At 33.2% G+C, this 57671-nt stretch carries 48 protein-coding genes and 3 pseudogenes (2 of these 51 cut by a window edge); 39 read left to right on the forward strand and 12 right to left on the reverse strand.

Annotated elements, in window-relative coordinates; translation table 11 throughout:
* From AC3WSO_RS00585 to AC3WSO_RS00630, 10 genes and pseudogenes are all read left to right on the forward strand, one after another.
* Positions 1 to 241, forward strand: the final stretch of a protein-coding gene (locus tag AC3WSO_RS00585; protein WP_492528056.1) for a methyl-accepting chemotaxis protein. Its footprint begins 1094 nt before the window's first position; 241 of the gene's 1335 nt are visible here — the last part of the coding sequence; its start codon lies beyond the left edge, outside the window; the stop codon is at positions 239 to 241.
* 359 nt (positions 242 to 600) lie between these two features.
* Positions 601 to 1688 (forward strand): annotated as a pseudogene (locus AC3WSO_RS00590) (transposase); the annotation flags it as partial.
* Positions 1689 to 1887: 199 nt separating this feature from the next.
* A pseudogene (locus AC3WSO_RS00595) lies at positions 1888 to 2073 on the forward strand (tail fiber domain-containing protein); the annotation flags it as partial.
* 452 nt (positions 2074 to 2525) lie between these two features.
* Positions 2526 to 3452 carry an ArsR/SmtB family transcription factor gene (locus tag AC3WSO_RS00600; RefSeq protein WP_492527858.1) on the forward strand — a complete coding sequence of 309 codons (927 nt, stop codon included), beginning with the start codon at positions 2526 to 2528 and terminating at the stop codon, positions 3450 to 3452.
* A gap of 1 nt (position 3453) precedes the next feature.
* Positions 3454 to 4719, forward strand: a complete 1266-nt coding sequence (locus tag AC3WSO_RS00605) for an MDR family MFS transporter (RefSeq protein WP_492527860.1) — start codon at positions 3454 to 3456, stop codon at positions 4717 to 4719.
* A gap of 447 nt (positions 4720 to 5166) precedes the next feature.
* Positions 5167 to 5946 carry a hypothetical protein gene (locus AC3WSO_RS00610; protein WP_492527862.1) on the forward strand — a complete coding sequence of 260 codons (780 nt, stop codon included), beginning with the start codon at positions 5167 to 5169 and terminating at the stop codon, positions 5944 to 5946.
* 320 nt (positions 5947 to 6266) lie between these two features.
* Positions 6267 to 6776: a DUF2247 family protein gene (locus tag AC3WSO_RS00615; protein ID WP_492527864.1), complete on the forward strand. Its 510-nt coding sequence runs from the start codon at positions 6267 to 6269 to the stop codon at positions 6774 to 6776.
* Between the two features lie 782 nt (positions 6777 to 7558).
* A complete protein-coding gene (locus AC3WSO_RS00620) occupies positions 7559 to 8467 on the forward strand; it encodes a GGDEF domain-containing protein (protein ID WP_492527866.1) in 909 nt (302 codons plus the stop codon).
* Positions 8468 to 9979: 1512 nt separating this feature from the next.
* Positions 9980 to 17584 carry a non-ribosomal peptide synthetase gene (locus tag AC3WSO_RS00625; RefSeq protein WP_492527868.1) on the forward strand — a complete coding sequence of 2535 codons (7605 nt, stop codon included), beginning with the start codon at positions 9980 to 9982 and terminating at the stop codon, positions 17582 to 17584.
* Between the two features lie 526 nt (positions 17585 to 18110).
* Positions 18111 to 18368: a hypothetical protein gene (locus tag AC3WSO_RS00630; protein WP_492527870.1), complete on the forward strand. Its 258-nt coding sequence runs from the start codon at positions 18111 to 18113 to the stop codon at positions 18366 to 18368.
* A 162-nt stretch (positions 18369 to 18530) separates the two neighbouring features.
* On the opposite strand, the gene AC3WSO_RS00635 is transcribed toward AC3WSO_RS00630, so the two are convergent.
* Entirely contained in the window at positions 18531 to 19349 is an 819-nt protein-coding gene (locus AC3WSO_RS00635) for a hypothetical protein (protein WP_492527872.1), read from the reverse strand.
* Positions 19350 to 19809: 460 nt separating this feature from the next.
* Between AC3WSO_RS00635 and AC3WSO_RS00640 the strand changes: the two genes are divergently transcribed.
* From AC3WSO_RS00640 to AC3WSO_RS00660, 5 genes are all read left to right on the forward strand, one after another.
* Positions 19810 to 20265: a hypothetical protein gene (locus tag AC3WSO_RS00640; RefSeq protein WP_492527874.1), complete on the forward strand. Its 456-nt coding sequence runs from the start codon at positions 19810 to 19812 to the stop codon at positions 20263 to 20265.
* Positions 20266 to 20280: 15 nt separating this feature from the next.
* Complete coding sequence (locus tag AC3WSO_RS00645; protein WP_492527876.1) at positions 20281 to 21051, forward strand: Cthe_2314 family HEPN domain-containing protein; 771 nt, start codon at positions 20281 to 20283, stop codon at positions 21049 to 21051.
* A gap of 859 nt (positions 21052 to 21910) precedes the next feature.
* Entirely contained in the window at positions 21911 to 22531 is a 621-nt protein-coding gene (locus tag AC3WSO_RS00650) for a DsbA family protein (protein ID WP_492527878.1), read from the forward strand.
* A gap of 173 nt (positions 22532 to 22704) precedes the next feature.
* Positions 22705 to 23103: a nuclear transport factor 2 family protein gene (locus AC3WSO_RS00655; protein ID WP_492527880.1), complete on the forward strand. Its 399-nt coding sequence runs from the start codon at positions 22705 to 22707 to the stop codon at positions 23101 to 23103.
* A 413-nt stretch (positions 23104 to 23516) separates the two neighbouring features.
* Positions 23517 to 24452: an EamA family transporter gene (locus AC3WSO_RS00660; RefSeq protein ID WP_492527882.1), complete on the forward strand. Its 936-nt coding sequence runs from the start codon at positions 23517 to 23519 to the stop codon at positions 24450 to 24452.
* A gap of 307 nt (positions 24453 to 24759) precedes the next feature.
* Here AC3WSO_RS00660 and AC3WSO_RS00665 read toward each other — a convergent pair whose 3' ends face one another.
* Positions 24760 to 25116, reverse strand: a complete 357-nt coding sequence (locus tag AC3WSO_RS00665; RefSeq protein ID WP_492527884.1) for a hypothetical protein — start codon at positions 25114 to 25116, stop codon at positions 24760 to 24762.
* 690 nt (positions 25117 to 25806) lie between these two features.
* On the opposite strand from AC3WSO_RS00665, the gene AC3WSO_RS00670 reads away from it, so the two are divergent.
* The 5 genes from AC3WSO_RS00670 to AC3WSO_RS00690 all read left to right on the forward strand — a co-directional run bounded on the left by AC3WSO_RS00670 (position 25807) and on the right by AC3WSO_RS00690 (position 32016).
* A complete protein-coding gene (locus tag AC3WSO_RS00670; RefSeq protein ID WP_492527886.1) occupies positions 25807 to 26784 on the forward strand; it encodes a hypothetical protein in 978 nt (325 codons plus the stop codon).
* 42 nt (positions 26785 to 26826) lie between these two features.
* Positions 26827 to 27672, forward strand: coding sequence for a cell division site-positioning protein MapZ family protein (locus tag AC3WSO_RS00675; RefSeq protein WP_492527888.1), 846 nt, complete (start codon positions 26827 to 26829; stop codon positions 27670 to 27672).
* Between the two features lie 486 nt (positions 27673 to 28158).
* Positions 28159 to 28437: a hypothetical protein gene (locus tag AC3WSO_RS00680; protein WP_492527890.1), complete on the forward strand. Its 279-nt coding sequence runs from the start codon at positions 28159 to 28161 to the stop codon at positions 28435 to 28437.
* Between the two features lie 1125 nt (positions 28438 to 29562).
* A complete protein-coding gene (locus AC3WSO_RS00685) occupies positions 29563 to 30792 on the forward strand; it encodes an aminopeptidase (RefSeq protein ID WP_492527892.1) in 1230 nt (409 codons plus the stop codon).
* Positions 30793 to 31281: 489 nt separating this feature from the next.
* Positions 31282 to 32016 carry a helix-turn-helix transcriptional regulator gene (locus AC3WSO_RS00690; RefSeq protein ID WP_492527894.1) on the forward strand — a complete coding sequence of 245 codons (735 nt, stop codon included), beginning with the start codon at positions 31282 to 31284 and terminating at the stop codon, positions 32014 to 32016.
* A 106-nt stretch (positions 32017 to 32122) separates the two neighbouring features.
* Here AC3WSO_RS00690 and AC3WSO_RS00695 read toward each other — a convergent pair whose 3' ends face one another.
* Together AC3WSO_RS00695 and AC3WSO_RS00700 are read right to left on the reverse strand one after the other, a co-directional pair.
* Positions 32123 to 32422, reverse strand: a complete 300-nt coding sequence (locus AC3WSO_RS00695) for a hypothetical protein (RefSeq protein ID WP_492527896.1) — start codon at positions 32420 to 32422, stop codon at positions 32123 to 32125.
* Positions 32422 to 32625 (reverse strand): helix-turn-helix transcriptional regulator, encoded by a 204-nt coding sequence (locus AC3WSO_RS00700; protein ID WP_492527898.1) that lies wholly within the window; start codon positions 32623 to 32625, stop codon positions 32422 to 32424. The genes AC3WSO_RS00695 and AC3WSO_RS00700 overlap by 1 nt, the downstream gene beginning before the upstream one ends.
* A 278-nt stretch (positions 32626 to 32903) precedes the next feature.
* Here AC3WSO_RS00700 and AC3WSO_RS00705 point away from each other — a divergent pair, with 278 nt between their 5' ends.
* From AC3WSO_RS00705 to AC3WSO_RS00745, 9 genes are all read left to right on the forward strand, one after another.
* On the forward strand, positions 32904 to 33155 hold the full coding sequence (locus tag AC3WSO_RS00705) for a hypothetical protein (protein ID WP_492527900.1): 252 nt from the start codon (positions 32904 to 32906) through the stop codon (positions 33153 to 33155).
* Positions 33156 to 33525: 370 nt separating this feature from the next.
* A complete protein-coding gene (locus AC3WSO_RS00710) occupies positions 33526 to 33693 on the forward strand; it encodes a hypothetical protein (RefSeq protein ID WP_492527902.1) in 168 nt (55 codons plus the stop codon).
* A gap of 239 nt (positions 33694 to 33932) precedes the next feature.
* Positions 33933 to 34235 carry a hypothetical protein gene (locus tag AC3WSO_RS00715; protein ID WP_492527904.1) on the forward strand — a complete coding sequence of 101 codons (303 nt, stop codon included), beginning with the start codon at positions 33933 to 33935 and terminating at the stop codon, positions 34233 to 34235.
* Between the two features lie 32 nt (positions 34236 to 34267).
* Positions 34268 to 34414, forward strand: a complete 147-nt coding sequence (locus AC3WSO_RS00720) for a phage minor capsid protein (RefSeq protein ID WP_492527906.1) — start codon at positions 34268 to 34270, stop codon at positions 34412 to 34414.
* A 342-nt stretch (positions 34415 to 34756) separates the two neighbouring features.
* Entirely contained in the window at positions 34757 to 34993 is a 237-nt protein-coding gene (locus AC3WSO_RS00725; RefSeq protein WP_323654503.1) for a hypothetical protein, read from the forward strand.
* A gap of 356 nt (positions 34994 to 35349) precedes the next feature.
* Entirely contained in the window at positions 35350 to 36456 is a 1107-nt protein-coding gene (locus AC3WSO_RS00730; protein ID WP_492527908.1) for an EAL domain-containing protein, read from the forward strand.
* A 447-nt stretch (positions 36457 to 36903) separates the two neighbouring features.
* Positions 36904 to 37359 (forward strand): hypothetical protein, encoded by a 456-nt coding sequence (locus AC3WSO_RS00735; RefSeq protein WP_492527910.1) that lies wholly within the window; start codon positions 36904 to 36906, stop codon positions 37357 to 37359.
* A 128-nt stretch (positions 37360 to 37487) separates the two neighbouring features.
* Positions 37488 to 38195: a thermonuclease family protein gene (locus AC3WSO_RS00740; protein ID WP_492527912.1), complete on the forward strand. Its 708-nt coding sequence runs from the start codon at positions 37488 to 37490 to the stop codon at positions 38193 to 38195.
* A gap of 128 nt (positions 38196 to 38323) precedes the next feature.
* The gene (locus AC3WSO_RS00745) at positions 38324 to 39184 is read left to right on the forward strand and encodes a hypothetical protein (RefSeq protein WP_492527914.1); all 861 of its coding nucleotides are present in this window, start codon (positions 38324 to 38326) and stop codon (positions 39182 to 39184) included.
* Positions 39185 to 39411: 227 nt separating this feature from the next.
* On the opposite strand, the gene AC3WSO_RS00750 is transcribed toward AC3WSO_RS00745, so the two are convergent.
* Together AC3WSO_RS00750 and AC3WSO_RS00755 are read right to left on the reverse strand one after the other, a co-directional pair.
* Positions 39412 to 41229, reverse strand: coding sequence for a DUF4127 family protein (locus tag AC3WSO_RS00750; protein WP_492527916.1), 1818 nt, complete (start codon positions 41227 to 41229; stop codon positions 39412 to 39414).
* 84 nt (positions 41230 to 41313) lie between these two features.
* Positions 41314 to 42582, reverse strand: coding sequence for a copper amine oxidase N-terminal domain-containing protein (locus AC3WSO_RS00755; RefSeq protein ID WP_492527918.1), 1269 nt, complete (start codon positions 42580 to 42582; stop codon positions 41314 to 41316).
* Between the two features lie 1131 nt (positions 42583 to 43713).
* On the opposite strand from AC3WSO_RS00755, the gene AC3WSO_RS00760 reads away from it, so the two are divergent.
* The 4 genes from AC3WSO_RS00760 (at position 43714) to AC3WSO_RS00775 (ending at position 48307) form a co-directional block, all read left to right on the forward strand.
* Entirely contained in the window at positions 43714 to 44010 is a 297-nt protein-coding gene (locus AC3WSO_RS00760; RefSeq protein ID WP_492527920.1) for a hypothetical protein, read from the forward strand.
* Between the two features lie 807 nt (positions 44011 to 44817).
* Positions 44818 to 45000, forward strand: a complete 183-nt coding sequence (locus tag AC3WSO_RS00765; protein ID WP_492527922.1) for a hypothetical protein — start codon at positions 44818 to 44820, stop codon at positions 44998 to 45000.
* A 62-nt stretch (positions 45001 to 45062) separates the two neighbouring features.
* Positions 45063 to 45377, forward strand: a complete 315-nt coding sequence (locus AC3WSO_RS00770; protein WP_492527924.1) for a hypothetical protein — start codon at positions 45063 to 45065, stop codon at positions 45375 to 45377.
* A gap of 971 nt (positions 45378 to 46348) precedes the next feature.
* Complete coding sequence (locus AC3WSO_RS00775; RefSeq protein ID WP_492527926.1) at positions 46349 to 48307, forward strand: methyl-accepting chemotaxis protein; 1959 nt, start codon at positions 46349 to 46351, stop codon at positions 48305 to 48307.
* 189 nt (positions 48308 to 48496) lie between these two features.
* Here the strand turns inward: AC3WSO_RS00775 and AC3WSO_RS00780 are convergent, their stop codons facing one another.
* The 3 genes from AC3WSO_RS00780 to AC3WSO_RS00790 all read right to left on the reverse strand — a co-directional run bounded on the left by AC3WSO_RS00780 (position 48497) and on the right by AC3WSO_RS00790 (position 51281).
* A complete protein-coding gene (locus tag AC3WSO_RS00780) occupies positions 48497 to 49264 on the reverse strand; it encodes a TerC family protein (RefSeq protein WP_492527928.1) in 768 nt (255 codons plus the stop codon).
* A gap of 263 nt (positions 49265 to 49527) precedes the next feature.
* Complete coding sequence (locus AC3WSO_RS00785; protein ID WP_492527930.1) at positions 49528 to 49917, reverse strand: spore coat protein; 390 nt, start codon at positions 49915 to 49917, stop codon at positions 49528 to 49530.
* Positions 49918 to 50987: 1070 nt separating this feature from the next.
* Positions 50988 to 51281: a hypothetical protein gene (locus tag AC3WSO_RS00790; protein WP_492527932.1), complete on the reverse strand. Its 294-nt coding sequence runs from the start codon at positions 51279 to 51281 to the stop codon at positions 50988 to 50990.
* A 45-nt stretch (positions 51282 to 51326) separates the two neighbouring features.
* Here AC3WSO_RS00790 and AC3WSO_RS00795 point away from each other — a divergent pair, with 45 nt between their 5' ends.
* Complete coding sequence (locus AC3WSO_RS00795) at positions 51327 to 51890, forward strand: DUF5700 domain-containing putative Zn-dependent protease (RefSeq protein WP_492528058.1); 564 nt, start codon at positions 51327 to 51329, stop codon at positions 51888 to 51890.
* Positions 51891 to 52314: 424 nt separating this feature from the next.
* Here AC3WSO_RS00795 and AC3WSO_RS00800 read toward each other — a convergent pair whose 3' ends face one another.
* Both AC3WSO_RS00800 and AC3WSO_RS00805 read right to left on the reverse strand, forming a co-directional pair.
* On the reverse strand, positions 52315 to 53364 hold the full coding sequence (locus AC3WSO_RS00800; protein ID WP_492527934.1) for a hypothetical protein: 1050 nt from the start codon (positions 53362 to 53364) through the stop codon (positions 52315 to 52317).
* On the reverse strand, positions 53354 to 53929 hold the full coding sequence (locus AC3WSO_RS00805; RefSeq protein ID WP_291759577.1) for a sigma-70 family RNA polymerase sigma factor: 576 nt from the start codon (positions 53927 to 53929) through the stop codon (positions 53354 to 53356). The genes AC3WSO_RS00800 and AC3WSO_RS00805 overlap by 11 nt, the downstream gene beginning before the upstream one ends.
* A 153-nt stretch (positions 53930 to 54082) precedes the next feature.
* On the opposite strand from AC3WSO_RS00805, the pseudogene AC3WSO_RS00810 reads away from it, so the two are divergent.
* A pseudogene (locus AC3WSO_RS00810) lies at positions 54083 to 54319 on the forward strand (SAM-dependent methyltransferase); the annotation flags it as partial.
* A 249-nt stretch (positions 54320 to 54568) separates the two neighbouring features.
* Positions 54569 to 55432 carry a phosphotransferase family protein gene (locus AC3WSO_RS00815; protein ID WP_492527936.1) on the forward strand — a complete coding sequence of 288 codons (864 nt, stop codon included), beginning with the start codon at positions 54569 to 54571 and terminating at the stop codon, positions 55430 to 55432.
* Between the two features lie 207 nt (positions 55433 to 55639).
* Here AC3WSO_RS00815 and AC3WSO_RS00820 read toward each other — a convergent pair whose 3' ends face one another.
* Positions 55640 to 56341, reverse strand: a complete 702-nt coding sequence (locus AC3WSO_RS00820; RefSeq protein ID WP_492527938.1) for a hypothetical protein — start codon at positions 56339 to 56341, stop codon at positions 55640 to 55642.
* Between the two features lie 308 nt (positions 56342 to 56649).
* Between AC3WSO_RS00820 and AC3WSO_RS00825 the strand changes: the two genes are divergently transcribed.
* From AC3WSO_RS00825 to AC3WSO_RS00835, 3 genes are all read left to right on the forward strand, one after another.
* Positions 56650 to 56841, forward strand: a complete 192-nt coding sequence (locus AC3WSO_RS00825) for a hypothetical protein (RefSeq protein WP_492527940.1) — start codon at positions 56650 to 56652, stop codon at positions 56839 to 56841.
* Positions 56842 to 56960: 119 nt separating this feature from the next.
* Complete coding sequence (locus tag AC3WSO_RS00830) at positions 56961 to 57374, forward strand: hypothetical protein (protein WP_492527942.1); 414 nt, start codon at positions 56961 to 56963, stop codon at positions 57372 to 57374.
* Positions 57375 to 57454: 80 nt separating this feature from the next.
* Positions 57455 to 57671: the 5' end (the start) of a helix-turn-helix domain-containing protein gene (locus tag AC3WSO_RS00835; RefSeq protein ID WP_492527944.1), read on the forward strand. 734 nt of this gene lie beyond the right edge of the window; only the first 217 of its 951 coding nucleotides appear in the window; it begins with the start codon at positions 57455 to 57457; its stop codon lies beyond the right edge, outside the window.

Consider the following 57671-nt stretch of genomic DNA (forward strand, 5'->3'; position numbering starts at 1 on the left):
AGGTTTTGGTGTAGTAGCTGAAGAGGTAAGAAAATTAGCAGTTAATTCGGCTGAGGCAACAGGTAATATTGAATCAAGTTTAATGCAAATAAAGGTTTCCATTGATACAATTATTGACTATATGGATAAAATTAGTGAGCTTGCGCAAATGCAAGCGTCTCTTACAGAACAATTGAATGCTTCAGCAGATGAAATTGGTACGATGTCACAGGATTTGGTGGAATTTTCAAAGCAACAATAAAATTCAATGGTTTACGATAAAATTTACATTTCACTAGGTGGATTTCTTAAGCGGACGCCAATGTTAAAGACAATAATATTATTTAAAATAATAAAGTTGTTTAATTCTTATTAGACTAACGGTGCAGCATTCCTGTTTGAAGGATGTTTGAGTATTTTAAGAAAAAGAATCCTCTAGGTATGACCCTTTAAAGTTAGAGTTTTGTTATGCAGCTAATTGGCTGGCATGAGTTCGGTATTTTACGAGGGCACTGAAAAACTTCATCTGGTTCCACTTAGCGAGGTATTCGACGATTCAATCTTCGAATACCTCGCCTTTTTAATTTATAATTGAGAGACTAAATGCAGGTGATGTTCCCAATGATTTCAAACCAAGAGACTTTCAACTTAAGTCCATATATGGCCATTTACGATATTGTCGTGCCAAAAGATAGTATGCTTCGTCAAATTAACGAACTAGTGGATTTCTCATTCATTTTAGAAGAATTGAAAATAAAATATTGTTTAGACAATGGAAGAAATGCGATTCCTCCGATTCGAATGTTTAAGTACTTATTGTTAAAAGCCATTTTTAATATATCTGATGTAGACCTTGTCGAACATTCAAAATATGACATGTCTTTCAAGTATTTTTTAGGTATGGCGCCAGAAGGTGACGTGATTGATTCAAGCTCACTCACAAAATTCCGCAGACTTCGTCTTCAAGACGTAAGTTTATTAGATATGCTCATTGGAAAAACATTAGAACTCGCACTCGAAAAGAACATTATCAAAAGTAAAACAATCATTGTGGACGCAATACATACCAAAGCACGTTATAACCAAAAATCACCGGAAGAATTTTTACAAGAAAAATCAAAACATATCTGCAAAGCAGTGTATCAATTTGATAAATCCATGAAAGAAAAATTTCCAAAGAAGAATACCTCTAACGAAGTAAAGGATGAATTAACTTACTGTGAAAAATTGATTGCCATTATTGAAAACAAACCACAAATCGCTCATCTACCAGCTGTAAAGGAAAAATTGAACGTGTTAAAAGAAGCTGTAGAAGATACGCAAGAACATCTAAATTATTCAACAGACACCGATGCACGAGTAGGACATAAAACAGCATACAGTTCTTTCTTTGGTTATAAAAACACATTTAGCAATTAGTGATGAACGTATATTACAGCAGCAGTCGTTACAACAGGTGAAAAATCAGATGGGCATTATCTACAAGAGCTGAATGAAAAAATTAAAGTAACAGGAATGGAAATTGAAACAGTCATCGCTGGCACGGCTTTCTTCAGAGAAAAACAATTTACTTTATACAAAAGAACAAAGCATTCAACTGATTTCTAAGTTAAATCCAATGATTACTCAAAATGGGCGAGCAAATGGAAAAGGATTTGACTTTAATAAAGATGCAGGTTTATTTGTATGTTTAGCAGGACATTTAACAAATAGAAAAAGTAAAAAAAACCAGATTCACATCCGGGAGCAAGTGTAAGAATGGTTTATTTTTTTTTGACGTTGAAAAATGTAAGGTCTGCCCATTCGAGATATCATCGTGGGCAGAGATAACAGCAATGTGGAGATCTTCCGGATCCTTAATAACGGGGATGTCAAGGCACGGGGGGTACCCTCACCAGTGATAAGAATGCTAAGATGAATTTCTTGAGCGTAAATACACTTGAAATCCTTGACAAATTAGCAAGCATGTCAATCCGATCTTGGAACTACAAAGCAGACCCGGCTAGCGTGCGTCACATTGGCCCGACTGCTCAGGATTTCCAGGATGCCTTCGGGCTAAATGGAAATGATGATTTGTACATTTCTCAACCATAGATTTGCAGGGGGTGGCTTTGGCTGCTATTCAAGGTTTAAACAAGAAAAACGAAAAGCTCAAGGCTGAACATACTGAGTTACATAAGAATTTAGCTAAACTCGAGGCACGTCTATCAGTCCTTGAATCTAAGGACTAAACTGAACCCAAAAAGTTAGATACGAATATTAGGCAACTAAGGCATTGGTACGGTACTGAACCGGACTCATGCCTTTTAATGTGCGCCCGGCATGCGTATGAACTATAGGGTGCAAGTCTCGACGGTAATGTTACTTTTAAATAAAGTTAGATTAAAACTCATTCAGAACTCTCCAAAAGTGCAAAACATAGTGCTTTTATTTCAAATCCACAATATATTCAATAACATTTACAATTTTATTCATTTTATGTTATTTTATATTAAAACAGTTCGTTAAAAATCGAACTAATTATTGTTCTAAGGAGGTAGAACTTTATGTCTTTTCAAGTGATTGTAGATTTTTCACCCGTTAACGAACTTATCACAAGTTTGTATCACTACATTAATTTCAAACAGCATCGCAATTTCTCCCTCAGTAAAGATTGGCATAATTCCGTTAAAACGGAACTTCATCCTCATTTCGCAGCTGAGCTGGAAGATGACCGATTAGAAGTATTACATCGAATCAATTTATTAGTTTGGCAATGTCCCGGAGAGAGAACACCAAAAGAATTTATCAAATGGCTTCAAGACCAGCCACCCGGTGAATTATATGAACGATTGGCTCCCTGGATTGACAATATACCTGGGAATCTAAAAGAACTACGTGACCGAATGGTATATCTATTATCAGAGTGGGATGTACAGTACTTTCAGCATATTGATCCTAGAATTATTGAACGATTAAAGGAAGATGCTAAACAAAAACGGGACCTGATTTCTAAAGTATCTTCTATTAATTTAATTGAAGAAGCGACAAATGGAATTAGAATTGAACCAAATGAAATATTAAAAACCGTGTTTCTCATTCCGCAATATCATTGCCGTCCATCAACGATACTCGATTACTTCGAATCTATGTGCACTTGTCTATATCCAGTAAAGTCAACACCAAATGATTATGCTAACGAACTGCCTTGGGAATTAACAGTTGTTACCCAAGCTTTAGCTGATGAGAATCGTTTGAAAATATTGCGATTTTTGAATTCCGGGATGCAAAATTTTTCGGCGGTTCAAAGTTATACTGGACTCGCAAAAAGCACTACCAATCACCATTTGTCCATTTTAAGAAGGGCGGGATTGATCCGGACTCACTATTTTGGGAGTAAGTTTATTCATCAATACAGTCTGCGTGAGGAAGGACTGGGGCAAATGCAAAACCTGATCAATGCTTATATAAGGAACAATGACGGAGGAGTATAACATGAATAAAGCTAATTGTTTTTTAAAACAATTTCACCCAATCGTACATACACTTCTTTTTGGTACGTTTTTAATCGCGCTTGCTCAATCAATGAGTCTGTTATTTTTGCCTATCTATTTGGTGAAAGAACTTCATATGGATCCTGTAGTTATAGGACTTACTGTTGGGGCTGGTCCACTTGCGGCAACGATTGGCGGATTTATAGCAGGTGTTGTGTCAGATAGGATAGGGAGAAGGAAAGTATTGCTTGCATCCCTTTTATTATCATCGTTTTCTTTTTTTGGCTTTGTTTTTGCTGAAACGCCAATTTTTCTCCTTATATTAGTTATCTTAGTAGGGTTAAGTAACTCATTTTTTACGCCTGTCGCTAAGGCATTGATGGGAGATGTCACCTGTGCAGATAAACGAATGCGTGTCTTTTCAATTCGATATATAGTTAACAACATCGGATTTGCAATCGGCCCAATAATCGGAGCTTATCTTGCATTGACTGCACAGGAAGTTCCCTTTCTTATTGCAGCATGTCTATATTTAGGATTCGCTATCTTTCTTCATATTTTATTGAAACGGTTAGGTATTAAACAAATAGAGGCTACAGAGACAGAAAAGATAACCTTAAGGAAGTCTTTAAGTGTACTGCGCTCAGACACTATCCTTCTCTACTTTGTCATTGGAGGAATCATTTGCATGGTAGTACATGGACAATGGTCGGTTCCTATATCTCAATATTTGGAAAATGATTTCACGAATGGTATTCAATTGTTTTCTATCATCTTGATTGCAAACAGCATTGGAGTCATTGCCATGCAATATCCAGTAACGAGATGGGCAGAAAAACGAACACCATTTTTTACAATTATAATCGGATGTATTTTTACAGCTTTTGGTTTGTTATTGTTTGCTGTATCGGAGACTGCGGTTATGTTTGTTCTTTCGACGATTATTTTTACTATAGGGGAAGTACTTGTCATACCGGCAGAGTATACACTTATTGATCAAATTACGCCAAAAGCATTGCGAGGAACGTATTATGGGGCACAGAGCTTTAACTCTTTAGGAAGTTTTATCGGGCCAATGCTCGGAGGCTTTATGTTAAAACAATTTAGCGGAACTGCTTTCTTTCTAACAATGGCTCTCATTTCAATACTGAGCATTCTATTTTTCTGGCGTGGTGTTAATCTTTTCAAAAATAAAAATACAGCTTCAAATGTTGATCTTGAAAAAAGATTGATTATAAGTAACTCAGATACTAGCATTTTACGATAATAAAAAGAATCCATTTTGAAAAAAGATCAAAATGGATTCTTTTTCAGCAGATGGTTTTCAGGGTTTAATAATCGAGTTACCCTAAGTAGGATTAAAGATCCAGATTGCATTACAAGATTACGTAAGTTCGCAAGTTGGATACCACGCTTTTTATAAGGCTCTATCCTCCTTATAATACAGCTCGTAGAAATACCTACCGTTTCTTATAAGAAATATAAAAAATAAAGACATGCAAAAAATACAGAATTGGTTCGTTTGTTGTAAGAACTATCTTACAAATTTATCTGATTAATATATAAATTTTATAGATGGTATAATTAAGAGCTTTAGTAAAAGAAAAAACAAGCATTTGAGTTTACAAAGAAGGGGAGCATAACGCTTTTTAAAGGTATTTAAAAGGAAATGTCGAATTTAGTTATAGCATAATAGAAGGAGAAGAAATAAATAATGTCCAAATCAAAAAAAAGATTAAAAATGTTATGTAAAATCGACTTTTTATCTGATATGGAGTTATGGAATATTTTTTTGCAGGTATTTTTGGTAGTCATCATATGTATTCCATTCATTCCAGAAGATATTCAAAATATTGCAATGTCGCTATTGTTAATTATGTTTTTATTGCAACTAGTTGTATTTTGCTTACGTAGGAAGAAATATACCTATACTCTATTTTTCAAAATATATTCAATTCTGATTTTTCTCTTTATTCTTCTTTGTGTAGGATTAATTATATCTTTATCTCATATACAACAAGTAAATATTTTTATAGAGATTGTTGCTATATGTTGGTTAATAATTTTGTGTATCATTGTATTTTTAAACTTCAAAATCATATTAAAATTTGTATTCTACTGGCGTTTGAAAAAAGTATTCCCTTTTGAAGGAAAGTACCCACCACAAAAGAGTATACCTTTGAAAAAATTATCACCTTACATATCGTTAGAAAAACAAAAAGCATATTTAATAATAAGTTATGGTATGAATTCTATTATCTATGGTTTTTACTTTTATCTTTGTTTTTTAATCTTTAAAATATCTAACTTTACTGAAACACCTGTGCTGGATAAAATTCAAGCTTATTTAGTTAACTGGAACTTTATTAATTCTTCAAATGCAATTGGTCTTTTCTCTATATTCCTTGCTTTATTAACGATTTGTATACCAGCTCAACAAAGAATAGTTCGAGAAGCTGAAAAAGAAATGCTGGAGAAATATAATCATACGTAATATATGCTATTGACCAAGAAGAATGCTCAGTAACAACTACAAAAAAAGTTGGTAGGGCATTAAAAAATGAAAAATATCATATTTTTAGCAATATAGTTGATAACTATGCTAGGTATGCAATGAAATTTAAGATTAGAGGAGGAAATAAAAGGTACAGAACACTTTATCAAGTAAAGGGAAGTTATAATGGCAAGAAGGGAATATTTGAATGGATTATTGATCCTAAAAAAGGGATGACCCATAGATTATTTATTGCTGGGGGAAAATAACTGGGAAACCTAATCAACGTGTAAAATAGTGAATGTTAGAAAGGGTTATTTATGGAATATTTAACGATTTTTAAAGAGGATAAAATTAACATTAATATTGAAACAATTATTATAGGCTTTAATCAAGGAATTTTATCTGAGCAAGATATAGAAAATATTGCAACAAAATATTTAGAAGAAAACCCAAAATCACCAGTTAATGAAATCATAGAATTAGCATGTGGGAATTTAGAAAAGTATAAAATAATCATATTACTCGAAGAAATAAAAAAAAGAACAGAATTTTCGTTCGATAAAAATTTAGAAATGAAAAAATGGCGATTTAGTAAATTAATAAAAATAAACGAAATGTATAAAGGGGGGGAATTGTTAGAGAAAATTGCTGAGTTATATGCAGAGTTTAACTATCCTGAAGATATGGAAAACCTAATTTATTATATGCCTCCAAAGAAAAGTGTAAAGAATAAATCGAATAAAAAAGTGAACTCAAATAAAAATCTTTTTGTAAGATTTTATGAGTTTTTAGAAATGGAAAAAGAAATTTTGCTGAAAATCGGTTAATAAAACAAGGCAGAAAAAATATTTTAGCTAGTTTGTATGTGATACATTTACCATCTAATCAGTATTCATTAATATATGATATAGTCTCCTTGATCTAATTCTTCTTTAGACATGCTTTTTAATTCATCCTACAAAGCCTGATTTGTATTTGATTCAGCCAACTTTGTTTCAAAGTTACTCTTATTTTCTGATGTAACATAGTCTTGCTCTACAACCTCTTTTAACTTTGCAGGATTGTGCAAGGTTAAACTATCGGTGCTTTAGTGCAATAAGGGTTTCAAAAAATAATCAAACTTTTTTATAAAGAGTAATCTGTCACCAAAATAAGAGCAGGCTTTGATCCATCTTTTTTCAAATGAGTCTTCATCTATTTTGTGTATAGTGAGAATCGCAGGAAATCAGGTGTGAGAAGGATAAAAAGGCAAAACATCAAATTGCTGTATATCCCAAAAACCATATTTTTGAGTCTATTGTATTATGTTTTTAGTTTTGATAAGATGATATAAATGAATTAGTAAGAGGGAAGAACCCGCTTCAAAATAACCATTAGTCATGCTGTTTTATACATGGCTATTTAATGGTGTTTTGAAGCGGGTTCTTTTTTATTAGACTTTTTTCGAGAATGAGAGGTGTCCAGCAAGTGTTTTGGCACGAATGAAAAGGGTTTAATATATATAATCATCTATGATATAGAAAGGAAGACATTTTATATGCCTTTATTAACCGTTGTAATTAGTGTTTTATATCAATACATAAGGTTGAAGTTTTACAGGAATATAACTATGAAAAATGCAAAAAAAGAGAATATTGTATTGTTAATAAGCCAATTGCTATTAACTATTTCGGCGAGTTTTTATATTTGGCTACCCCAGCAGTTGAATTTCTACATCCCTTTCTTATTGGTAAGTATATTCTTGATAGAACTAATAAAGCCGTGGTTAGTGAATGAACAACTTTTAACAAAAATTGTAATAGCTATTTTTCTAGTTGCTACATTCATTCCATTTGTAAAGGGAGTTGTATTAATCCTTTTATTGTTCTATTTAATCATCGGTGGATATAGGTATGGAGAATGGAAAGAGCGACTAGGAATACTAATAATGGTGCTCTCCGCTATTTTGACTATAACTACTAATACAGATAGCATTATTTGGGGAGGTGCAACGTTTTACTTTGTATTAAATCATATAAACCATACAGCGCAGCTTTTAGGTATGCTTCGACATGCAAGTAATAATGTCATTACAGATGTATTAACTGGTCTTTATAATCGTCGTTGGCTATATAAAAAGGCCGAACAATTATCTGGACAACAAGAAATAGGTATTATCTTTTGTGACATTGATAACTTCAAGAAATTAAATGATGAAAAAGGACATGAGTATGGTGACTATGTTTTACAAAAAACTGGTGAAATCATGCGTAGAATATTAAATGGCTATGGCTTTGCGTGTAGATATGGGGGAGAAGAATTAATAGGCCTTGTAACTGATACCATGTTTACGGAACGATTGGCTGAAAAAATATTAGAAGCGGTTCGAGAAGAAATAAACATTACCATGTCCATTGGGATAGCGATTGGAGAAGAACCTGCTGAAACACTCTTTAAATTAGCTGATGAACGAATGTACATTTCAAAGAATACTGGGAAAAACAAAATTACAACCCAAGATTCGATAGAAGTTTCGTAAAAATAATTCATTCATGTTTTTGGGAGATTACTTAAATTTAAAATGGCCATACTGACATTTATGTTGTGAAAATTTAAATGTTGGGGGTTTGAAAATGAATTTTGAAGAATTAAAAAATAAAGTAAAACAATTCACAAACGATGAGGAGTCTTCCTTTCTATTTACACCAAGCATTGTTGATAATGATTTTCCACAAGGGTATTGAGTGGTTACCTGGAAAAATAGATGTAGGGCATTTAGATGTAGGAAATCTCAAGCCACCAAATTGGCAGATATAAATTTTTACTTTGATAAGTTAAAATTATAAAATATATGACATATTTAAGTAATCTAATATTCGGAAAATCATTACACAAAAGGACACACCTACGCCATGGCTCTGCGAAGGTGTGTCCTTTTATTGAACCCCTTCTTCCTGTGTTAAGTATTGTTTGTGTTGTAATAGAGTGATGTGAATTTAGAATATAGTCGATTTGTATATTAAAGAAGGGGAAATTTTGCTGTTTTAGTGTTTTGCAGGCGAGAATGTAACACTTTCATATCTTCAACTACTGAGGATAAGCTAAGAAGGGTTATAGAAAAGAACATAATATAAAAAATTAGGTAGAGAGAAGGACCTGCTGAAACACTTTTTAAATTAATTGATAATCGAATGTACAGTTCAAAGAATATTTGAAAAGCAAAATTACAACCTAATATTGGAGGCAGAAGTTTTATAGGGATAATTTGTCATATTCATTCCAAAAATATACCGGTTTTTTATGTTATTATAACTAATGATTGCTACCGAGATGTTGTGTCAAGCAATTGGAATTTATGACCTTAACCCTCCTAGCTTTATAAAAGATGCGATTACCCCACTTGTTTTGGTAAAATTTGACAATCAATTCTACCTGTCATATACTATTGCCATGCTTTGCGATATATAAATATAAAACTTTGTACAGGTAATAAAATTTGATGTTGGAAAAGTTTACATTCGAGATTAGCTCAGTTCTAGTTGATGTTGTGTGGTTGCCATAGTTACTAAAGAGGATGCTTAAGGTTATTCATTAACACAGCAAGTACATAATGGATTTTTTAAAATCTACACTGTAACCGTTTTTGCGTCGTTTACAAACTCGAACTAGGGGGTTGTGTAGTAACGGAACAAAAAAAGCAATATAACTCCATACCTCTTATATTTTATTTCTCTTCAATTTTTAGTAACAGTCCAAAATCTTTCAACTCCCTCTTGTAAGTGAAATGAATATCCTTTCCATGATACTCATAAGTGCATGTCCTACTGGAGTGAGTTCTTTGTTTGATCACCTGTATATTATAAGGGTCATGCCACGACTAAATCCACAACTGAAGCGTAGCGAAATGCGTGAGTAATCTTTAGTAAACATATTCCTCTCTTCTCAAATTCAAGAGTTTCTATACACATTTATATAAGCAAAACTATACATTTTAAAATATTATTATTGTGTATTCTATTGATAATGTTTCTCATTAATTAGGAGGGTCAGTATGAACCGATTTGTTAAAGTAGAAAATGTCCAGTTGATAACTGAGGCTCAATACGAAGTAACAGAAAATCAGAAAGTATTATGGTTGGCACGTCAAATGGACATAGAAGCGGGCATTTATAATGAACCCGTTTCTATACATATAAAAGGAGACTTAGATCATAAAAAATTACAAAAGGCCTTGCAATATATTGTAGAGAAACACGTAGCGTTACAAATGAATATTGTCTCTACGAATGACGGTCTGAAGCAAATAAGGAAAGAACAATTTCATGTAAACATGGATTTTTATGATTGGTCTTCCTATCCTAGCGCCATAAGAGATCAGATGTTGGACAAATCTTTGAAATTAAATCTTCACACAAGATTTGATCTAACCTCAGATGCCTTGTTTCGGTTTCAACTGTATCAGTTGGAACCAAATGAATATCTCCTTCACATGATGTTTCATCATATTATTTATGATGGATGGAGTTTAGGATTATTCTTGCAAGATTTAGAAGAGGCTTATTCATTAGATCTAACTTTTGAAATAGAAAAGAACAATCATAGACTACATATGTATGAAAAACTTTTACATAAACATCAAAATTATATTGGAACAGAGGATTATGTTACTTCAGAAAAATATTGGAGTACAAAATTAGAAGGTACCTTACCGTGGAGTGAATTTCCAACAAGTTGCGCAAAGTCACCTGTACCAACATATCAAGGAGGAGCTTTACAATATGCAATAAAGCCTTCTTTATCTAACCTTATAAAACAATTTTCAAAGGAAAAGCAAGTTAGCTCATACCGAGTATGGCTAAGCATCTATATTGTTTTATTACATCAAATGACAAATCAGACAGACTTGGTAGTTGGAATGCCAATTAACACGAGAAGCAGTGACGAAGAAGCGCGAGAGGTATTTGGCTACTTTGTGAATACAGTCCCACTACGTATAGCATTTTCACCGACCGAGACTTTTACAGAGTTAGTTCAAAAAGTGAATGACTCAGTAAAAGAGGCTATTGCACATAGAGATTATCCATTGAACCATTTGATTCAGCAAGTTAAGAATCGAGAAGAAAATAACCCGTCTTTATATTCAACAGTATTCAACATGGTGAAACTTCCGAATTTCAGAATGGAAGACTTAGAAACGAAAGTCATTACACATCAAAATCGAGTAAGTGTGTTTAATATGGTATGGCGATTAGTTCAAAACCAAAGTGATGCTTTAAATATTGAAATTGATTATAACGCGGGTATATATGATGAAAACGACATACAGAACTTTATAGATAGATTTCAACATTTACTACAGGCATTGATAGAAAACAGTGACATACCTATATCCAATCTAGAGTTGCTTTTACCACAGGATATTGATGTTTATCAAAACACATTGGCTGTGAAAAATGTGCCGCCTATGACATTAGATCAACTCATTGATGAACAAGCGGATATACACCCAGATCGAATTGCTATAACGATGGGTCAACAAAATATCACTTATCAAGAGTTACGGGTTTTGTCGAACCAAGTGGCACAAACTTTATTGCGCCAAGGATTTCAAAAACAAAACCGTGTAAGTATCATCATGAATCGTAGTATAGAAGCCGTTGTTTCAATGATTGGAGTATTAAAGGCAGGAGGTACCTATGTACCTGTGGAGCCAGATTTTCCTGTAGACCGGGTTCGTTTTATATTACAGGATAGTGAGTCAACTCATATTATTACAAGTCATAAGATCAGTCTACAACATATTCAACTAGATCAAAAAGTTATTTTATATGAAGACATGTCTAAACAGTCCATTATTGAGCAAGCGAAACGTACACATGCAACGGAAGATGCCGCCTATATCATTTATACATCTGGTTCTACTGGAAATCCTAAAGGTGTATTAATTCCTCATAAGGGAGTAATTCACTTTATACAATCCTTAAAAGATACGTATCATTTTCAGAAAAATCACGTACATCTGCAATTTGCATCACTTATCTTTGATGCATCCGTCTGGGAAATCTATAGTAGTTTGTTAACTGGTGGGAGGCTTTATATTTTATCGGAAATAGAAAGAAAATCTTTTAACCACTTTATGGAGGCTATTGAGAAGCAACAAGTAAATTTTTGTCTTTTACCTACTGTATTTTTCCATACCTTAACGCAAGCGTCTCTGTATGAATTAGAAAAATTAAAATCACTAAACTATATATTTGTTGGTGGAGAGACATTGCTACCGGAAACAGTAAGAAAATGGCAAGAAAAAGTGGATTTGAAAATTCCGATTGTAAATGCATATGGTCCAACAGAATCGACAGTTTGTGTCGCCACATATCCGATTATCAACAAGGTAAATGAAACACAAATAAATATACCAATTGGGAAACAGTTATCTCATACAGAAATCTATATTTTGAACGAACAGCATCAAATTTGTCCACCGTACGTACCTGGAGAGATTTATATTGGTGGGAATAGCCTTGCGCAGAAATATGTCAATCAACCTGATAAAACAAAAGAATCATTTATAACTGTAAATTTACCAACTTCGTCTAAGGCAAGACTATATAAAAGTGGTGATCAAGGTCGTATTACACAAGATGGACAAGTTGAATTTTTAGGACGTATAGATAAGCAGGTGAAGATTCGTGGATATCGTATCGAGTTAGAAGAAATCGAAGAACAAATGCTCCAACATCCATCTATTCAACATTCATCTGTGATAGTTTATCAGAATAAAAAAGGCGATCAGCAATTGATTGCTTTCTACATATTGCAAAAAGAGGCTATTGTGACTGCTGATGATATTCAAACACACCTTTCAGAAAAGTTACCTTATTTTATGCTACCGAATTACATGCAAGATGTTGAGGAGTTTCCTTTAACACCGAGCGGCAAGATAGATTATAACTCATTACAAAAGCAAGCAGAGTCCGTATTAGAAAACCGTACTCATAGATATATCCCACCCAATACAGATACTGAAATACAATTACAAAATATCTGGGCAGAAGTTTTACGGATGAATTCTGAACAGATAAGTATCGAAGATGATTTTTTCACAATTGGTGGACATTCTTTACTCACAGTCCAAGTCATTAATCGTATTCATGCCAGACTCCGTGTACAGATAAGTTTAAAAGACTTATATGTATATCGAACGATTCATACATGTGCTGATTATATAGACCGATTAAATCCTATAGATATTGAAGACGTAATTCCACAAATTCCTGAACAAACGTATTACCCGTTATCCCATGCACAAAAAAGACTTTGGTTTTTATACAAAAGGTATCCGGAAGATAGAACATATGATATCCCTATCCAGGTACAAATACAGCCCGGTATACAAATCGAAATGTTGAACAAAGCTTTATATGAAGTTGTAAAACGACATGAAATTTTTCGAACGGTTTTCATGGAAAAGCAAGGGGAGCCTGTGCAACACATACGAGAAGAAATAGACGCGATAGCTACACACGTGGATATTACCAAAATTAAAAAGAGTAAACAAGCAGCATATAGGTTGAAATGTATACGGGAGATTGATTCTAAAGAGTTTAATTTAGAACAGGGTCCGTTATTCCGAACGATACTATTCACAGAGAGTGAAGATTGCTCTTGGTTATATTTGAATTTCCATCATATTATTATGGATGAATGGAGTTTACAACGTTTTTTAAAGGAGCTATTGGAGGTATATGATGAAATATTACTAAATAAAATTGTGCATGCTACCAAACCTACTGTTAGATATGTTGATTATGTCGCATGGCAATATGAACATCTTTCGTTAGGAACGTGGGAAATAGAAAAACAATATTGGAGGCAAGAGTTCCAAAACGTTCTACCTCAATTATCACTACCATACGATCGAATGCGTCCTAGTACTCCTTCAAATCATGGTGCGGTGCTTTCTAAGAGAATAGACCAGATAAATTTGGCAGGATTAAAAAAACTTGCACAACAAGAGGAAGTTTCACTATTCATACTGCTATTCACTGCTTACACGCAATTTTTACAGCAGATATGTGGGCAGAATGACCTCATTGTAGGAACACCTGTGACAGGGAGACAACATACAGCATTTGAAGATGTACAAGGTTTCTTTGTCAACACAGTTGCAATTCGAGTAAATACAACAGATGCATCTACAATGAAAGAATTGTGTGAAGTCGTAAAAGAGAAATGTCTTTTGGCTTTCCAACATCAAAACTATCCATTTGATAAGGTAATTGAAGCAGTAAATCCTGAACGAAGAGCACATGATAATCCAATTTTCCAAACTATGTTTAGTTATCAACAGAACTCAGCTCAACAACATAACTTGCATCGATTGGATATACAACCTGTAGAACAAGCAATTAGTAAATTTGACTTATCTCTTACATTTGTGGAGGAAGATGATGGTCTAATTATGGATTTAGAATATAATACTGATTTGTTTGAAAGAACAACGATTTCACGTTTTGCAGAACAACTATTGCAAACTATCCAGATGATACAAACAGATTTTACTACATCTCTTTGTCAATTAAATATATTGAGTGATACAGATAAAACTATGTATCAAAAATTGAATGATACGTATATGGCGATACCACAACATTCATCAATACAGGAACGTTTTTATCAGCAAGTGTATAAAAGACCCGATGCGATCGCAATTTCTACGGAAGATAGGTTATATACTTATGAAGAGGTGAATCATTATTCTAATCAAATTGCTCATTATTTGATTGAAAAAGGAATTCAGCTCAATGATGTAGTTGCCATTTTCTTAGACCGAAGTTTAGAAAGTATTGTATGTATGTTGGGGGTTCTCAAAGCTGGCGGTACCTATGTGCCTATTGATATTAAGTATCCGACAGAACGTGTATCGTATATTATTAAAGACGCTAATGCAAAATTGATTCTAACGAAAAACTCTCTAAAAAAAGAATCGCTATCTCATTATGAACACATTGCTGTAATAGAAGATATGTTAGCATCGTCTGCGATTCAAGACATCTTAAACAAAAATACAGCGGAAGACACAGCCTATATGATTTACACATCTGGATCGACGGGAAATCCGAAAGGTACATTACTCCGACATGCTGGCGTACTCAATTTAGTGGAATGGCGTTCAAAAACATTCAATATAACGGAGCAAGATGTGTTATCTCAATTTTACTCTCACAGTTTTGATTCGTCTGTTTCGGAAATTTTTTCAGCTTTATTAACTGGAGCGAGACTTCATTTGTTAAATGAGGAACAACGTTACTCTTCACAGGCATATTTCGATGCAGTTTCTACTTATAACATTACGATTTCAGACGTGGCAACAGCCTTTTTTAAACAATTAGCAAATGGAGTTTCTTCAAAACAGCTCATTCCATTAAAAAGTTTACGTGTGCTAATTATGGGAGGAGAAGCTGCATCTGCAGAGGCTATTCGAATATGGCAATCTGAAATGAGTGATACTGTACAGATTGTCAATGAATATGGACCTACGGAAACAACAGTTAGTTCGTTGTATCACTCTGTTTCTACAAAAGTGGATAGTACAGTTACCCAGATTCCTATTGGGAAGCCTATTGCTAATACAAAAGTCTATATCTTAAACGAAAACATGCAGCTGTGTCCAATAGGTGTAATAGGAGAACTGTACATTGAGAGTGTAGCAACAGCAATCGGGTATGTAAATCAGCCAGATAAAACCAAACAATCATTTTTATCTAACCCGTTTTCTAAAGAAAATCATTCTATTTTATATCGGACAGGAGATCTAGTACGCCTAGAATCAAATGGAAGTGTAGAATATATGGGTAGACGTGATAGACAAGTGAAAATAAGAGGATATCGTATTGAACTAGGAGAAATTGAAGATGTACTTGTGCAAGAGCCTCGCATTCAACAAGCGGTGGTTCTACCTGATGCAGAAGGAAAAGAATTACACGCATATTTCACTGTTCATAACCAAACAGAAATAAGTATTGAAGAAACCTATAAGCATGTTTCCGCTACTTTACCGGAATATATGGTACCAAAAGGATATGTTTGTGTACACGAGATTCCTGTCACACAAAATGGCAAAATAGATGTTCAAAAACTACTAGGACAGAATCAAATACAGTACCGGAAAAATAAAAATCATCAACCACCTGTTACAGAAACACAAAAGGTACTAGCTAAAGTTTGGGCAGAAGTATTAAACATAAAGGACTTAAACATAAAAGATGATTTTTTTGCTCTTGGGGGGCACTCATTAAAAATTATGCCTACATTGGTGAAACTAAAACCATACTTCCCTAACTTGCGTATACAGGATTTCTTTCACTATCGTACAATAGAAAAGCTGGCGCAAAAAATAGATACAGCGCTTCAACAAGAAAACAGTATAGTAGCAACGGTGGGAGAGTATAAAAAAGAAAATAATATTCATATAGATAAGCAAGAAAACAATACGAAATGGGATACATTAATACATGCTTCACAACAGAAACCTCGTTGTATACTATTAACAGGCGGAACAGGGTTTCTTGGTTCCCATATCTTAGAGCAGTTATTATTACTGCCTGAAACAGTGATTTATTGCCTAGTTCGGAATCAAAAACAAACTTCAATGGAAAACAAAGTACGAGAAAAAATGCAGTTTTACTTTGGCGAGGCTATATTAGAAAAAATGAAGCATCGCGTTCATATTATTGAAGGAGATTTGAGCAAAGAACATCTAGGCCTTACACCAAATATAAAAAAACAATTGATTCAAGAAATAGATACGATCATACATTGTGGAGGAGATGTGCGTCATTATGGAGACAGAGAACATTTTATCCAAGTCAATGTGGAATCTACTAAATACTTATTAGACATGAGTAAAGAAGCACGTGCACGTTTTCATTATATTTCAACAATTAGCATTTCTGGACATACCCCTCATGATGCTAAAGAATTTTTGTTCTCTGAACAAGACTTTGACAGAGGACAGCAGTTAGAAAATGTATATGTGGAAAGTAAATTTTTAGCAGAAAAATTAGTGAGAGAAGCAATAAAAGAAGGCGTCCCAGCAACAGTGTATCGTGTAGGAAACCTAGTAGGGCAAACACTTGATGGGAGGTTCCAAGAGAATATAGAAGGTAATGCTTTTTATCGTTTGATAAAAGCTATCTTATTACTACAAATTGCACCGAACATTCATACGTATATTGATCTAGTACCTATCGATTTTGGTAGTAAAGCTATTGTACAATTGGTATGTACAAAGGAAACAGAAGGGGAAACTTTCCACATTTGTAATCCTGTTCAACTGGAATGGGAACCGTTTGTTGAATATTTGAAACAGAGCGGTCATCCTATTAAAATTGTAAATACTGAACAGTTTATGAACTTATTTAAAGACGATTCATTGTCTGATAAACAAAAATATGCTTTGGAATTAATAGTGCCTTTACTAGAAGAAACAGCTGAAAATTCTTTATCAATCCCAACATGTCAAGATACTCAACGTTTTTTACAAGAAGTTGGTGTGGTATGCGAATTACCTAATGAAAAGTTTGTATCTAATTTGATAGATTACGGATCTCGATTAGGTTTTTTCCCCGCTAGCAGAGAATATACTACGGTTTAAATGAGAATTAAAATGTGGTATACACATGATAAACTGAATGATTATTCGCCGTGGAAAAAGAGAAGCCTTAATCTGAAGAAGCATTTTAAAGAGCAAACGAAAGTTTGCTCTTTTTTTTAGTAAAGTAGCAGTGTATTTCACTCTGCTACAATTGTTTATTTAATAGAAATTTTTCGATGAATCCATTCGAGTAGTCACTTCTTTTGTTTTCTATTGAAAGATCCTTTAGCCTTGTGAATTACTCTATGGTGGCTCGGACAAACAATCATGATGTTTGGGGGAGAATTGTTTTTAGTTAACGAGAACTCTTCAATTTGATATCCCTAGAAGGGGTGGAATCAATAGAAGTGTTGATATTTCGTGTAGCAACTAACAGAATGAAGATAGTAGTCGATGAATATCACTTTCACCGAGAACGAAAATAATTGATTAATAGAAGTATAAAAATCTGAATGAGCGTTTATATTGTAATTAAGAATTTCGATTGATTCACGCTAATTTCGAATATCTAAAGGAGTGAAATAGTATGAGCCACGACCAATATCATGAAGAACATGATAATATCTTACATTACTGCTTCACATACAGCTTAGAGGTCAAATACTACTACATGATGGTGAAAGAATTGAAAAAGGGACGTAGAATTCAGGCCATTCAGCTAGGGGATAGACAATTATTGATATGTTCATATAAGCTGCCAAACTCAATTGATTTATGTGTACAGATTCCAATTGTACCATTTGTTAAACCAATGTCTCTAAAACCGTCCGGAACAAGCGAATAGGCGTTTTAAAAGCTTAGTACTTATAAAAAAACTCTAAAAACGACGAAAGAGCCTAATTATAGGCTCTTTTTTACGACCATTGGAAACGACCTTACAGATTGATACAATTAAAACTTAATAATTTAAGAAATCTAATTTAAAGTAGCGGAGGACTTCATAATGCTACAAATGTTTATTAAACATTAATTTTTCAATGAACCCATTTGAGTAAGCTACTTCTTTTGTCTTATTGTTGAAAAATCCTTTAGCCTTGTGAATTATTCTATGATGGGTCGGACAAACAATCATGATGTTTTGAGGTGAGTTGTTTTGAGTTAACGAGAACTCTTCGATATGGTGTCCCTCGACAACTGATACTCCATAATGTTCCCTACTGCCTTCACCACAAATTTGGCACTTATTATCGTACTTGTTCTTCAATTCATCAATGATTTTTTTATTGTACTTCCTTACTTTTTTTATGCCTTCTTTAACTTCGAGAGATGCAGAGTCATCTAAACTATTAATATAAGAGGAAAATTGTTCATCAGTCATTTCGACAATAGAATTTTCTAGTTCTCTTTCACCCTTGTTAGAAATCTCGCTTTTAAATTGTTCCTTAGTCCTTTTAAGCTTGTTATTAGAGAGAAACTCAATTGCATTTTCTACAGTTCCAAACTCGACTAAAATTTTATTTAACGTATCAGCATTTATATTACTAAATCCTTGTGGGGTAAAGTTCTCCTTATAGCCAAAAAATTTGGAGAAGTCCACTTTATCAATTTCTATTTCTTTTAGATTCTTAATGAAGTATACATATTCCCACGTCTCGCCATCTTTTCTTTCACCCCATACTTCAGTTCCTAATTGACGGTTATGAGTCTTACCAAATACTTGACCTATGTAATAGAACTTACCTCGGGAGTATCCAAGTATAAAATCATTTGGCTTTAGATTATTCCATCTAGCAATATTGCTTTTTCCTGGAGTGGATCCCCACATATAGACATCATCAAATGAATTATTTTTTTTAAGTACCTCTAGAGTTTCATTGTCTAGTAGATGATGGAGCTTTTTGATAGGTTATGTATTTTTAATAGTATCTTCTAAGTGTATTTGTGCGTCTTTGTCACTAGCAGTAAAATAGTAAAGCAACTTTATTGCCCTTCTCACTAAATTGTAAGTAGTTATATAATTCGGTTTCTAAGAAAATAAAAGTTACAGCGTTTCCTGTGAGTAGGACTCTTTTATCTACGCCATATATTTTACACTAGTTTTCCTGGTGAAGGATAAGAAAATATACAAGATATTGAGGAATAACGGTATTTGAAATAAAATGTTGAGATATAAAAGAAAGTATTTTATAAAAAGATCATTCGTACTTTTGTCACTTATGCAGTGGTATAATAGGTGATAAAAACTATCTATAAAGTTTTTTTGCGGCAAAGAGAGGAGGATGACATTGGACGCATTACCATCAAAAAACAAGGTGTTATTAAAAATATATATAAAATCATTTTCAATCTTAATGTTATTTGTAAGCAGTGCTGTAGCAACTTATTTTCTAAAACAATCAAATAATATAACAGCCTATTATATAGTTTTTGTTTTGGGGATAATTTGTCTTCATAAACTAACAAATCGTGCTATGCTACGTCTTATTCGTTTTAACCAAGTCAAGGCAGCAATTTTAAAGGAAGAAGTAACATATCAAGAATTAACAGCCAAGGAATGCTTACTAAACTCGATCTTTTTAGCTCCAGTGACAATTATAATATCTATAATAATTTATAGCTCTAACAATATAGTCATGCAGATATTAATGTTTGTTCTAATTCTAACATTCCTAATTATAGGGGAAACAGCAAAGTATCGTTTTACTTTATATAAAAATTGGTATGATCAAAATTTAATATAGTAAGGAGGTTAGGCGATGTTTTATATTGATATCCCAGAAAACGTAGTTGACGAAAAATATAAATCTATGCCATTCCAATCAAATACAATTGAAGACGTAGAGGAAATAAGTGAAAAGTTTTACTACGAATTAGGTCATGGAGATCTGAGTAATGAATATGCAATAAAATCATATTTTTTCTCAATTATTGATAGTATTGAAGAAATGCAAGTATCTTTAGTATATGGTTCTATATATAGTGATATATTCATAAATAATTTTTATGATAATCCATACCATCCTGATAATCAAACTTATTATGATAAGAAAACTAATTTCTTTGTACATAGTGCTTTAAACCATTTTTTCACGATTTATGACAAGATAGGCCATATAGTAAATTTGAAAGTGAAAATTCAATTAAGAGAAGAAGATGTTTCTTTTGAGAGTTGCCTTAAAATTTTAAAAGTAAAGGAACTAAATACAGTAGAAGATGCTATATTTAAACTTATGAATCAGATAAAAAATGATTTAGTTGTTGTAAAGAAACATAGAAATAAGAATGTCCATAGATTAAATCCTGTTTATACAAGGCGAAAAATAACTTCTTCTCCTGGTCAGATTCAACGCCAAGATGGGACAACAAAAGATATATCATTTGTAATGAGTGAGTTAATTGTTCCTCATAACGCTCCTGCAGGTGTTGTTGATCTTTATCATAAAACTATTGAAGATTGTGTAAATGTCTACCCTAAATTGATAGAGCATATCAATAGTTTGATACACTTAGTTTTTGAGGATAAATAATTTTGCTTAAAAAAGTTTTACATAAATTTCTGAAGCACCGAATAGGCGTATTGGATACGTTTATTCGGTGTTTTTCGTTTGATTTTACAAGCTGTATGGCACTATAAGGAGAGTGTAGAAAAGTTATGGCGCCAGTTAAATCAGTACCATTTCGTATCGTAACAAAACCACGCACAGTACAAGTCGGTGGAAGAGTTGAGTATGAGGAAAACACAGCTCTTATTACATCTATCAAAAAATTGAGTTTTTACTAGCGATTTTGTGGCAGTTATAGGTAAGTATAGGGAGGTTAAAGTATGATGACAAAAAGCAGTATAAGCGAGCCAGTGACAGTTGCTATATATCTATAGCCTTTTAAAAAGAAAATCTAGTTATAAAGATACTGTTTTATCAAATTAATTTTAACGAAGCGTCCTTACTAGATTGCTATATATTGAAGAAGTGGAAAGGAGTATATGTAAAAATGTAGTGAAATATTTTTTAGAAAACGCGTTAAACCGTTGAATTATCAACATTTATAGAGGGAGGTTGATTTTTCCGTCAATAAGAATTGACTTTCATTATAGTTGTAACTATAATGGTTACATCAGGCTGTAACAGTTATTATTACAGGTAAAAATACTGTATATTTATTCAAACACGGTTGTTTTTCACTCTGAATGTCCAGCTGCAGAACTAGAAATAGGGCATCGAAATATTAAGTAAAGATGAAATTTTTTGGAGTTTCTTCTTTTGAAGCTATAGAGGTTGAAGCGGATAATAAGGTGACTGAAAAAGCAATATAGATTAAAGAAGATGCAATATTTATAAGTAACAGCGAGATTGGTTAGTAAAAAAAAAATAAAGGTAGGCGTTTTTAATGAAGACAAAACAAGACACCCTAATATATGTATGGGATGCATATTGTGGATGGTGCTATGGATTTTCAGAAAGTTTAAGAGGTTTTTACAAAAATCACTCTGAAATGCCGTTAACTGTTTTATCCGGAGGATTATTTATGAATAATCTACCAATAAAAAAATTCTCATATATATCAGAAGGTAATAAAAGAATTAATCAACTTACTGGTGCAGAATTTGGGCCTTCATATCAGGCTTTGTTGTCAGAAGGTACTTTTACTATGAATTCAAAAGACGCTGCAATTGGCTTTTCAGCTTTACGTTCATTAGCACCGAACCGTTTGTTAGAGTTTACTTCAGCTATGCAAAAAGCGTTTTATTATGATGGTAAAAGTCTGAGCGATCCTGAAACATATCGTAAGATAGCTATTGATCATCATTTGGATCCTGAACAAGTACTAGAGCGACTAAAATCTCAAGAAACTATAATAGATGTTCAAAATGATTTCAATAAGGTTCAACAACTTGGTGTAAATAGTTATCCTTCTTTACTTCTACACAAGGATAATCAATTAATTCCTATTGGCGGCGGAGTAATGACATCGGATAAAATTGAAGCGCGTTTAAAAGATTTGTATTAAAGATGGTTCAATTTTAACGATTTTCCCGAAAGAATTCTCCTTCCTCAAGCTTGTGCAGAGCGATAGCCCAACGGTAGGTGGGAGATGAATTTCGGTTTGGCGTAGCCAAAAAGCACTAAGGTGTATTAGATTTAAGTGCTAAAGTTGTAACGAAAGACCTTGGGGGTAATGTTATGGATAAATATCAAAAATTATTACATGAAACATATGTATTAACAGGTGAAGGAAAATTGGATGCCTTCAAAACGTATTTAAGCGATAATGTATCTTGGACAGAAGCTGCTGGATTTCCTTATGCGGGTACTTATGTAGGTCCAAATGAAGTAGTGAAAAACGTACATGAACGCCTTGGAACCGAATGGGATGGCTATTCTGCTAAAGATGAAATCTATGCGTTTAATAATCACACTGTTATCGTCTACGGAAAATATAGTGGGACGTATAAAGCAACAGGAAAATCATTTATAGCAGACTTTTGCCATCTATATGAATTTGATGAAAATGATAAGGTTAAAAAGTTTATTCAAATCGTGGACAGCGCAACTGTCAATAATGCATTAAGGTCAAACTAATTGTTTGTAACTTAACTAGGGGTAGAGTCACATGACTATCAAGCTAAGATTTACTATAATTTTTATTTTTCCAAATTGATTGGTAGTAAACAAGGAAGGCTGGAAAATTCGTCCTGCACCTGCGAAATGGGAGTACCTTTTTGTTTTTTAGAGATCAACAGGATTGTTTATTAATGAAATATCGTGGACAAAAGCCAAACCATTGATACATCTGGTTTTGGCTTTTTCACCATTCCCGAAAATTTACTTTCTTCCACTGAAAGGATTTGTTTTGTAATCCATTATTACCGAAAAAAGATTGTAAAATATTAATCGGTGATTTATATTGGAGATTATGATTTTTTTCAAAATCTCAAAATCATAATCAAAATTCAATTTAAATAAAAGTTTTAAGAGGGAAGTGAATAATCAAGATGTATCTTTATCCCCTATTAGTAGTTATTGCAGCTAGTAGTTTTGGTGTCGTTTCAACTATCATAAAACTGGCAATGCGTAGTGGTTTTTCTGTCTCTGAGGCAGTTACAAGTCAGTTTTTTATCGGCTTTTGTATAGCAGTATGTATATTCTTAGTTACAAACAGATCAAAATTAAGCTTTAACGGCGTTAAAATCCTTATATTTGCAGGTATTTTAACAGGGTTAACTAATATTTTATATGGTCATTCTTTGAACTTTTTGCCTGCCTCTTTGGCAGTTGTACTACTGTTTCAATTTACATGGATCGGTATGTTGATTTCTTGTATCACAAAACGGAAATTTCCAAGCAGAATTGAATCTATATCTTTAATCATATTGGTAGCTGGAACCATACCAGCTGCAGGTATAATTGATGTTGATTTATCTCAAATACCTTTTCAGGGGTGGTTATGGGGGTTAGCTGCTGCTCTTTGTTATTCTTTATTTTTATACGTGAACGGAAAGGCAACTGCAAGTATGACAACCTCTAACCGTTTAGTATTGGTTTCTTTCTTTGCTTTCATGATTACGGCGGCTTTTCAGTCCCCAGAAATTATTTGGAATGGTACTTTGTTTAACGAAGGACTTTGGATTTATGGATTGGCATTAGGGTTATTTGGCATGATTATACCGGTTTTCTTATTCACTGTTGCAGTTCCTAAAGTTGGATTAGGTATGTCATCAATATTAAGTGCTGTTGAATTGCCAATCGCGGTGATGGTATCAGTTATCTTATTAAGCGAAACGGTTACAACTTTGCAAATAGCAGGTATCGTAACCATCATTATCGGTATAAGTTTACCAACAATACTAGATAAAGATAGATTGTTAAGAAACGTCAAAACAAAATACAAAAAATCAAGCAAAGAAGTAGCTAAGGGATCTTCGATTTGAAGACCCTTTTTCCATACCAATCGAGCAATGCGATAAAAAATATAGCTGCTTATTTAGTTTAATATTTATAAAGATTATAAAAAATTATTTCGGTGATCCTCAAGACCGCTCAAGAGCCTTTTTAATACGTTCTAAGATTGGTCCTTAGGAAAACACATTAAGCATTCTAATACAACAATTTTAGTATCAGAAACAATATCTTGAATTAGATGATGAATTTCTAAAAATATAAACAAGCAGATCTTCGCATTTGGAAAATTGGCTTGTTTGCATTCTAATATTAAGTTGTTTTATAATTCTGACTATTCTAAATGCTCTCTTTATACTTTAAAGAAAGAAGCTCTAGAGAATAGTTGATAATTGTATCTGTATTTATTAACTCATTAAGGGTTTTTTCAATTAAAATAATATGTTGATTAATTAAATTAATGTCTTCAATATATTTTGAATCTATCTTAACGTCTTTTATTGTCTTGAACACCACTTTTTGTTCATTAAACAAATAAACTAGTTCAAATTTCGAATTAAGTATTAAAGTTGTTATTTCAGGGAAAATTACTCTATCTTTTAAAATATCAATTATGGATTCTATCGATTTAACTCCTTCTATATTATCTAAAGCAGAAAAAATATCACGTAATTGCTCTTCAAAATCGACTTTCATTTAAATCCTCCATTTTTAAAAAATCTTTTCTGATAATAACAGTTTTTCAGATAAGTTTAAATAGTTTTTATTAAAATTTGACAAATAAGTGTGGCGGTGAGTGTTCTAAAAGTGAATATGTAATTTTTAGAGGAATGTAACAGAAGGAACAAATACCGACCTTTGTTCCAAATTACTAACTAAGAATCAAAATAGGAAATGAGTAATAAAACAGTAGCTAAAAATTAGAAATTAATCATTCAATGGTAAGACGTTGATGCTAATCGGTATTCTTATGACATTTTATGCCGTTACTTCTTTTATATTTGTTCTACTTCGATTTTAATCACTTCTTTAAAATAGAGACCTAAATAGCTTGTCAGTCTACTTTCTTTAATTTCCTTACTTCTTCATACATATATCTCCACATTTTGACCGCCTCCTGAAACTGCATTGTATTTAATCATAATCGGCATTTTCAACTGAGCAACAATCTATAAGAAAACAGCCTTTAATTAAGACTGTTTTCTTCTGTTCCTTCACTTTATTTTCCCCCGTATACGTTTCCTTGTTTTTCCCACGTCACAGAGAAAGGTTTGAATAGTTCTTCTTCCCACAAAAATCAACTTATTTATTTGAGGAATTACAATTATTACCCTGCAAAATAATCCAAATTTATAGTGAAATTTTCATATAGAGGAGAGGTAGTTAATGAAAAAGTATAGTTTGAATTTGAAAACAGCCCTGTTAATAGGGGTCTTACTCCTTATAGGAGGATGCAGTTCGAAGAGTAACGAAGTATATCAAGACTCCATTCAAAAAGGGTTGGACGCCATCGCTGAAGATAACTTTAGCAAAGCTGAAGGACTTTTTGAGATGGCAACAGAGGCGAAAGAAAAGGATCCAAAGGCAAAAGCCTTATTAAATCAAGCGCAATTGATATTAAAATCAGATGATTTAGTGAAAGAGAATAAAATAGACGAAGCTTTAAAATCGCTTGAGCAGTCGATAGAAGTCGAAGAAGGCTCTAAGGTAATTGGATCAAAAGCACGAGACAAAAAAGAAGCATTGCTCACACATCAGGAAAGTCAAACTCACTACAATACGTTACTAACAGATGCCAAGAATTTAACCCAATCTGGCGACTATCAAAAAGCCAACGGAAAGCTAGAAGAATTATTGAAAGCTGATTTATCTCAATTCGCTTCAATCAAGGATGAAGCTACAAAATTAAAAGAGTCAAACAATACGATTATTAGAAATGCCGAAATTGCACAAGCCCAAAAGAATGCACAAGCCCAAAAGGATGCACAAACACGAAAGGTTGCACAAGCACAAAGGGATGCTCAAGCGAAGGTTGTTGCAGCGGAAAAAGAGGCTAAGAAAGACATCCAGCCAAATACACTTTCAGCGGACGATGTAGTTATCCATTATACCATTTTGGAGAATAGAGAATTGGAACTTCTTACTCGATCCGTAATACTTAAAGTCGGACAAAGATTAGTCCTTACAAGGGATGATCATAACAAGATACTCGAACGGACGATGTTTAGTAGTGACGGCATAATTGATACATTTAATAATACAAATGGGTTTATAGCAATAGCACCTGGCACTACAGATATAACAATAATACCCGACGAGAATTGGGAAAACTATAAGGTGATAAATGTAACTGTAATTAATTAGAATTCCATTATTTAAAAAGTACGATATGAGGAGATTTACAGGATGAAGCTACATAATTTCAAAGCGGTAACTATGGCTTTTATCGTTTTACTATTAATCCTTGGAGGATGCAGTTCAAAAACAGACGAATTATATCAAGAGTCCATCCAAAAAGGGATGGATGCAATCGCAGAAAATCAATTCAGCAAAGCAGAAGGACTATTCGAGGTAGCATTAGAAACTAAGGAAAGTGATGTTTCAGCGAAGGCTTATTTAAATCAAGTACAATTGATTTTAAAGGCTGATAATTTAGTGGAACAAAACAATATAGGTGAAGCTGTTAAATTACTTGATGAATCAATAAATATTAAAGAAGGATCGAAAGTAATTGCTTCCAAATCGAAAGATAAAAAAGAAACACTATTCGCATTCCGGGAAAATGAAAAAAACTACAATGCTCTGTTAGCAGATGCAAAGAATTTATCTCAATCCGGTAACTATCAAAAATCTAACGAGAAACTTGATGAACTTTCAAAAGCTGATTTAACTCAGTTTGCTTCCATCAAAGATGAAGCTTCTAATTTAAGAACTTCTAACGACGAAGCCATAAAGAATGCCAAAATTGCACAAGCAAAAAAAGAAGCTGAAATTGCACAAGCAAAAAAAGAAGCCGAAAAAAAGGTCGCTGCCGCCAAAGCATCAGCTCCGTTTGAATGGGCTCCAGGCGTAAAAGATAAATTCGAACAAGCAATGGTTGATGCGGAATATGTGGATTCGCGCGACAACATTATATACAAAAAAGAGGGCGTTACAGAAAATGAAGGTTATTACAGTGTATACACTATGCGCGATGGCGAAGAAGCATATGTTGTTGTTGTTAACGTAAAAACAGGTAGGTACCACGGTTGAGTAATTTCGTATCCTAAAATGAAAAAAGTACAGCTAATCACGCTCTAGTCTAAAAGATTTTTCGGGATTAATTGACGTAGAATTAATTCCTATATCAGACAAAGAGATATATATGCACTTCCAAATGGTAGTGCAATATTTGGGGATAAAAAAGAGGTTTCGATTTGAATTCTGGAGTGAGGAATCTATAATTATGAAGGATGGTTAACTAAATTTTGATGAATAGATAATCATTATGTTAATCAATAAGGATATAGTATCCAAGGTAACGTTAATATATTTAGTTAAACCTGTGTTAATTAATCGTTCAGATTGTTCTTTTGATAGACATATATCTGAAAAATGAATGATGATATAATCAAAACTAAGACATAGTTACCTTCAAGAATACGGTACAGGAGCTTGATTTTTTAAAACATGTAACGATAAAGGGAGAGTTATGCCCTTACATCGAGACATGTTTTTTTGTTGTAAGGAGATAAAGCCATGTTAAGTAAAATCAAACAATCAAAGGGGGGGATCTTAATAAAGGCCGATGGCCCAATACTGATAAAAGTAGCTCGGGAAGAGCATCTATTGGAGCAAATGAATCGTAAAGAAGATGCGAATATATTTGCTGCAAGGGTTCAACTGGCACTACGTTACTTTATTAATTATCAACCAGAAATAAAGAGGGTAAGAAGTGAAAAATGTGAAATACTGCTGTATACAAACGCAGTAAATGCAATCAACTCTCAAGAGATCTTCCGTATTTTATACATATAATATACACACAAAGTAATAAAAGGTTAATTACATACACCTCGATAGACCACATGCTAGCAATATACACCGACACTCTATTCTTCCGAACCATATCCATCCCTGGCGCTCACATTTTGAACGCTCGAAATAAACATCTCGCCCTCGTAACCTCCTTACCCTGCGGTATCAATTTCACGAACCCTCTAATTTATCACCCGAAGGGTAGCGAATCGCTATCGCTCACGCAAGCAGGCCGAACCCCCACCCACACAATAAAAAGAAGCGATAGATTTACGTCGCTTGTTAATGCTATTGTGTACGGGAGGATACGACCCGAACAGACCGCAGGGTAAGGGGGGCGAAAACAGCCAAGCTAAACGGGGGTAAGTAAGACAGCGGGGGGCGAGAGAAACATGCCGTTGGCATATGGTCTATCGAGGTGTTGTTATATATATGATAAAGTCACATGTTATTGTTTTATCGCATCTTCTTTATTCTATTTAAGTATTATTCTTCTAACTTATCTAGGGTAAGGCTTACCTTTTCATCATTTAGTGACCTTTCTGTCATACTGTTCTTGTATTTCATTAAGTCTCCTATTCCATAAGTTTTGTTTTGTCAGTATCAAATCCAAGCCCCATGCTATATGAGAAGTTACGAAAAAACTTCTCGTATTTTTCTTCTACCGTTTTTAAGCTGGCATTGTGATGCAAAAGGAAGAAGATTCTATAGTAAAGATAGCTATGGTTATAATTATTACACTTAGGATGAAATAGCAACCGCGTTCTCGATGAAAAGGACAAGAGGGAAAAATGCTTCTAAACTAAATGGACGGACTTATAAATTTCGCCGAGTATACACTGAAAGAGAACTACGCATTCTTGGTTGTAGAAGAGATCTAAGAGTTGCATGAGAAATATTTAATAAAATAATTAAATTGAGTGTATTCTATTATCGCTATTCAAATAATATAATTTTCATAGTTTAGTTTTACCAGTTTATAAAAAGATTTAGCGACAACGTTATTATCATATCGTAATGAAAATACGTATAAAATCTCTGGAAAACCTGTGCAAAAAGTATGGCATGGAGGTAAGCAGTGGAGGACAATTCAAAAACTATTGGACAGAAGCGAGGAAAATAAATATGACTTTTGAAGAAAAATTACAAGCATATGCAGAACTTGCGGTAAAAGTCGGTGTCAATATTCAACCTGGGCAATACTTATTAGTTAATACATCAGTGGATGCATTAGACTTCGCCCGTTTAGTTGTGAAAGAGGCTTATAAGGCTGGGGCAGGACGTGTTCATGTTAACTTTTCGGATGATGAAATGGATCTGGCTTACTTTGAGCATGCCTCAGATGAAGAATTTAATCGTTTCCCAGAATGGATAGTCAAAATGCGTGATGAGGTAATCGAACGTAAAGGAGCACTATTGTGGATTGATGCTGCAGACCCTGATAAATTAACAGGTATTTCAGCAGATCGTCTAGCTACCCATCAAAAGGTTTCGGGAGCTGCTCTAAGAAACTATCGCAACGCCGTCATGAAAGGTTTATTCGCTTGGTCTATTGTAGCCGTTCCTTCACCAAAGTGGGCATCGAAGGTGTTCCCGAGCTTAGCAGCTGAGGAACAAGTACCGGCATTATGGGATGCTATATTTAAAACAGTTCATATCGGTGAAGGCAATGCTGTTGAAAACTGGCGTGAACATGTAACAAATTTAGAATCTCGTGCGTTCCTTCTGAACAATAAAAAATATGCGAAGCTTCACTATACAGCTCCAGGTACTGATTTAACAATTGCATTAGCGCCACAGCATAAATGGATTACTGTAGGTGGTAAAACACCAGATGATACGATCTTTATTGCTAATATGCCGACAGAAGAGGTTTATACATTACCGATGAAACAAGGTGTAAATGGCTATGTAAGCAATACAAAACCTTTGGTTTATCAAGGGAATATTATCGACAACTTTAAACTGACATTTGAAGAAGGAAAAATTGTTAAAGCTGAAGCACAGGTAGGACAAGATTTATTACAGGAGCTTATTAATGTGGATGAAGGCTCTTGCTATTTAGGTGAAGTAGCACTTGTACCGCATGAATCACCAATTTCAGCATCGGGGATTTTATATTTTAAAACATTGTTTGATGAAAATGCATCGAACCATTTAGCAATAGGTAAAGCATACCCAACTTGCTTAGAAGGTGGAAGAGATTTAGAAAACGATCAGCTTGAAGAGTTAGGTGCAAATAATTCAGTAACACATGAGGACTTTATGATTGGCAACGGTGAGATGGACATCGACGGTATCTTACCAGATGGAACTGTAGAGCCAATTTTCCGTAAAGGTAGCTGGGCATTTTAAGCTTTTGATGGGAAGAGATGAAACGATACCTAAGCTTAATAAGTACATCAATACTCACGATGGTATTTAGTGTTTCATCTGCTTTTACTCAAACTGAAAATTACCTTGGGGATGATCGGTCAATTGAGATATTTGATGAGTTTTTTGCTAAATGAGGAAGCAATATCTGAAACAGTTTTTAGGATTGTAGTAGATCCATGCAAAACCACACAAAGTTTTCTATAAAAAGGCAGTAGAACAAGGTACAAATCCTTGTTACTACTGTCTTTTTTATGAAATAACTGTTATTGGGTAAAATACTTTTCCTTTAAATATTAATACTAATCTTCCCAAACTATTTCACCCGTTTTTGATAGGAGGGTATTGCTATTTTATTCTTGAATTCATTATCTTTTCTATAAATAACAGACCCTTCTTTTTTTCTATTTACCTTTTTATTTATTTGTAAGATACTATTCATAGAACGAATGTTTGTAAAGGAGGGATAACATGGACACTTTTAAACGTATTGGTTTTAGTATAGGAGACACTGTAAAACTTCTATGGTTACATCGATCATCAGAATCAAAAATTAATCCTAAAGAACTTCACGAAGCCTATGAAAGTTTATTCCCTGGCCGTAAAGTTTCTTATGATTACGTGGCTCGCATCGCTAAAAGAATAGAGAGTCAGGGCTATTTAATAATGAGTCAAGTTCAAAATAAAAAATACTATTCGATTACCGCTTCAGGAAAAGAACATTTGCAACAATACGAATCACTATATTACAGCAAATTCGTCGAGCTTCTAAAAGTAATTGATCGAATCCATTTCAACCTAACAAAAGATGGCCAAAAACCTGAACAACCAGAATACCCATTACCACAAGAATTTAGGTCTTATTTTGCGAAATTGATTTCTGTAAAGGATATAACACGTTACATGATTTTTACCTTGGGAATGAATCGTACTGAATTTTATGCTGCTGAGGTAGTTAATCAACTTAATATGTTATATGGATGGTCGCCTTCAAATGGATATCTTTATGAGATTACACGTGAAATGGAAGCTGAGGGAACTATTGAAGGTCGTTGGAGAGAGCCTGAGAAAAGAACGGTTCGTTTAATACATGTTACCGATGCTGGAGAAGTTTTTGCAAAACAAGTAACGAATAATTTAAGAGAACAGATTATTAATGTAAGAAAATATTTAAAGTCATTCGTTGTTTTTTTCGGCAAAACTTAATATAAGTCATACAAGCGTACAGAGAGTGCATGAACGTGTTATTGATATGATGATAGTAAACAAAAATAACCCTGTCCTTATTTTAAGACAGGGTTATTCAAAATATTTACACTCTCCGAACAACGGCCAAATAAATAGATGATGATATACTTTGAATGAAAAACACAAGCATTACATAAAAAATAAAATATTCTTTATCTATTAATTTAAACATTGCCACTAGTGCTACTCCAATTAATATACCAACGGTTAGAACAGAGTAAGAAAATGACTTGATTTTAAAGACGAGCATTTGACCTCTCTCATCTTGTGACTCCGTCCTACGTTCAAATGTAGATTTGTAAAATTCTGCAAAAATTACTAGCACTACTAAAACACAAATACCAATCGTAGCTATGTTGACCACTATTCATCCTCCTCATATTTAAATACATCCGTTATTTCTTTCTCAAATGAATTAGCAATTTTAAAAGCTAGAATCAAAGACGGATTATATTTATTTTTCTCTAAAGCTGCTATAGTTTGTCGACTGACACCAACCACATCTGCTAATTGTTGTTGCGTCCATCCTTTTTCCGCCCTACAAATTACTAATTTATTATTTAACAATAGCACCACCTCTTGTATAGATTGTAATTTATTTCTTACATATTGTAAACTATTTTTTACATCGAATTAAGGCGCATAGTTCAAGAAGTTCCAAACATATCATTTTTATCCATTGATAGTGTAAACTCAGAGGTAGGGCGGCGCAGTAATGTTTTCCTCTCTTGGTATTTATGGAAAACTAAATATTTTAGACACACAGACCGGCGACCGACCTGAGAGCAAAAACCTATTACATATATTTCTTCTTCTGTTTATACTTGCCTAGGAGGTGTGGTTAATTGGATATGTATGAAGAGTTTAATAAAACATTGATAGAAATAAGTAGAATTGATGGGAAAATTGGTGTTAATAATTTTATACATTTTATTAACGAAAATTTTGTTCCACATAAATCTACTGAAAAGATAGATGAAATAAATGCAAACATTGAAATGGTAAAAAATATGGCTAGGAATGATATTATTTTGATGAAGGCAAGATTAAAACAACTTGAAGAAGATGATGACCCATCGAAATTTTTCCTGCATTGATAGGGATCTTTGGGATTATACTAATGTTATATTCAACTCTCAATGATTACTTTAAAGCAAGTGGTTTCGCGACTTTGATAGCTGTTTTTATTGTAGTAATATTTCTAGTTAAATTGTTTAACAATATTGTGAGTAACAGAAATACAATTATTTTTTTCAATACCCTCTTCAATAGTTTGGATTTTAAAAATAACGAAAAACCTTAAATTTTAACATCCTCCGGGGTGTTTTTATTATGCACTGAAAAGTATCGAGCAGTTCCCCCCTTAACTGTTAGGGCAATGGCACTTACTTTTGAGAGTGAAATAATACCTAAATCCAGCGGTGATAAACAGCTATTTTTATGCTATTTTGTTAATGAGGTGATTATATGGCGAAAGATATTACAACAGATTTTAAAAATCACATAAACAAAACACCACATAGTGAGCATGATAGACTTAACAACTGCAGAGCCATGAGTAGTAAAAAAATCACTAAGGAATGCGTTGACCGTTTGATTGAGGATATTGATAAAACATTAAGGGCGTTTGAGTGACGTCTTTTTCTTTTGAGTAAGATAAGCAACTAGCATAATGCGGTGTTTACAATACAAACAAATAATGATGGAGCGTGACAACAAAGGGAATCCAATAGATGAATTTAACCATGCATTAGATGAATGTCGCTGTGCTAATAACTACTTCTTCAACGATATTTACGTAGATAATTTAACAGGCTAAAATGTTATACTAATTAGATGCAAAAATATAATTTAATTTAAACGGAGTGAAGCATATGAGTCGCAACGAAGAAGTTTTGACACCAGAGCAAAAAGCAAAAAATTATATGAAAGCCCTATTAGAAGGAGCAGAATTGCCGCCAGATGATGAAATTATCAAAGTTATAGATGTTATTTGCTTTACATCAATGACCATCACTGGTGCAGCGGACAAATACAAAAATTGGATAAATGATAAATCTAATTACATTAAGATATTAAGTACCAACACTTTAACCAGAGCGGTCGGGTATAATTCTTCTGAATTAGGTATAGTTGTCACTTTCGAAAGAGAAGCTAATTATAAGGATAAAATATAAAGTAATAGATAAGACTTGGGGCGAATCGTGGAGTGGAAGGTTATATTAACATGGTAATTCGGTCAACGACCAATAATGTTACTAACGGAATGCAATTAGAACGTTTCAAAGAACATAGTATTGATCTTATTGAAGTATCAAGTCATATCGATGCACGTTCTAAATACCGTATTTGCTAAGGTAAAATGGCAAGTCAAAGAAATATCCAGCGTAGCCTGTATCAACATATGGTGAGCCTGATAGCTTGTTTGGGTATCAATTACCGTCATTAGATTTACATTTTGCTCCACTATATTTCACCATATAACCAACTTTTTATATTGATAAGAAAATTAAAATAGTTTATAATAATGATATATCTTATCACATATTAAAATCTACCCCCAACCAAACGGTATAGGGGTCTTAAAAGCACTTTTGAAGTGTTCAAACTAATCTCACTATGGGAGTAGTCTGTTCATTTATCAAAAGTGCTTTTTTTTTTTGAGTGATTTGATAAATAAATTTAAGGATGGTTATCCATGAAAACAAAAATTGTAAAAGAAAGATCTACGAAGGTACGATCAACATCAATCGAATTTTACCGTAGCTCAAAAGAAAAACGAACTAAAAAAGTTCAAAAAGAATTACCAGCAGAAATTAAGAAACATGATATTGGATGGGGTACTGTTTTTGAGGTAGTAATTGCAATCTTATCCCTCATTAATTTCTTTGCCTCATTAATGTGGTTAGTTTTAATTTTTGGCTTTAAGTTTTAACTATAAAAAGCTCTTTCCTACTTTTGTAGGAAAGAGCTTTTTCATTTTTATACTGTATTCAAAATATAATCTTGTTGGACCTATATGTAATCTTTTTAATAGAAAAATATTGTGTATTTCGTCCTTAACACTCACTTTGCACAAAGTATTAATTAAGTAGTTTTCCCTCTTATTTCTTTAAATACCTTTTCCTTATACATAATTAAATGACTTTCGTATTCCTTTATGTTAAAATTAAAAAAATGAAAAACTTGTAAAGTTGGAAGAACCACTTTCGCATTCAATTGTGAAAGTGGTTCTTCCTTTTTCCATTTTATTCAAAAAAATAAAATAAAATCCATAACGGAGGGGAAAATTTGGCACTTTCGGCGTTTGAATCAAATCGAAAATCTTTATTAAAAAGTATTAATTGTAAAAATACTTTTACGTTAATTTATATCACGCTCAAAAATTCCAGATGGTTAGATAATAATCTATATAAAAAAGAAACACTTTCTTTGGAAAAAATATTAAAGAGTTATCAAACAGATGCAGAATGCTATAGGGTATTTGAAGAAGAATTTGTATTAATATGTGTTAACTTAACTAAAGCTCAATTACTTATTCGAGAGTTAGAAAGCGTTAATGACCTGACAGTACAATATCTATTTGTAGAAAACCGTAAATTACCCGCATTAAACTATGTACGTCAAGTCTATAAACAAAACATAGCCAGTAATGCTGTTCAAGAGTACATTCTAAATAAGGGTTTTGACATAGATGAGTTTAGTACAGTATTTCAGCCTATTCTTCATAAAAATGAACAACTTTCTTTCGAAGCTTTAAGTAGATGGAATTCAAAAGATTTAGGAGCAGTGACACCGAATGTTTTTATCCCTGTTTTGGATAACGAAGATTTATTAATTGATTTAACCAAGAAGATAATTAATGAAACTGTTGAATTACTAAATAAGTACAAAGAAATTGTTTATATAACAATTAATTTAACCACATCTTTAGTTAAGGATATTAGTTGGTTAATAGAACACCTTAATAAAATCGAATTTCATGAGCACAGAAGAATTGCGTTCGAACTTACTGAAGAATCACTCGCTGGTATTGAAATTAGGGAGAATCTTAAGCGAATTCGTGATCGTGGTCATTTGTTATTCATAGATGACTTTGGCTCTGGTTACTCTAACTTTCAGTATCTAGCAAAATTTCAGTTTGATGGGGTTAAATTGGATCGTTTATTTATTGGTGATCAATCGAATAAAAAGGTAATCATACTTCTTTCCAAATTTATTAAAGCTTTGGACTTAAAATTTATCATAGAAGGTGTAGAAAATTATGAGCAACTAAGTAACTTATTAGAAACCAAGTATGATGCCATTCAGGGTTACTATGTATCACAGCCATTAACTAAAGATGGGTTGGCTAATTTTATGGAGGAGATTAATTTAGGATTAATAAAAAAAATCTAATTATCCGTTTTTAAAGCTCACTTATCTGAAAATGGTGAAACACGCCTTTATCCTTGCCTTATTTCTTTATTTTTTGTTTAACTTCCTTGAAGTCTTCCATGTTTTCAAATTAGTAATTCTGGTTGGATATAAGAGTCCAACGTATTTCTCTAATGCTGCGTTATCCGTGCACATACTTGTTTAACATTTTAGATATTTCATTTGATTCTAACATCAAACTAGTTGGGCCTTAAAAACTACCAAAACATGATATAATAATTTAACTTTATTTACATTTACAACTCATACCATGCGGTAAGATTATTACTAAACGCTATTTGTGCAGCTCTGTAGGCAATTTTTTGCTTTTACAGATCCACAAATAGCGTTTTTTCAAGTTCAATCAAAATTAGTTTTTTGACTAAATGACTTATAAAGAGAAAATGGAAGTGAAAGGGTGGTAATTAAATGAAATTTTTAGAGAAAAATACTAAAGTAATTGTTCGATCAAGGATTTCCAGAAAGGAGCTTATAAGACCAATAGCCGATTATGTAAATGGCCAGCTTTATTCTAGTTTTATTGAATATTTGGAATTGCACATGCGAGAAATTAAAAGAACAGGATTTTTGTACTCACTAGGTGATATTGTTGGAAATCCAAAGTTATTTGAACGATTTGTTCAAAAGTTGGTTCATCCAGAGTACAAAATCATGTATGAGGAAATAAATAAGCCTATTTGGATTATTAAATCATATAAAAAGGGGACGCCACTTTTTTTAATACTTGATGGTAATAATATCCCCAATCCAACTTTAAAATTTCTTAATCAGGTTTTAAGTACCTATGGCTACATAAATAAAAGGCAAAAATATGAAGCGAAGTCAATAAAACCTAGTATTCAAAGCAATTTCAAGAAAAAATAAAACAATAATTTATTTCTATTCAAATAATAAGAGATAAATTGTAAAATATACTTAAAAACTATGCGAAGCACGCAAGTTATCTATTAATAGGTAGCTTGCGTGCTTTTTTTAGTCAATGAGGTGAAAAGATGAAAAAATTAATAATTATTTTAATAGCAATAATTACTCTATCAGGATGTAAAACACCAAATTACAGTACAGGCAAGGAGTTAAGTGGTGTAATAAAATCATCTATTGGTACCGAAGTTGCAACATATAATGGCTTTGTAATAGAAGTTACTGAGGACAATATGATTCGTATTAAAGTACCAAAAAGAGGGGATAAGATACAAGAGGGGTGGGCAGTTCATGAAGATGGTATTATAAAGGTTGCCTTGGCATCAGTTAAACTACCAGCAAACGATTTACCCCTTTCTAACGAAGCTAGTGATACATTGAAAAACTTACTTTTAAATAAAGAGATTACTTTAGATGTGCTTAACGCATCGGCTACTTCAGTTTCACCAAGAAACAATAACCTTAATGAGATACAAGGATATATTCATTTAAAGGATTCAGATACCTCTATTCAAGAAATTCTTATAAAAAATGGTTTAGCTATCATAGATAAAAACTCTCCATTTGTAAAAAGCTATATGTCAGAATTAGAGGATTTACAAACGACAGCACGTAATAATTCATTAGGTGTTTGGGCAATTGATGGCTTTGTAAACTTAACTAATTCATTTGAAGGGCATTTTGCAAATTTTGCTGATGTAGATGAGGTGGAAATGAAATTAATTCTTCAGGATATTAAAGCTAAAGGATCTGAAATAGGAAAATTACTAGAAAAATAACACGAAATATATAATTTAAAATATCCATTTGTTATTATTTAAGGTGAAATTTTCTTTTTTATAACATTATAATAAATGCTTAGTTTATTATTGATAAGAGAAATAAAGAAAAATAAAGGATTGATTATATGATGGAGAAAAAATCAAAAGTAAAAATTTCAGATATATATCCAATGGAAGAACTTAATATTAAGAAGGCATTATCGTTTTTAAATATACCGGAGTATGCAAAACCTGAACTATTGAAAGAATATCCAGAGTCTAGAAACTTTGATTCTAAACTACCGAAAGACATTTTTGATGTTGTTATTGATCCTCATGCATGCGAGAGATGGAATACAAGAGTTGGGCCAATTACAACAAACAACATAATCACTAACATATTTAAAGTAGCCGTTTTTACGAAACCTTATCGTATACAAGTGCTTGAAAAAGGGTTAGCCATTTTAGATGAAGAGTATGTCTTTTCTTTCGAATTTGAAAATGCCATTTTAACCATAACTACATTTTTCGGTAGAATTTCTTTAGTGCCTATGCTTTCAAACGTTGATTTATTAAGAAGATATAATCTTCAGTTTAATGAACAGGTGAAACTTAACATTGATATTAACGTTTTAGCTCAGCAGGAGCTTCCATATACCCCTACTTCAGTTATTGAACTTGAGGATAAGGAAAATAGAACTCATCTACTGTTTTATTTCAGAGGTAAAGTGAAGAATAATGACTTCTATTATCATTTAATGCGCGAGGAGAGAGATGGGTGGGATATTAAAATAATCGATTTAGCAAATGCTAATCGTTTTATTCTTTCTGATATCCAATTACATTTGATGGGTTTATTAGGACACAATTACTTCTTATTGAAATACATGAGTTACTTAGATCCTGAACGTTTAAAAGATTTACATGAAACTCATTCTAAAACAGCTATACGAAGATTTGCTGGAAATATCGACCCTAAATCTTTATATAAGAGGGGGATATTATAAGCGGGGGATTTATCTTTTTTTGAAGTTATTAAAGAGAGTGTGCGTAATAAATGGGGAACTTCATTATTGAAGGAGGACCAGCAATAGCTCACTTATTAGCATATAACAGTTTAAATAATAAATTAGCCTACAGTCGTGAAGACTGTAGGCTTTTAATTTTGTACCGTTATACCTCTTTAGGATAGCGTAAAAGGGGGAAAGAGAATTAAACTCCTTCTCTTTCTAATTTAATCGTATAAATTAGACGCTCCAGTGTCAATTTGTGCTTCAAAGTAACGATTCCAAGGAAGACTTACATCTGAATCAGTTAGTGTAGGAGCAGAATTAAAGAATACAAAACTTAAGCTTCTAGGCCCATTAATTTTTTCAATAACACGTCTGCCCGAGAAAGATTTTACAACTTCGTTTTGTGCAGCTTGCATTTGAGTTAACGTGTAATTATCAATAGCTTTTATTTGAGCATCTGTCATATTTTGAGACGGATCTAGTTTACCATAAATATCTGTGTTAAGAAGGCCCCTACCAACTTTCATATTCCATATATTACCAGTATACTTGCTTTTGATTTCATTTATAACATTTGTTTGTCTATTCCCTTTATAACCATAATCTTTTGCAATACGGTCAATTGACAATGAAGCAAAAGCTTTAGATGCATCTCTTAGTTTAGTTGGATCTGTTTCATATTTCATAAAATTCATTCTAGAGCCTGCAGTACCTAAAGCAATTCCCATGCGATTTCCTAAGGTGTTCCAAGCAGAATATGCAAGCATACGAGAGGCATTTGTTCCTGCTAAAATGTTGCTCATGATATAACTATCAGCAGTATAACCATAAAAATCCATCACAACTGTAGGTATACTGTTTACCATGTTACTTTCAAAAGCAGAAACTAATGCTCCGCGATAAATTGATTGTGGACTTAAAGCTAGGATACTTACATCTGCTGAATTTTTATCAGTTACATAAGTACCACCACTAATTTCAATTTGTTTTTTTAAAGTAGCATGTACACTTTCATAAGCATATTCATCATAAAAATCAGTTGTTTTTCCGTCTGTTCCAAAATACTCAACATAGTATTTTAAAGAAGGCTGATTGTAGAGTTCTTTCGTCATACGAGCTAATAAGTTTAAAGAAACACCATCAATATCAGATACAATTTTAGATTTATTGATAAGAACGTTATTTTGTTGCCATGTAAGCCAGTTAATCTCATTCGTTTGAATTGTGTCTGTACTTGAATCATCAACACCGAAAACAACATAATCAATTTTCTTGGCAGCTGTTTTGTCAACAACCACTTTGTTTAGATCGAACTTTCTAGCTCTAGCTTCATAATATTTAGCTCTAGTTGCTTCAGAAACCAAAGAAGTAGAAAATTGGATTTTCCCAGCTGGTTTAGTATTATCTGCTGCAGAAGGAGCAATATCATAGTTAGCTTTAACATTGGCATGGCTTGAAGAATTAAGAACACGAGGTTTCGATCCAAAATCTCGTAAATTCTTATAATCTCTCTCTGCCAAACCTTCATATTCTACAGTTGAAGCTAAACGCATAACAGAATCAAAAACATAAATAGGTTTGTTAGGGTTAGCGTTATCAATTTCATCAATGATATTTAAATTAGTAGTCCCTTGGGAAGTTGAGTATGCTGGTGAAAAGCTTCGGGATTCAACTAAACCACCAGAATGAATCATATCAGCTGAAAAGATAAATCCATCTGCTAAATGGTCATTATCTCTAATCCATTGAATTACTGCAGAAGCATCACCGCCATGGGACCCAGCTCCTGTTTTATCATTTTGTAAACTAGTAGCAATAATGTTTTTAGGTGGCATGATCAACTTAATACCGGCAGCCGCAGCCGCCTTTTTAACAGTATCAGTGTTCATAGGTCTGTCATCCAAAGGAACTAGCATAACTGTTTTGTTTGGATTAGGTACTTCTGGAATGGCTGCTTCAGCTTTTGTGAAAGAGAAACTGGATAACATGAGCCCAGCTGCTAAAACGGAAGCCAAAACCTTTTTCATTTTGTTTTTCAAGATAAACTCTCCTTAATAATTTTTTTATTATAAAAACTAAGGAATGATATATAAAACCAATCCTTAGTTTTATAATTCAGTAGTTTAATATGAATATTGGTCAATTTCAGCTAGTAAAGAGGAACCAGATTGCCCTTCATTAGCTGTGATTCGATCTAATTGGTGTCTAGGAGAATCTTGAAAAGCAACGCCAAATTTAACAGTAGGTGCTAAATCAAATCCTACTTCTAAAGCTACTTTCTCAACAGTTGCATTAGTTTGACCGTATGGATAAGCAAGTGTTTGCGTATTTCCAATTCCTACGTTGTTTTTAATAGCATCATAGGAAGCTTGTAAATCTGCTTTAATACGAGCTTCATATTGTTTTTGTGTTTCATTGTAGTACGGAGCTGAAAGTAAACTTTGACTAGCAGGGCCCGTAACACCATCATGCTTCTTATGAAGATCATGTGTATGACTTTGGATATCAATTAGTCCAGAATTTTTCATAATTTGAGCTTGGTTCCAATCAAAATGCTTTATATAACCAGGTGTTTGTCCCATTTGGCTTGAAACTACAAACATTGTTGCTTTCATTCCATACTGTTGTAGGATAGGGAAAGCTTCTGTGTAGTTATTTTCGTAGCCATCATCAAATGTGATAATGATTGGCTTATCAACGCCAGCTGGTAATTTACCAGTAGTTTTATATGTTAGGTATTCGTCAAATGAAACGCCATCATATCCTGCGTTTTTCAAAGCAGCAATTTGTTCTGCAAATTGTGAAGTAGGCATCTCTGCTCCAGAACCAGTTCCAGTAGGTGCAGTTGAACTAATGCTGTGATACATGATAATCGGAAATTTAAAAGTATCATGCACAATACCTACAACATAGTTGGGTGAACCATCCCAATTTACTTCAGTTTTATTAAAGCCTTGGGAGAATGTTCTAGTTGGAACCATTGTTCGTCCACCTTTTATGTACGGTGCTTGTAATAATGTAAATGGAACGCCATTCTTGTAAGCTGTTTTGCTTCCAATAGTTACTTTGATAACCGTACCATCATTATCTGTAATAGTGCTTTCCTTAGTTGTTCCGTTATAAACAACTGTTGCACCCATAGAAGGGATAATTTGCGAAATTGGAACCATTGTTGTTCCGTTTAAAAGTTCCGGCGCAGAATCGGCTGTAAAACTAATTTGTTTACCGTTCACATAAACATCTGGAGAAGAAGCAGTTCCTGCAAAAGCTTTTTCTGTATAACCTAAAGCTCCAAAACCAATTGCTAAAGCTAAAGAAGCAGAAACGATTTTCTTACTCATTCCTTTACCACCCTTTTGAAAATTCTTAGAGTTTAATAAATTTTTTGGCATTATTCGTAAAGCCCTCCTTTTCTATCTTACAAAATTAACTCACTTTCTCCTTGCTGGCATATACCCACAAAAAAAGAAATCCAAACAAAAATCCCTTTGATACCATTACTTATACATCCAAATAGTGGTGAGAAAATAGAACTATTGTTAAAATGACCAATATTAATATTATTATATTACAATTTATTTTTCACTATTTTTCTTGCAATTGATTTGAATTTCATATTTTTGAATATATTACCAACATTAATTTAATACTAAATTATTAGGTTTAATTCCGCTACTCCTTATGATGATTTAACAGACAAAATTAGCCCTCTTTTTAACTAGATATTATAAAGGGCTATAGGGCAGGGGATAGTCCAGTGTAAGTGTACAAAAAAAGTACAAACTCTTCTAAGTATAAGTGCAGACACTAGAATACAACTATCTTCTCTTATCCATTTCATTCAAGACTTTTTCGTCATCTTTTAAAGACATACAAGTATCAATGAATTCGTCTTTATATCAGAGTGACCTAAGTAATAATGTTATATCTCCTCCGCTGCGGATATAATTTACAACAAACGAGTGTCTTAATTTATGTGACTTTTACTACTTTTAAAGAAAGCAGAAGTATATTTATTAACGATGTTTTAAATTGTTCTTCTGTAAGGGGTTCTTGCACGTCATCATAGCACTCACGAAAAGGAGAGAGGATTACTTATTCTTTGTCATACTCTTATATTTCCAATCTAGTACACTTCCCGGTCTAATCAAGAAATTCTCCCTCAGCGATAGCGACACCAACAGCATTATTTTGTACTTATAATGGTATTGTGGAGTAAATGAAATTGAAACATCACTCAACCTATAGAGTAAGCCTAAGCTATTGGGTAAATTTACTTTAAAAGGCAAGCCAATTAAATTGCATTTTCTATGTAAAAGTCGCCAAAATTGGTACTTAAGATTTTTCCGTAAACCTAGATGACGGTAAGCTTTAATCTAAATTTGTCAACGAAAAATAAACAATTCCGAATTATCTAGTCGTTTTGCATTTAAGTATATAATAATGTAGAATAAAACTGACTTTATATTAACAAAATCTAGCAATATAAAAACATAATATGTATAAAGGATGGATGATTCTTAATGGGCCGTCAAAAAAAGTACGAGTTCCTTCGAATAATAGAACGAATGGAAGAAGACAATATATTACTTATAATTGCAAATATAAGAGAGGTTATTAAGGATTTAAATACCGGTAATGTTAATGTTTTATCACGACATTCTCATTCAGCAGAATATCCGTTAAACAGTGTTCCAAGGCACATTCAGGTATTAGAAGCATTTGAACCGACTGAAATAAGCCCTCAAGAATTTGATCAACTAACTAAACTATATAAAAATGATATTAATAGTTTTTTAATCTATACACCTATATATTGAATCTCCCTATAAATAATTTCCTCTAAGAAATGATCTTAGAAGGAGTAATAATGAGTGATAACAAATAATATAGAATATACAATAGATTATCGAAGATTATGAAAGTAAAAAGATCCACAATTCTAAATAAGTAACTCTAAACAACAGGTAAATCCTGTTGTTTTTTTATCATTCAAATATTCTAGGGTAGTTCGGAATAGTAAAATTTCTTTATGTGTATTATATCTATTAACAAAGTCGTATATATGTGGTAATATTAAGGAAAATAATAAGCTGAATTTGCGAAGAACGCATTTTATCCTATAAGGGATAGATGCGTTCTTTTTTATTTCTCAAGTAAAAAAACCTTGGCTATTTTTATATCCCTGATCGAACTCTAAAAGAGAACTATGTAAAACTACATACATCCCGATATACTTTATATCTTCAAATGTATCGGGATTGATAAGTCATCTAGATTAAATACAAATATAAATTCAAAGACCAAAGATACTTGTTGTATCTATTTTTTTAAGGAGACGAATTGTATGTCTAAAAAAACTATATATCCTTTATTGCTTTTAGGCACTTACATATTGCTTTTATGTTCTTGCCTAACTTATATCTCATTAGTAGCTTTAGGTGCGAAAGACCTTTTCATAGCTGCTTTCAAAAATTTACTTATATAAGTAAGAGGGATATGAGACTTAAAGAACTATTGTACCAAACGCTGTTTTTATCATTTCAATATAAAAACGCAAATGCTCATTTCTACAACAAAAAATCTTTTAGAATACAACTAATTTTAATCGAAAGGAAAGTTAAAAAATGACACGTGATGAATTTTTCAAAAAATTACCGACAAGTAAAGGGATTTGGATGGCTTTAGCATCTATAAATGAGTTGGTTAATGAGGGCTATACCCATGAGGATACAAATAAGATTCTAGAGTATGCCGTTCAAGAGCATACAAATTGTTTATTTATATGTGAAGAAAGAAAGTTTAATTGACATTTATAACATATTAAGCATTAGGCGAATTTAACTAAAATTATTGATAGGGGGATATGGGATTGGAAAAGAAGTTTATAGGTAGAATTAAGAGTGCTGAGTTTGGATTAAATGCTGAGAGACCCTTTCTCTATGGATTGCAATTATTGTTTGATATAAATGGTAGCGATATTACAACATTCAAAATAGTAAATATCAATGATAATTGTAAATGGGGAAAGAATTTTAGTCGTATGAAAGCTTTAGAATTAAATGCTTTAGAAATTTGTATTATTTTAAAAGAGGCCAAAGTAAATTTTGTTTCTCAATTAATAGGTAAACCAGTTGAAATAACATTTGAAAATAATTTGTTTAAATCGTTCCGAGTGCTAAACTAAGTGCTTAGATGTTCTATACAATGAATATTGCTACTTTTTAGGAAGAATATCGTACTTATTTAGAAAGAATTTATTATGCTGAAGGAATAAAACTACTGCTAGTCAGAAGCACCAATACATTGTCTATTACGACATGATGGCCAATGAAGTTACTCTATAGTCAATACCATCGGAGATGATTATATTACTGATGCAACTATATCTGTAAACAAATTTAGAATTCTATGCACCTAATGGTACTTTTGCTTTTTATGGGGATGTAAAAGATCATGATACTGGAAATGCTGGTCCAGATAATATACTGGCTCATAATGAGTGCTAATTCGGGTGATACAGTCACCTCTTACTGGTATAGATGCTACAAATGATTACGTAACAATTGATTTTACAATAACTTATCCGTAATATAGTGTTTTCAAGTCTCAAAAACTTTCGTTTTTGAGACTTTTTTATGTGTTCTATTGGATATTGAAAAAATGTTATATTACATCCAGTTTTTTTAATAGGTAGGGCTTCATATTTATTTTATTACATCTTCTAATGTTTCATTTGATTTAATATTTGTTTCATCTTTAAAATGACCCAAAAACGATTATTGTGGTGGGTTATCCCAACTGTTCCTCGATTGACATAGATTGATTTAGTCCCATTCCCAGTACCAGCTATTGGAGTTAAGAATGGGTATAGTAAGCCTTGATCCGAGTGGACGAATGCACCTTCTGTTAGTTAGTGGCTCTATTTTAGTGTTATGGTAAAGAAATGCAAAAATAGAAGTTTTTATATTACGGAAATCAAAAAAATGAAAAATCGAGTTTGAATTTAAGCATTTTGTCCGATAAAAGAATAGGGGAAAAATTAAACGAGAAAAGAAGGGAAGGTAGTGAACTGGGAACGGCATTCTTTTTAGTCTAAAAAGAAACTGAAAAAAAACACATTTTAAAAACTAAATGAAGACAAAAGGAGAGCTGTTTTTGAAAAAATTATTTGGAACCTTAAAGGGGAAGCTGTACACATTATTTGCTCTAATCTTACTAATTCCGGTTATTTCCGTAGGGAGTTTATCGTATCTTTCAGCAAAAGATTCAATAAAAAACGAAATACTTTTTAGTGCAAATGAAAGTGTAGGAATTTTAAATACACTAATCGATCAGACCATTAATGAAAAAATAAATGACATCACTGTTTTTAGCGAAATTGATTCTTCTATGTATGAACAGCAGGGAGCTGCAATAAAAACAATATTTCAACAATATATAAAGCTGCATCCGGATGTTCAGAGCGTTTATATTGGAACAAATGAGGGAGCATTTTTTCTAGAACCAAAAACAAATAGCGCCGATTACAATCCTTTAGAACGAGACTGGTATAAAGAGGCTACAGCATTGAAGGGAGAAGTCCTAATAACGAAGCCTTATATAGGTGCAGGAACTGGAGATTTGATCGTAACAATTGCTCGTCAGGTAAAAGATCAATCTGGGGTAATAGCAATCGATATAAAATTGACAAATCTCCAAAAAATCGCTAGCTCTATCAGTATTGGAAAAAATGGATATCCTTCTATTTTTGATGAAGATAAAAAGGTCATTTCACACCCGACTATAGAACAGGGTAGTGAAATAAAAGAAAGCTTCATCGACAAAATGTACGACAGCAAATCTGGCACGTATGATTATGTATTTGACGGTGATGACCGAATTATGTTCTTTACAACGAATGAATCGACTAACTGGAAAATTACTGGAACAATTTTCGCGAAGGAAATTGACCAATCAGCATCATCTATTTTAAATAAGACGTTTCTCGTACTAATCGCTGCAATTGTAATCAGTGGGATTGTATTCTTCTTTGTCATGAAGGCAATTATAAAACCGATTAAAGCGCTCAAAGATAGTGCAGTAACCATAAGTAAGGGTGATTTAACTGAAAAAGTGACGGTAAAATCTCATGATGAGATTGGACAGCTAGGGCAAGCCTTTAACGATATGCAAGACAGTTTAAGAACTCTTATTCAAAAAATTGAACAAAATGCTGAAGAGGTAGCCTCGTCGGCAGAAGAGCTAACAGCCAATGCTAATCAAACAAGCATTGCTACAGAAAAGGTGGCCATTTCGATACAAGATGTTGCTACGAGCGCAGACACGCAAACGACGAGTGCCAACAAGAATGCAGAATCGCTACAGGAACTTTCTAAGGCCATTCTTCATATTGCAGAAATCTCTTCTACGGTGACGGATCTTTCACAGGATGCTACGCTGCAGGCAGATGAAGGTGGAAAGGCAGTCAAGGATACAAAAGATCAAATGCACTCTATAAATGTATCGGTGTCCGATTCAAATGCGAAAATTCAATCACTACATGAACGCTCTAAGCAAATTACATCCATTTTAGATGTAATTACAAGCATTGCAGATCAAACGAACTTACTTGCTCTCAATGCAGCAATCGAGGCAGCAAGAGCAGGAGAGCACGGAAAAGGCTTTGCAGTTGTTGCTGATGAAGTAAGAAAGCTGGCGGAGCAATCGCAGGAATCTGCAAAGCAAATTTTCGAGCTAATCCATGGCATTCAGTTAGAAACAGAACAATCTGTAAACATCATGGCGAAAGTTACAGAGGATGTTCAAAATGGACTACAAGTCTCAGATGAAGCCATCACTAAATTCCAAGTGATTAAAACAAGCATGGATAAAATTACTCCTAAAATGGAAGAGGTTTCTTCTGCCTCTGAACAAATGTCAGCAGGTGTACAAGAGGTAGCAGCTATAACAGAGGGTTTAGCTTTCTCTGCAAAAGGAAATTCAGCTGCTTCAGAGGATGTAGCGGCATCTACAGAGGAACAATTAGCTTCGATGGAAGAAATTAATGCTTCAGCACAAGCTCTAGCACATATGGCGGATGAGTTAAAACAGCTCATTAGTCAATTTAAATATTAACAGAATCAGATATAACATACTTTTTTACATCTTCTTATTATTCGAATATAAATAAAAGTACCCTATAAAAGAAACTTTTTAAGTGTCTATCTTATAGGGTACTTTAAATGAAAAGGAAAGATTATTAATTTCTGAGCTCAATTTTTTGATGCTTTGACATTAAATATACAGATATTTAATTTATAACTTTTACCCATTTGATTTTGACTTATTCCTAGGTGCAAACCATCCGATTAGGGCAATACCTACTAAAACTCCATAGAAAATCATAGTCCAGGCAGTACCGTGAGGGAAGTGTTGATTTAAAATACCTATATCCTCATGGGCGAGAGTTATTATAGCTAGTTTGACACCAACCCATGCAACTATTGCATATGCTGTTGTTTCCAATGCTGGACGTTTTTCAAGTAGTTGAACAAACCAAGTTGCTGCGAATTTGATTAGGACTAGTCCAGCAATCCCTCCAAGAACAACAACAATAAATTGCCCTCCATCCATACCTCCAAAATTAGCTAAGGGAGAATCGGGAAGACCGAGAGCTAGAGCAACTGCAGCTAGTATTGAATCGATTGCAAAAGCAAGGTCAGCTAATGCAATCTTTGCAACAGTTGGACCAAAACCTTTACCAGCGACTTCCTTTTCATCGTCCTTATGTATATTCTTATTGTCTTTCTCAAACAGTGCCTTAATGACATGTTTTATTCCTAGATAAAGAAGATAGATTGCTCCTATCGCTTGAATCTGCCAGACATTCGCAATAAAGGAAATCGCAAAAAGCGCAGCAATTCTGAAAACTACAGCCAAAATGATTCCGTAATTTATAGCTCTTTTTTTTTGTTCTTCAGGTAAATGCTTGGCAATAACTGCCAGTACTAGAGCGTTGTCCGCCGATAATAATCCTTCTAAACCTATTAGAATTAGCAATGCCCAGGCATACTCTAACCATATTGACTCCATTAAAAAAATCCCCAATCTTTTAAATATAATGACAGGTATAGTCTCGATAATTATAGAATTTCCTAATTAGCAACTAAGTATACTTGGAGAATATTGAAAAAAGCTATAGTATATGTTTCTGCACAATATGAGGAAAGTAACTATAAAAGGGTCACCAGGCTGGGAGCGGCGACCCTTAAATCGGAAGTGTCAATACAATTTAATACTCTCTATCCATGAAAGTAACGCCGATAATTATTGAGGTGATATATAACAATACCCATCTAATTAATGAAATCTTGAGGAATACATTCACGGACACCAGAATTTCTCAAAGAGTTAAATAAAGCTGCACCGATCCTTAATAAAACATTAGTATCAGTTCCATTTTCTAAATCATAAATTACGTAGTATGCATTATCAACTGTAAAAATACATTTTCTTTCTAGTTCAAATCCAGGTGGTACAGGTGGAAGATTAATAACTGGTCGAACCACAGGTGTATCTCCTTCATCTCTAATAAAATTGAAAGTTTGCTGGTCAATCTCATAGATATTAACTGGATCAATCTCTACACCTTTTTCTGGAATTGTAATTTCATCTTCAACTAATAGGAAAAAACGCTCGTTTCGGAAATTGAAAAGACTTCTCGAGCCAATTTCAAATGATGCCATTTTATTTTCACCTCCTCTTCATTATTAAGTTATTCATATCGAATACAGTTTTTTGGACAAAAAGGAAGGTGGAGTGAAGAATAATTAATATAACAATTTATAGTAGTTGTTCTAGCATGACTGCTAAAAGGCGGATGGATAAATGGTTGTGGTTACAGCATTTGATTTGACAGATATGATTGTCATAGGAGAAGAACAGTCATATCAACAGGTCGGCTAGACTTTTTATAATCATACAAACGATTTTAAAAGAATAGATAAAGTTACTCGATTATGTGCTGAACAAGCGATAAAGGCTAATGACGAATATCAGACTCCATACCTCATATTTAGAATGAAATAGGATAATTCCCATACTACTTAATATTACATTACATATTAACACTATAATAAAAATCTAAAAGAGGGGGATTTTAGCCATGTATATAACTATTTTCTATCTGTTTGTTTTAGCAATTTTTATCAGCGCTATTGGTGGCTTTATGTTTTATAAAATTCTTTGTAAGATTTTTCAATTATCAAAATCGCTTAATTATATACTGGGAGGAATAGCATCTTTAATAATAAGCTACCCAATAACAAGATTGTTGCTATTCGGAGGAGTTTGGTACTTCCACTTGCCTATCGCAGGGCTTGCAGTAATTCTATATGTTATATTCCTTATAGTGTCAAATAAGGGCTCGAAGGAAAATTAGCCTTGAATCAGACAGAAAGAGAAAAAACCACCTGGGTTTTCAGATGGTTTTTTTGCCTAGCAAACCAATGTCCTGATTAACTGTGCCTCTGAGATTTATTAAATGGAATTGGTTGAACAAACAAAAGTCTATGCAATATTTTATACACGTTCCAGGTAGTAAGACTATCTTAAAACGCTGTCAACTCAACGATGTATAAAATCTTGCATACACAATAACTAGTGATTCAATCAAAAAGGCAGTAACGACAAGGGTTTATCCGTTGTCGTTACTGCCTACTTCTATTGTTATGTAAACCTAAAGTGTATAGGAAAGCCTTAACTGTTTACCGATATTTTGTTTCCCAAGGGATGGACTTTATGAATACAACCCCTTTTAATTTTTATATTGTTCTTTTTCAAATTCTTCCTCTAGCTCTCCTGTTACTGCGTTAAACGCTAAATAAATCATATTTTCCTTGTCCTTATCCCAACCGATAACCATCACAATCGGAATGTTTTTTTGTAGGGCTTTAGTGAAACTAAAATTATATCCCTTAGCAAAAGTGTCGCCTGGGTATATTTTGGTGATTTTTTGTCCCTTTTTTAGTAATTCAGGCGTGTCATACTTAAATTCTTCCACTCTAGCGATAAAGTAACTTTTGGGCATAACTTCTAATCCAGTAGGCACATGCGCTTTTTCATTTACCTTTCCATCTCGTAAGATGTACATATTATTGTTGGAGCATATGGGTCAAATGCATTTACACATCGTCAAATTATTCCCGAAGTGACTTTTTGTTTAGAAAAGCTTTCTTCAAATGATAAGCATTTAAAAGTAATTATTGCTCATGAATTTGGTCATGCTCTTCATAATATTTTATCAGATCAGGAGGGGATGGATTGGTCTAAAGTTCAGTGGGTTCATCCCTTTACAACATTGTTTCAGGAAGGATTTGCAACGTTTTTTTCAGAACAAGTTGCTGATGCTGATAAATCGGTCTATTTTTTATACGATGATACTGGAGAAGAATGGTTAAGATTTGCAGAGAACAACAAAAAAGAGATTATCTCTACTTTTTTGGAAGATATAAACAAACGAACACAACCTGAGATTTTCCATGAATGGTTTTCTATTAATGGAGGTTCCTACTTTGGTTTCGAACGTTTAGGCTATTTTATTGGATACAATGTGATTCAAATCTTGATTGAAAAGTATCAAGAGACAAGGGCCGTTACACTTGGGAAAGAATCTACCTTTCATAAAGAAATAGAGAATGTACTTTTAGAACTTAGTTAAAACGTTTAATTTATAGTTAAGTTATTCAACAATCGGGCGCAATTCTTGTAAAAGATTAGGCGCTCATTTTCATTTAAGGGCCATTTAATTGAATAAAATACAATTGTAGGTTTGTAATAAAGTTTGATTAAATTAATGGATATCAACCTTGATATGAGAATAGATCTAAAGAGCATGTTTTGAAAAAAGATTGATCAAAACATGCTCTTATTTAATGTAGCAGATTAAATTCTTTATAAAAAAGTTTGATTATTTTTTAAACCCTAGTTGTACTATAGGCCCATTTGTTTAAGTGCAGGTTTGTAATAAAGTTTGATTAAAAGCTCCTCATGCCACCATTCAAATCCATATTTAAGAAGCAACCATTGAATTAGATGTACTCAAGCGATATTTTGCAACCTCATCCTCCTAGGATTTGTTATTTCTACCATGGTGTTTCAGTTTTATGTTCAATAACTTGTAATACTTTCGGTTCAACAACTTTTAACATTTGTTCACTTGAACGATTGCTTTTAGGAACATCATCATTATTTTCACCTTGAATTTGTCCTTCAGCCTGTGTTTTTGCAATCACATCAATCACTTGTTGTTTAGAGACATTTTTAGATGCTGCAATCTCGACAACAGATTTACCTTTTGCTAATTCTTGTTTTAATTCTGTTGGGCTAATTTTTAGTAAAGAAAACAGTTTTTCATCGTTTAGAAAGGAATCAGCAGTATAATCAGGCTTACCATTTGTAGAGAAAAAACCTTCTACTTTAATGTTTGAAAGTGTAGTCTCACCTCCGATTAGAGAAACACTGATTGTATTGTCTTGAACAAATACCTGGTAGAAAGGTGTTTTTGATCCCTTTTTGGTGTAATTCAACATAAACGTTTTTTGATCCGGGTTCTCCATTTGCTCCATAGCAAACTCGTACTCTTCGATGTTGCCAAACATTTTATCAATTAGATAATCTACCTTCGACTTGATTTCCTGATCGGTTAAGGCAGTGAGTGGTTTCTCCTTTGGCTCCCAATTCTCCTGATTCACGTGTTCAATCGCACCTGTAATACCGTTTGTATGAAGGGAAATCTTCTTGCCAATTCCTCCTTTTTCCTGCAGTATGAAGCTTGTTTGGACACCTTGAACCTTACTTGCATTGATAATCTCAAACGATTTTGTTTCGGGAAATGCGTTATACAGCTTCTCTAGTGTTGCTTTGCCAACCTCATCCACCTTGACTTGTTCAACAGTCATTGGTGTTCTAGTAAGCATTTCAATCAGGTTAGGGGCCGCAAATGCTGCGGTTGGAATCAAAATCGCAGTAGCAACTAATCCACTAATTAATCGTTTTTTCATGTTTATTTCGCTCCTTTTTCGTTGGAAATATTGAGAATAGGATTGTTCTATTCGTTTGGAAATGGCCGGAGGGCACTCCATAGTTTCTGCCTCTTTGTGCAGATATTCACGGATTTTGCGTTCAATTGGCATTGATTTCTTCCATCCTTTCTGGGGGGAGATTACTTAAGTTTTTTCGAAGCACCTGAAGGCCAGCATGATACCTGGACTTGACCGTACCCAGCGGAATTTCGAGCAATGTCGCTATTTCCTCAAGTTTATAGTCGTGAAAAAAGCGAAGGACAATCACCGATCGTTGTTTATCGGTCAGTTTTTGGATTGCCTGTGTTATCATTTGCTTCGTCCCATCCATCAACACAGAAGGTTGATCCCAATGAGGCTCTTCCCGAGAAAAGGCACGGATGCGTTCAAAAATTCGGAATCTCCGCCAGCTTTTGACCCGAAATCTCTGCACTTGACGGATTACCAAGCCGTTTAGCCAGAAGTGGAAAGGTCTGTTCGTATCATAGTTAGCAAGTGAGGTCCACATTTGCATATATATCTCATTCATGACATCTTCCCGATCCTGCTGATGATCCACCAGAAAGGAGACTGTCCGGTAGACGTCCTGATAGGTGGCATCATACATCGTACGAAACGCCTGTTGATCACCTTCTTTCATTTTTTGGAGTAATTGGTACATATATTCATTTTGCATTCAGAGGGTCCTCCTAAGTAAGCTTACACACTATATTGTCTCTCTATCAAAAAAAGGTTCGGTTCTTTGTTTTTTTTTGCAAACGGCTGAGTGTCGGCGGCCATCGATCAGGAAGACAATCAGGAGTACAACGACCCGTATGCCAGCCGTGGTTCATTTGCTAGTAAGCAATCAGGAGATAAACGTGGTAATTGGATCGTCGATGACTATTTCTGTGAGGGGGAAAGAAAAGAGCCTTGGATTGACCAAATAGTGGTGAAGTATCATCGTACAATCGAACATTATTTTATAGCACTTAAACAAGCTGGTTTTTCAGTTCTAGATTTACGTGAAGGTACACCAAAGCGTGAACATTTTAGTAGTGAAGAAGAATTTATTAGAAGACAATGAATTCCGATTTTACTGGCTTTTTCTTGTGTGAAGTAAATAAATTTCCTAATATTGATTCTTGAACTAATAGGGGCTTTTGTCGAATAACGATCTTCCACAATAGGGCGCTTTTCTTTAATGATAAATGAATCTTTCTTTATGAAATTGCCTCTTAATTTAAGAACCGAAAGGGTTTTTCTTGTTTATTTTAAAGAGGTTTTTTTATCGTTGCAATATTGAAATACTAAATGAAGGATTGGAAGTGTTATTTTGACAGAACTAATAAAAAGGCAATTAAAAAATAAATATGGTAATTTTTCTCCCATTCGTTTAACTGGAGGTTATACAAATACAACTTATTTATTAGATGGGACACATCCTTTATTAGTTGTTAAAGTGGCTAATACTTTTAGCCAGGATATTTATAATGAAATAAATTGTTTGAAATTAATTCAAGAAACAGGAATAGCACCAAAATTTTATGAACTTTTGGAAAACAATGATAATCAAATAACAGTAATGGAATACCGAGAAGGGAAAAATGGACAAGCAATTTTTGATGATAACGGTGTTGAAAAAATAAAAGAGTTATATAAAAGTTTAGGTAAATCTCTTGCTAAAAACATACATTCCAAAAAATATAATTTTAGCTCAAATGGAATAAAAGAATGTGACTTACACGCTATAAAAATGAGTTTAGATTTTGTTCCTGAAGAACTAAAAAGAAAATCTAAAGTGATATTACAAAAAATCAATGATTCTAAAATGGATTGGGTTTTAACGCATGGTGATTATGGAATGCACAATGTATTATACACCGAAGATAACGTCCTTACTGTTTTAGATTGGGAGTGGTCTGAATGGGCGAACCCTTTAAATGATGTAGGTTGGGTATGCTGGTTTACCAAACTTCACTATCACAAACAAGCGGATTCATTAAACAGCGTTTTTATTGAACAATATAAAACCAATAACCCTATTTTTTTATCTTCTGAAACATTAAAGGGTTATTGTGTTTATAAAGTATGGAAAATCCTACATAAGATTAAAAATGCGCCATTAGAAGTGCAACAGGAGTGGATAAGACGTTTGGAATGGACAATAGAAACTGATATTTTTGATTTTATCAACTAATTCAACAATCGGGCGCGATTGTTGAATAAAACTTAGATTTTTAAACGATTAACGTGAAGTTTCTTAAATAAAAAAATATACAACTATATTTTTAACCCCGTCCTATATTGAACGGGGTTAGAAGGAAATAGGCCATGTTTAAAATACTAAAATAAGCCCTACTCCGCATGGGAATAGGGCAAGTAAATTTCTAATATTTTCAAAATATTATTGCCATTCAAGTCTAGCATATACACTAGAATTATCTGCATAGACCGCAAGATCTCTAGTTATTGTGTATAGACCAGTTCTTTGAGTTGCCTTGAATTTCCAAACGGCTCTTGCTGGTGTAGAATTTGTTGACCATTCATTAGTAACCTTACTTTCCAAAGTCTCCCAACTATATAATACCATATCAACATATAAGTCTTCAGGAGCTGTTATTAACGTTTGCCCACCCTGTATACGAGTCACTGTTGTTTTATAAGAAATATCCCATACCATATCATTATATTTTACTGTAACAGTACAATAGTTATATCCAGAACCACCTGTACAACTTCTACTTGTAGGTACCTCAGTATACCCAAAAGATGAAATCGAAGTTGCCTCTTCTTCCACCATTTGCAAAGAAATTCTCGAACCATCGTCAAATTCTATGATATTTGTTTCACTATTCGGAAGAAAATTAAGTTCTTTCTCTTTAATTTTGTCAGGATTTTGTGAATCTAATAATTCCCCATTTAATACTTTTTGAATTAATTTTTCTCCTGTTACTTCATCAATACCCAATGATGTGTAATTTTTTCTTAATTTTTCAATCTCTGTTTCGTTTAAAACCACTTCACTTGCACTAGAAGTACTGACATTCACTAGAAAAAACATTGTTAAAGTAAAAATTACAGCAAATATTTTCTTGTTTTTCATCATTCCATTTCCTCCTTTATATGATAATACATTTCCAGATTACCACAATATTTCAAAAAGTCTATATATTTAACATTTTTTAATAAAATATCTATAAATTACCATTTCGACGCACTGTAATGATTTTTAGTATTATATTACCAATATCTACTAGAATCAATGTGTACAGGGCTTAATTATATTGGAGGAAATGCTTATGGGACTTAATGAAGGAAATGTACAGAAATTTTTAGACTGGACGTAGACGTTGCAATTAAATATAACTACACAATGTGAAGATATTACTCATTGGAAAAGGAGAGTGAAGATAGATGATATTAAAAATAATTGCACTATTACTCTCTATTACTGGTTTAGTTATTATGCGATATAGAAAATTCACAGTCATTGCTACTTCACCTTCAGGAGATGTAACCACAATTAAATTACGTGCCTGGGGAAGAATAAATGCAGTGGAAAGAGCAGCAAGAAGAGTTGGTATCGATGATGATTTAACATATTAAACATTTACAGTAACCGAATTTAAAAAATAGAATTTGCGGGGGAATGAGGTTTTAATCATGCCCGTTTATTTTAAATAAATCGAAAATTGAAAATAAAGAAACAATTAGGAGTTGTAAACATGCAAATAATAGAGCAAATTGATCTATTTAGTGAAGAACTATATACCCAGCCATCTTTAAACATTATTAAAGAACATATTACAAAGGTTTGCCCCAAATATGAGGATACATTATTAAACAATCATGTGATACCATTATTGCAAGGAGCTAGGGTTAAAACAGATAATCTAAAAATTTGCGTTCGAAGTGTATATGAAAATTGGATGGTAGTAGAAGCGGCCACTAACACTACATGTATTTCAATGACAGTATGGAATAATGGCAATAAAGATTATGTTCATTGGAGCTCTAATACTATCAACGATGCTTTTCTAAAACAATATTTTCATAATCGAACAAAGCCTTCCCAAGTGTACTATTTAGAAGAAGATATAGAAAGCTTAGTTAGTAATTTTTTTAACTATAAAACCTAAGTAAGGTTTATAGTTGTTTAATTTTGAAAGGAATGAATGTGATGCACAATAAAGAGAAGGAATTAGAAGAGGGTCTAACTATGAAGGAAGTCGCTGAGACCTTAAGCGTCGCTGAGTCTACCGTATACAAATACATTCAAAAAGGACTTCTTGAAGAAATTGAACAACCTAATTTTAAATTTGCAATTAATGGCCAACGTCTTTTTACAGCTGAAAGTGTTTCCGATTTAAAAGCTAAAATGACTGATACAAGTAACCAAATGAGTTTAAATTCCTATGCTGAGGAAAAGAAAGTTA

It is taken from the genome of Lysinibacillus sp. EB106-09-02-XG168 (genome assembly GCF_058791475.1).

What these genes read in the sequence shown, in the direction of transcription:
- AC3WSO_RS00600 (WP_492527858.1), top strand. Translation starts at nt 2,526, where the DNA reads ATGTCTTTTCAAGTGATTGTAGATTTTTCACCCGTTAACGAACTTATC.
- AC3WSO_RS00605 (WP_492527860.1), top strand. Translation starts at nt 3,454, where the DNA reads ATGAATAAAGCTAATTGTTTTTTAAAACAATTTCACCCAATCGTACAT.
- AC3WSO_RS00610 (WP_492527862.1), top strand. Translation starts at nt 5,167, where the DNA reads ATGTCCAAATCAAAAAAAAGATTAAAAATGTTATGTAAAATCGACTTT.
- AC3WSO_RS00615 (WP_492527864.1), top strand. Translation starts at nt 6,267, where the DNA reads ATGGAATATTTAACGATTTTTAAAGAGGATAAAATTAACATTAATATT.
- AC3WSO_RS00620 (WP_492527866.1), top strand. Translation starts at nt 7,559, where the DNA reads ATGAAAAATGCAAAAAAAGAGAATATTGTATTGTTAATAAGCCAATTG.
- AC3WSO_RS00625 (WP_492527868.1), top strand. Translation starts at nt 9,980, where the DNA reads ATGAACCGATTTGTTAAAGTAGAAAATGTCCAGTTGATAACTGAGGCT.
- AC3WSO_RS00630 (WP_492527870.1), top strand. Translation starts at nt 18,111, where the DNA reads ATGAGCCACGACCAATATCATGAAGAACATGATAATATCTTACATTAC.
- AC3WSO_RS00635 (WP_492527872.1), bottom strand. Translation starts at nt 19,349, where the DNA reads ATGTGGGGATCCACTCCAGGAAAAAGCAATATTGCTAGATGGAATAAT.
- AC3WSO_RS00645 (WP_492527876.1), top strand. Translation starts at nt 20,281, where the DNA reads ATGTTTTATATTGATATCCCAGAAAACGTAGTTGACGAAAAATATAAA.
- AC3WSO_RS00650 (WP_492527878.1), top strand. Translation starts at nt 21,911, where the DNA reads ATGAAGACAAAACAAGACACCCTAATATATGTATGGGATGCATATTGT.
- AC3WSO_RS00655 (WP_492527880.1), top strand. Translation starts at nt 22,705, where the DNA reads ATGGATAAATATCAAAAATTATTACATGAAACATATGTATTAACAGGT.
- AC3WSO_RS00660 (WP_492527882.1), top strand. Translation starts at nt 23,517, where the DNA reads ATGTATCTTTATCCCCTATTAGTAGTTATTGCAGCTAGTAGTTTTGGT.
- AC3WSO_RS00665 (WP_492527884.1), bottom strand. Translation starts at nt 25,116, where the DNA reads ATGAAAGTCGATTTTGAAGAGCAATTACGTGATATTTTTTCTGCTTTA.
- AC3WSO_RS00670 (WP_492527886.1), top strand. Translation starts at nt 25,807, where the DNA reads ATGAAAAAGTATAGTTTGAATTTGAAAACAGCCCTGTTAATAGGGGTC.
- AC3WSO_RS00675 (WP_492527888.1), top strand. Translation starts at nt 26,827, where the DNA reads ATGAAGCTACATAATTTCAAAGCGGTAACTATGGCTTTTATCGTTTTA.
- AC3WSO_RS00680 (WP_492527890.1), top strand. Translation starts at nt 28,159, where the DNA reads ATGTTAAGTAAAATCAAACAATCAAAGGGGGGGATCTTAATAAAGGCC.
- AC3WSO_RS00685 (WP_492527892.1), top strand. Translation starts at nt 29,563, where the DNA reads ATGACTTTTGAAGAAAAATTACAAGCATATGCAGAACTTGCGGTAAAA.
- AC3WSO_RS00690 (WP_492527894.1), top strand. Translation starts at nt 31,282, where the DNA reads ATGGACACTTTTAAACGTATTGGTTTTAGTATAGGAGACACTGTAAAA.
- AC3WSO_RS00710 (WP_492527902.1), top strand. Translation starts at nt 33,526, where the DNA reads ATGGCGAAAGATATTACAACAGATTTTAAAAATCACATAAACAAAACA.
- AC3WSO_RS00715 (WP_492527904.1), top strand. Translation starts at nt 33,933, where the DNA reads ATGAGTCGCAACGAAGAAGTTTTGACACCAGAGCAAAAAGCAAAAAAT.
- AC3WSO_RS00725 (WP_323654503.1), top strand. Translation starts at nt 34,757, where the DNA reads ATGAAAACAAAAATTGTAAAAGAAAGATCTACGAAGGTACGATCAACA.
- AC3WSO_RS00735 (WP_492527910.1), top strand. Translation starts at nt 36,904, where the DNA reads ATGAAATTTTTAGAGAAAAATACTAAAGTAATTGTTCGATCAAGGATT.
- AC3WSO_RS00740 (WP_492527912.1), top strand. Translation starts at nt 37,488, where the DNA reads ATGAAAAAATTAATAATTATTTTAATAGCAATAATTACTCTATCAGGA.
- AC3WSO_RS00745 (WP_492527914.1), top strand. Translation starts at nt 38,324, where the DNA reads ATGATGGAGAAAAAATCAAAAGTAAAAATTTCAGATATATATCCAATG.
- AC3WSO_RS00755 (WP_492527918.1), bottom strand. Translation starts at nt 42,582, where the DNA reads ATGCCAAAAAATTTATTAAACTCTAAGAATTTTCAAAAGGGTGGTAAA.
- AC3WSO_RS00760 (WP_492527920.1), top strand. Translation starts at nt 43,714, where the DNA reads ATGGGCCGTCAAAAAAAGTACGAGTTCCTTCGAATAATAGAACGAATG.
- AC3WSO_RS00765 (WP_492527922.1), top strand. Translation starts at nt 44,818, where the DNA reads ATGACACGTGATGAATTTTTCAAAAAATTACCGACAAGTAAAGGGATT.
- AC3WSO_RS00780 (WP_492527928.1), bottom strand. Translation starts at nt 49,264, where the DNA reads ATGGAGTCAATATGGTTAGAGTATGCCTGGGCATTGCTAATTCTAATA.
- AC3WSO_RS00785 (WP_492527930.1), bottom strand. Translation starts at nt 49,917, where the DNA reads ATGGCATCATTTGAAATTGGCTCGAGAAGTCTTTTCAATTTCCGAAAC.
- AC3WSO_RS00800 (WP_492527934.1), bottom strand. Translation starts at nt 53,364, where the DNA reads ATGCCAATTGAACGCAAAATCCGTGAATATCTGCACAAAGAGGCAGAA.
- AC3WSO_RS00805 (WP_291759577.1), bottom strand. Translation starts at nt 53,929, where the DNA reads ATGCAAAATGAATATATGTACCAATTACTCCAAAAAATGAAAGAAGGT.
- AC3WSO_RS00820 (WP_492527938.1), bottom strand. Translation starts at nt 56,341, where the DNA reads ATGATGAAAAACAAGAAAATATTTGCTGTAATTTTTACTTTAACAATG.
- AC3WSO_RS00825 (WP_492527940.1), top strand. Translation starts at nt 56,650, where the DNA reads ATGATATTAAAAATAATTGCACTATTACTCTCTATTACTGGTTTAGTT.
- AC3WSO_RS00830 (WP_492527942.1), top strand. Translation starts at nt 56,961, where the DNA reads ATGCAAATAATAGAGCAAATTGATCTATTTAGTGAAGAACTATATACC.